Below are 54,681 nucleotides of genomic sequence, written 5' to 3' on the forward strand. Positions count from 1 at the left end.
TCGCCGGATGGTATTTCGGCTTCGATCCATCGCAGATTCTGGGTGACGGCAGCGGCGGCCTCGGGCCGGGCGGTGGTGGCCAGATCACCGACAACAGCGGCGCGCAGGACAGCACCGGGGCGCCTGCTTCCGACGAGATGAAGCAGTTCGTGGCGACCGTGCTTGCCGAGACCGAGGACACCTGGACCGGCATCTTCAAGGCCAATGGTCTCACCTATGAGGATCCCAAGCTGGTGCTGTTCAGCGGCCAGATCCGCTCGGCCTGCGGCTTTGCCTCGTCCGCGGCGGGGCCGTTCTATTGTCCGGGCGACCACAAGGTCTATCTCGACATGACTTTCTTCCAGCAGCTCGACCAGCAGTTCGGCGCTTCGGGCGAGTTCGCGCGGGCCTACGTGATCGCGCATGAGGTCGGCCACCATGTGCAGAACCTCACCGGCATCATGCAGAAGTTCAACCAGATGCGGCAGAGCATGGGCGAGGCGGAGGCTAATCAGATGTCGGTGCGGGTCGAGCTTCAGGCCGACTGCTTCGCCGGTGTCTGGGCGCACTACACCGCGCAGAAGGGCATCTTGGAACAAGGCGACATGGAAAGCGCGCTGAATGCCGCCAAGCAGATCGGCGACGACACGCTGCAGAAGAAGATGCAGGGCTATGTCGTTCCGGAAAGCTTCAACCACGGCACTTCCGCGCAGCGGCAGACCTGGCTGGCGCGCGGCTACAAGAGCGGCAAGCTTTCGGACTGCGATACATTCAACAATCCGGTCTGAACCGGCGGTTTAGCGCCGCGCTCCTTCAGCGGCGCCGCCGGCAACGATGTCAGGATGAGGCAGTTGCCGCCGTTCGCTTATTGTTCCGGGCGGCAAGCTCGCCTATAAGGTGCCTCCCGCCTGTACCCTAAAGCGCGGCGCGCTGAACGGAGCCAGGCGACGCGCTTTAGGTTTTTGAATTTGCGCATGCCTTCATCCCGAAACCGGTTTCGACTTTCGGGAGACATGCTTTGGGCGGCCGAGGAGCTTGACCATCATGATCGACCCCAAGACCGCCAAGCGGGGCCTTGCGCTCGTTTTCACCACGCTTTTGCTCGACATCATCGGCTTCGGCATCATCATGCCGGTACTGCCGGCCTATCTGCAGGAACTCAGCGGTGTCGGCGTCAGCGAGGCGGCGATCGAGGGCGGCTGGCTGTTCTTCGTCTATGCGGCGATGCAGTTCTTCTTCGCGCCGGTCATCGGCGGCTTGAGCGACCGTTTCGGCCGGCGGCCGATCCTGCTCGCCTCGGTGCTCACCTTTTCCATCGACAACCTGATCTGCGCCATCGCCTGGTCCTTCCCGATGCTGTTCATCGGCCGCGTGCTCGCCGGCATCTCCGGCGCCAGCTACTCGACGACATCGGCCTTCATCGCCGACATTTCGAACGACGAGAACAGGGCCAAGAATTTCGGCCTGCTCGGCATCGCCTTCGGCGTCGGCTTCGTCATCGGCCCGGTGCTCGGCGGACTGCTCGGCACGTTCGGGCCGCGCGTGCCGTTCTATTTCGCTGCCGGGCTCGCCTTCGTGAACTTCCTGATCGCGATGTTCCTGCTGCCGGAGACGCTCGACGAGCAGCATCGCCGCCGCTTCGAGTGGAAACGCGCCAATCCGGTCGGCACGCTCATCCAGATGCGCAATTATCAGGGCATCGGCTGGATCGGGCTCGTCTTCTTCCTGATGACGCTCGGCCACATGATGTATCCGGCGGTCTGGTCCTTCGTCTCCAGCTATCGCTACGGCTGGAACCAGCAGCAGATCGGCTTCTCGCTCGGTGCCTTCGGCCTGTGCGGCGCGATCGTCATGGCGACCGTGCTGCCGCGCGTCATCCCCAAGCTCGGCGAATGGAAGACGGCGACGATCGGCCTCACCTTCACCGCGCTCAGCGCCTTCGGCTATGCGTTCGCGACGCAAGGCTGGATGATCTATGCGGTGATCGTCGCCGGCTGCCTGGAGGCGCTTGCCGATCCGCCGCTGAGAAGCCTCGCGGCCGCCAAGGTGCCGCCCTCGGCGCAAGGTGAGCTGCAGGGCGCGATGACCTCGATCTTCTCGATCACCTCGATCATCACGCCGCTGCTTTATACGGCGATCTTTTCCTGGTTCACCGGCCCGCGCGCGCCGGTCGAGTTCGGCGGGGCGCCTTATGTGCTCGGTGCGGTTTTCCTCACGCTGGCGGTGGTCGTCTTCGTGACGAAGGTGGCCAAGCCGACGCCAAAGGAAGTCGAGCGCATGCACGCGCAGGGGGCCGTGACCGACCCCGCTTGAGCCGCGTCGTGGTCAGGCGCGCTCGGCCAGCGACGGCTCGCCGCGCCGCTCGCGGATGAGGTTGACGAAGCGGCGGAAGAGATAGTGCGAATCCTGCGGGCCGGGCGAGGCCTCGGGATGGTGCTGGACCGAAAACACCGGCCGGCCGGTCAGCGCGATGCCGCAATTCGAGCCGTCGAAGAGCGAGACATGCGTCTCCTCGACGCCTTCAGGCAGCGAGTCGGCATCGACCGCGAAACCATGGTTCATCGAGACGATCTCGACCTTGCCGGTCGTGTGGTCCTTGACCGGATGGTTGGCGCCGTGATGGCCCTGGTGCATCTTCTGGGTCCTGCCGCCGAGCGCCAGCGCCAGCATCTGATGGCCGAGGCAGATGCCGAATACCGGGATGTCGGTCTTCAAGAGGTCCTGGATCACCGGCACGGCATATTCGCCGGTCGCCTCCGGGTCGCCGGGACCGTTCGAGAGGAAGATGCCGTCCGGCCGCATGGCCAGGATTTCTTCCGCGCCGGTCTTCGCCGGCACGACGGTGACCTTGGCGCCGAGGCCAGCGAGCAGGCGCAGGATGTTGCGCTTGACGCCATAGTCGATGGCCACGACATGCATCGACGGCTCGTCCTGCTCGCCAAAACCCTTGTTCCAAGCCCAGGGTGTCTCGCGCCAGACCGAGGACTGGCCCGAGGTTACTTCCTTGGCGAGGTCCAGGCCGATCAGTCCCGACCAGGCAGCGGCACGCTGCTTGAGATCGTCGAGGTCGAAGACGCCATCGGGCGCGTGGGCGATGACGGCGTTGGGCATGCCCTTCTCACGGATCAGCACGGTGAGCGCACGGGTATCGATGCCGCAAAGCGCGACGATGCCGCGCCGCTTCAGCCATTGATCGAGATGCCCGGCTGCCCGGTAGCTGGACGGGTCGGTGACATTGGCCTTGAAGATCGCGCCGACAGCCCCGGCGCGCGCCGCCGGGTTGAGGTCTTCGATATCCTCGGCGTTGGTGCCGACATTGCCGATATGCGGGAAGGTGAAGGTGACGATCTGGCCGGCATAGGAGGGATCGGTCAGAATCTCCTCGTAGCCGGTGAGCGCGGTGTTGAAGCACACTTCCGCGACCGCCGATCCTGTGGCACCGACGCCACGGCCCTCGATCACCGTGCCGTCGGCAAGCACCAGAAGGGCTGTCGGCTTTTCGGTGGCCCAGGGAGCAGTGGTCGTGGCCATAGCGGCACTCCTAGAAGCTGCTTCCAGATCACCCCGTTTGCGGGACGATCCGCGCAGCAAACAACGCGCAGCGCCAAATTCGCGAGCCTGCGCGCAACCAGATTTTCAGTTCATGCGAGGCTCAGTACATAGGGGAAGGCGCCAAAGCGGTCAATGACGCTTGCCGCGAACGGAATTGATTTATTTCGCCAAGCAATATCAATAGTTTGCCGGGAATTGCCTTGGCCCGCCAGCAAAGCTATTGTCCGCCGCGATCGAAGGAGAAGCACGATGCGCGAGAAAATCGCCGAATCCATGAAGAGCGCGATGAAGGCGCAGGACAAGCACCGCCTGCCGACGCTCAGGCTGATCCAGGCCGCCATCCATGACCGCGACATCGCCAATCGCGGCGGCGGCAAGCCGGCGGCGAGCGAGGAGGAGATCCTGCAGATTCTGTCCAAGATGGTGAAGCAGCGAGAGGAATCGGCCAAGGCCTTCGAGGAGGGCAAGCGGCCGGAACTGGCAGCGCAGGAGCGCGGCGAGATGGAGATCATCCGTGAGTTCCTGCCGGCGCAGCTCGACGACGCGGCTATCCAGGCTGCCGCGCGCGAGGCGATCGCCGCCACAGGCGCTGCCAGCCAGAAAGACATGGGCAAAGTGATCGGCGCGCTGAAGCAGAAATATGCCGGCCAGATGGACTTCGCCAAGGCAAGCGCCATCGTCAAAGGGCTGCTGCAGTAGGCCGACTGCTGCGGCAGGCATTCTTGCCGCTCCTGCGGCGAGGCCCATGTAAGGCTGGGCATCCAAGCCCGGTTCAAGCCCGCGTCGGCGCTTTCTCCTGACGGGTGCATGCGGCATTTCCTAGCCATGAAGGAGGACACGATGATGAATCTCGCCCGCTATCCTCGTGTTGCGCTCGGCCACCTGCCCACGCCTCTCGAACGGCTCGAGAACCTGACCAGGGAATTGAACGGCCCGGAGATCTGGATCAAGCGCGATGACTGCACCGGCCTGTCGACCGGCGGCAACAAGACGCGCAAGCTCGAGTTTCTGATGGCTGAGGCGCTGGCCGAAGGCGCCGACACCGTCATGACGCAGGGCGCTACCCAGTCCAATCATGCGCGGCAGACCGCCGCTGCCGCCGCCAAGCTCGGCATGGCCTGTCATCTGCTGCTGGAGGACCGAACCGGCAAGACCGATTTCGACTACAACGAAAACGGCAATGTGCTTCTCGACCGTCTCCACGGCGCTACTATCGAGCGCTGCCCGGCCAATCCCGACATGAACGGCGAGATGGAAAAGGTCGCTGAAAGGCTGCGCGCCGAAGGCCGCAAGGTCTACACGATACCCGGCGGCGGGTCGAACCCGACGGGCGCGCTTGGCTATGTGAACGCGGCCATCGAGCTGATCTACCAGGCGAACGCGATCGGCCTCAAGATCGATCGTGTCGTGCATGCGACCGGCAGCGCCGGAACCCAGGCCGGCCTGGTCACCGGGCTGATCGGCATCAACAGCGGCGTGCCGGTGCTTGGCATCGGCGTGCGCGCGCCGAAGGCCAAGCAGGAGGAAAACGTCTTCTCACTCGCGTGCCGGACGGCCGAGAAGCTTGGCCTTGCCGGTAGCGTGAAACGCGAGGATGTCGTTGCCAACTGCGACTATATCGGCGACGGCTACGGCTTGCCTGCCGCCGATACGATCGCGGCGATCCGCACACTGGCGCGCACCGATGCCATTCTGCTGGACCCGGTCTACTCCGGAAAGGGCATGGCCGGATTGATCGACCTGGCGGGGAAGGGTTTCTTCAAGAAGGGCGAGACCGTCGTCTTTCTACACACCGGCGGCTCGGCCGGGCTGTTCGGTTATCCGACCGATCTCCAGAGCAATTTCTGACCAGCAGGTCGTCAGACTCCGAAGGATATTCAGAAGGCCGTATCGAGATGAGCAGCTACTACCCGCCCGCTCACCCCGTCGTCGGCGTGCTCGGCGGCATGGGGCCGGCGGCCACGATCGAGCTGTTGCGCCGGGTCATGGAGGCGACGCCCGCCGCGGACGACGCCGACCACATTCATCTTCTGGTCGACCAGAACCCCAAGGTTCCGTCGCGCATCGATGCCCTGATCAACGGCACCGGGCCGAGCCCGCTCGACGAACTGGTGCGCATGGCAAAGGGACTGGAAGGCGCAGGCGCCACGATGCTCGCCATCGCCTGCAATACCGCCCATAGCTATGCCGCCGACATCGCCTCGGCGGTCCGCATACCGCTCCTCGACATGGTCACGCTTACCGCCGGGGCGGTCGCGCGCCGGCCGCTCAGCCGGCGACGCATCGGCATGCTCGCCTCCACCGCGGTGCCTGCAATTGGGACTCTACGAAAGAGCGTTCGAAGCGTTCGGCATCGAAACCCGGTATCCAGACGATCAGGCGGAAATCATGGCCATCATCAAGGCGGTCAAGAAGGAAGGCGCGACGGCCGGATTGCGCAGCCGGTTCAATGTCGTCGCGCGCCGACTGATTGCCGGCGATGTCGATTTCCTGGTGATCGCATGCACCGAACTTTCGCTCCTCGTCGATGGCCTCGATGCCGACCTGGCGAAAATCGACGCCCTCGACGTGCTGGTTGCTACGATCGTCGAACGCACACTGCCTCATGGCCGGTGAGGGCCCAAGGACCCCGCCGGTCCCACTCGTTTCATTGACCTTGCGCAACCGCGCTCTAGCTTCGACGCTACCGGCTTTTGTCATGACCGCCGGTGAGGCGGGCTGACGCGCATTATCCGGGAGTGGAGCGAATGAAGAGACTTTCCCTTGTCGTTGCGGGCATCACGCTTGCCATGCTGACGGCGCAGGCGTGGGCAGGCAAGATGGACGACATCAAGGCCCGCGGCACGCTGATCGTCGGAACCAAGGCCGACTACAAGCCGTTCGGATTCCGTGATCCGTCCGGGGCGATCGTCGGCATCGAGCCAGATCTGGCAGCCGATCTCGCCAAGCAGCTCGGCGTCAAGCTGGAATTCGTGCCGGTCGTCGCCGCCAACCGGATGGAGTTCCTCCAGCAGGGAAAGATCGACCTTCTGATTGCAACCATGTCCGACAAGCCGGAGCGCCGGAAGGTCTTGGAAGCAGTCGATCCGCCCTATTATTCGGATTCGGTCAATGTGCTGATATCGAACCGCGCCAAGATCAAGTCCTGGGAGGACCTGAAGGACAAGCCGCTCTGCGCGACGATCGGCTCGTTTTACAACAAGTCGGTCGCCGAGAAATACGGCGCCAAGATCGTCGGGCTCGATGGCTCCGACAAGCCGTTGGTCGCGCTGAAGCAGGGCAATTGCGTAGGCTATCTTTATGACCAGACATTCATTCAAGGCAAACTGCTCGATAAGCAATGGTCCGCCGATTATTCCATGCCGCTGCAGGGCATCATGGAGACTCCTTGGATCATGGCCGTGGCGCCGGGCAATGACGACCTGAGGGATTTCGTTTCCAAGGCCACGATCGAGTGGATGAAGAAGGGCACGATCGTCGAGCTCGAACAGAAGTGGGGCATCACGCCCACCGATTATTCAAAGCGCATGCACGACAAGTACAAGAACCAGAGCTGACATGCCTCGAGCGACCGGCGCGCTCGTGGAAAGACCGCGCGCCTTGGTTGCCTCTGCCAGTGGGTGATATGCATGCAGGAAATCGCCGCTTGGTTTCGTAGCCTCTACGAAACTACAGGGCTGAATTTCACGATCTTCTACGATCCCTACGATGCGACCCAGTTCGCCAGGGGCGTCGGCATGACGATCTATCTGAGCGTCGTGTCGATCCTCATCAGCCTCGTCGTGGGGGTGATCGGCGCCTGGCTGCAAAGCTCGCGGATCGGGATCGTGCGCGGCCTCGTCGAGATATTCGTCGTCATTTTCCGCAACACGCCGCCCTTGGTTCAGATCTTCTTCTTCTATTTCGGCATGGGCGAGCTGCTGCCAGCCACCTACAACGACATCGGCCTGCGTGAGCCGCTGCTTAGCAACGTGCAGTGGGCGATCATTTCCCTTTCCCTGTTTGCCGGCGCCTTCAACATCGAAATCTTCCGGTCCGGAATCGAAGCAGTGCCTCAAACCACGGTGGAGGCGGCCGAAGCCCTCGGCTATACGCGCCTCGGCGCTTACCGCCATGTCGTCCTGCCGCTGGCGTTGCGCGTCTGCCTGCCGGCGCTGAACAACAATCTGGTCAACCTGCTGAAGACCACGACGCTTGCCTACGCCATCGCGGTTCCCGAGGCGCTTTATGCGGTCACGCAAATCTGGGCGGAATCGCAGAACGTGACGGAAATGATGTGCGTGCTGTTGGCTACGTTCGTTCTGCTGGTCGGCGTGCTCGTATGGGTCATGCACCGCTGGGAGCGGTCGCTGCGCATCCCGGGATTCGGCCAATGACGGAAATCAAACCGATGACCGACCTGCCCGTGCTGCTGCCGGTTCGGCCACCTTCCGTGCCGGCTTTGCGGTTTCGAGCCTGGCACGGCCTGGCTTTGGTCGCGGCAGTGCTTTTGTTCGCGCCCGCCGCCGGTGCCCAGACGGGTTCGGAAGAGCTGTCGATAGTCGGCGTCATCATCAAATGGATGCCGCTGCTTTTGACCGGCTTCGGCTTCAATCTTCTTATTTCCGTGCTGTCGATGGCGCTGGGCACGATCGTGGGTCTTGGCCTTGGTCTGCTGCAGCTGAGCGAGTTCCACTGGCTCAGCCGCTGCGCGTGGGTGCTCACCCAGTTCTTCCGCAACGCGCCATGGCTGGTGCTGCTGTTCTTCGCCATGTACCTCATCCCCTACCAGTTCCGCATCGGCGACGTCACGGTTCCGTTTCCTGACTGGGTCAAGGCGGTCATCGGCTTCGCGCTGCCGGTCATGGCCAACGTTGCCGAGATCGTGCGCGGGGCGGTGCAATCCATTTCCAGCGGCCAATGGGAAGCGGCCGACTCGCTGGCCTTCACCCGCCGGCAGACGATGTGGATGATCATCTTGCCGCAATGCGTGAAGCGGATGCTGCCACCCTGGATGAACCTCTATTCGCTTGTCACGATGGCGACGGTGCTGGCCTCGGTCGTGGGCATCAACGAGATGCTGACCCTGACCGCGCAGGTTCACAATGCCGAAGGCGGCCGAACGGACCTTTTGGCGCCGCTCTACGCTTTCGCGCTGCTGTGCTTCTTCATCTACTGCTACCCGATCAATCTTTGGACTGTCCGTCTCGAGCGGCGCTTCAACGTCAAGAGCTGAACCATGGCAGCCTGGACTCCCGATGAACCGATGGTGCGTCTCCACGACGTGCACAAGTCGTTCGGCCAGATCGAAGTGCTCAGGGGCATCAGCTTTCAGGTGATGAAGGGTGAGGTCATCTGCGTCATCGGGCCGTCCGGCTCCGGCAAGTCGACGTTGATCCGTTCCATCAACGCGCTGGTGCCGATCAATTCCGGCTCGATCACCGTCGAGGGACAGGAGGTCAATGATCCGGCAGTGGACAAGCTGGCGCTGCGCCGCAAGGTGGGCATGGTCTTCCAGCAGTACAATCTGTTTCCGCACAAGACCGCGCTGCAAAACATCATGATGGCGCCGATCCACGTCCTCAAGCAGGACCGCCGTGAGGTCGAGGCACGCGCGCGGGCGCTGATCAGGAAGGTCCGCCTCGAAGGAAAGGAAGACGCCTATCCGGGAGAATTGTCCGGCGGCCAGCAGCAGCGTGTCGCCATTGCCCGCTCGCTCGCGATGCGTCCGGATCTGATGCTGTTCGACGAGGTGACGGCCGCGCTCGACCCCGAAACCGTCAAGGAAGTGCTGGTCACGATACGCGAGCTGGCGGGTGAAGGAATGACGTGCATTCTGGTCACGCATGAGATGGGTTTTGCACGCGAGATCGCCAACCGCATCTATTTCACCGATCAAGGTGTCATCGTGGAGCACGGCTCGCCGCAGGAAATATTGGATCACCCACGAGAGGCGCGGACGAAGGCGTTTCTGGAGCAGGTGCTGTAGATCGTCTTGCGGCTGCGTTCTTTCGCCGGCGACCAGGCCCGTCCGAGCCGGTCGGGTGGCAGGCGGCCAGGCGAGTGCCTAGGTGAAGGACAACGATCAACCTCCATCAAACGGCTGGAGGCGCGCATGCGGATCAAGGTCGAAACCCGGCAAGACGGCGACGTCGACGTGCCCCGGAGGTTCAGCCTCAACGGCGAGCAGATCGATGTCTTCGAGATTGTCGACCAATGGTTCGGCGCCGACTACCGCTATTGCAAGGTCAAGGGCAGCGATGGCGCGCTTTACATCCTGCGGCACGACGAAGTCCGATCGGAATGGTGCCTCACGATGTTTGCCAGCGAGCGGGCGCAGGCCGTGACGGCCGGATGGACCTCGCCGAGCCAAAGCGCCGTCGTCAAGGGATCGCTTCAGTAAGAATTGTCGCCCGACGGCGGGAACCTCACGGATCCTTGCAGATCGGCACCGGTTGCGGAGGCGGCAACGGGTGATCCTTCTTGTATTGCGCGATGATCGGCTCGAGCATCCTGTTCGGCCAGAATTTCGGAGCGCCGATCTCCTTCAGGCAGGATGCGTTCCAGTAGAGTCCGGCGGCCGAAGCCGATTGTCTGGCCGCCACGGTACGCGCCATGGCGGCAATGTCTCGCGATTCCGGATAGATGTAGAGCGTCGTCGGATTGTCCTTCACCATCGGGATGATCTGCTCGGCATCCGCGGGCGACCAACTTGTGCAGCCATTGCTGCGGCCGCCGGCATAGTTCACCAGCTTGCCAAAGGGAACATAGCCGTCGTGGTCGGCGTATGAGCTGTTCGGGCTTTTGCGAAGGCACATTCCCCTCAGCAGCGCTGCCGGGTGCCCGCCGATCACGCGTTGCCTGGCGTTGGCGGTTTCGCCTTCGCCATCGAACTGTATGAAGGTGCGCATGAACACCGCGTTCTGCTTCGCACCGACACGGTAGAAACCCTTGAACGACGTTTTCGCCTCGGCGGTCATGTAGGCGCCGCCGGCCGTCAGTTCCGAGTCCATCGCGTTGCCGAAGTTCTTGGCGCAACGCCTGCCGTTTGAAAAATCCGCGACGCCTTTCAGGTTTCGGCCGCCGCCGTGACCGGCCGAGACCGCGCGGAACGACTGCTCGGCCTCGCAGATGATGTAGTAGCGGCGCCCCAGCACTCCGTTGCCCAGATCGCCGGGACGTGTCGCGTCCATGGCGAAGTAGCAGGGATTTTTCACGGAACCTTCGCTCACCTTCCTCAGGTAAAGCGCGCGCGCCCGTTCCAAGACCACCTGAGCGATCTGGCCGTCGCCTTCGCCGACATGGGCCTGCAGCCAGGTCGGAATGCTCGACGACCGCAGCGCCGCGAAGGATCGGGCCGACATCGTCAGCGCGCCGATAACGGCGAGGAAGCAGACAATCGCGACGCCCAGCGAAACAGATCTCAACCGCACCGGATTATTTCCCCTCTCCAGCCGCTATTTCCTACGATGAATCACCTGCGCCAATCATAAAAGCCCTCGCGCCGATCGGCGAAACACTTCTAGTTTAGCGTGCCCTTAACATCCGTGATTCCCGGCCCGTTCGTGTTGGGGTATCATGTGATTCCGGCGCGCCCACGCCTCCTCCCTCCATCGGGAAAGCATCGTCCATGCGGGGCATTGGATCACTCAACCAAACTGTTCGAGCACCAGGCATAAGGAGGGGTTGCGAAGACTGCTCGCAGCAGGAGGTTTTCGATGCGGCTTTCCGCGCCCATCTATCGTCTGAAGCGTCAGGCCAGGCTCCTTTCCCGCAGGGAAGGAGTCCCGCTTCACCTGGCCCTCGATCGGGTCGCCGCCGGGGAGGGCTTCGCCAGCTGGAGCCTGCTTGCGGCCAAAGCCGCAGAGGCGACACCCGCAGGCAGCCTGCTTGCGCAACTGGAACCTGGCGACCTCGTGCTGGTCGGCGCAAGGCCTGGCCAAGGCAAGACCTTGATGAGCCTCGAGCTTGCGGTCGAGGCGATGAAGTCCGGCCGACACAGCGTGTTCTTTACGCTGGAGTATACGCACACGGACATTCTAGATCGGTTTCGCGCCATCGAGGCCGAGCCGGCGCTCTTCGACGGCCTGTTCGAATTCGACAATTCGGACGCCATCTGTGCCGACTACATCAGCGGCAGGTTGCGGACGGCGCCTCGCGGGACGCTAGCGGTCATCGACTACCTGCAACTTCTCGACCAGAGGCGCGAGAATCCGGAGCTGAAGATACAGGTTCCGATGTTGCGGTCTTTTGCGCGCGACAGGGGACTGATCCTGATCTTCATCTCGCAGATCGACCGGGCGTACGATCCGTCCAGGAAGCCATTTCCCGACCTTGGCGATGTCCGGCTGCCGAACGCTTTGGATTTGTCGCTCTTCGACAAGATGTGCTTCCTGAACAAGGGCGAAATCCGCTTTCAGGCAGCTTGAGCGCAATCCGTGCCGCGGCTATGCCTGCCGGGTCTGCAAGGGGACACCGGATCATGTTCGAAATCGTCAAGCCCGCGCTCGAACACCTGCCGTCCTACAAGGCAGCGCTGGAGCGCGGCTGGTCGCCGGACAATGTGCGGCTCCTGGAAGCGACGCGTGAGCAGCTCGCGGCCATCGAGGAAGACCCGGTGGCATTTCTCGCCGGTCTTGACGACCCGGAGGCGAAAGGGCCGCCGATCACATTGCCGGACGGCACGACGGCGCCACGCCTGCCGGGTTTCCGGCGCTGGATCTGGGACGGCGAGATTGCCGGCTCGATCGGGCTTCGCTGGCAGAAGGGCACGTCGGCGTTGCCCTCGCATGTGCTCGGCCATATCGGCTACGCCGTGGTGCCTTGGAAGCGAGGGCGCGGCTACGCGACTGAAGCGCTGCGGCTGATGCTGGAAGAGGCGAGGGCGGTGGGTCTCGACTATGTCGAGGTCACCTCTAAGCCGGACAATCCGGCTTCGCATAAGGTGATCACGGCCAATGGCGGCAGGCTGGTCGGCCGCTTCTTCGAGGATGCCGCCTATGGCGGGGCGGAAAGCCTCAAATTCCGGATCGATCTCTAGACCTCCGTCGCGGCAAGGGTGCCCGTGCGCTACTCGCCGGGCCTGGCCAGCCGCCCTTCTTCGGCCTTGTAGTAGAACTGGCTGGCGACAAGCCAGCCTTTCAGCGGCCGGAGCGGCGGAATGCAGGTCGCCAGAATTATCGGTACCGAAACGAAGGCGTGGAACCACATGGAAGGCTCGAAGGTCACCTGGGCCCAGACGGCGAACAGCACGGAGGGCACACAGGCAAAGCAGATGACGAAGAAGGCCGGGCCATCGGCGGGATCGGCAAACGAATAGTCGAGCCCGCAGACGTCGCATTTCGGCGCCAGCTTCAGAAATCCGTCGAACAACCGGCCCTTCCCACAACGCGGGCAGCGGCCACGGATGCCAACCCGCCAGGGGTCGAGGTGGGGATAGTGCGCATGATCTTGCATGGTCGTCACTCCAGAGACCTCGCATGGCATTTCGATCGGCCTTGAGGTCACCAATGCATACTAGTATCATGATTGTATGCATACAATGCGACAAAATGTATGGACAACAGGATGAACGACGAGAGCGACCTCAGCTGGCTTTCTCCCTTGGAGGAAGGCCCTCGGCCGATCTATCTCAAAATTGTCGATGCCCTTGCTGCCGCCCGCTCGATCGGCCGGCTGCAGCCTGGGGACAGGCTGCCGCCGCAGCGGGAGCTTGCCCGCTTCCTTGGTGTGGATCTGACCACGGTCACCAGGGCGTTCACCGAAGCCCGGCGCAGGAACCTGATTGATGCAACGGCCGGTCGCGGCACCTTCGTCACGCCCGGCGAGCCGGAAGAGCCGATCCTCGATCTGAGCATGAACATTCCGCCGGCGCCCTCGGGTCTCAGCCTGCCGGTATTGATCAGGAGCGGCATAGAAGGGCTGCTCAAACGTTCCAGCGCGGAAGCGCTGCTTTCCTACCATCCCGGCCCGGGTTCACCCGCCGAACGCGCCGCCGCCTCGTTATGGTTCGCCGCAACCGGCGACAGGCTGCCGGTCGAACGCGTGGCTGTCGGCTCGGGGGCGCAGGCGCTGCTCGCGGCCGTCCTTCTATCGCAAACCCGCAAGGGCGATACGATCCTTACCGACACGCTGACCTATCCCGGCCTGATCGCGCTGGCGGAGACCACGGGCCGGAAGCTGACCGGTGTCGGCCGCGACGATAACGGCATGCGTCCCGACCATCTGGAGGAAGCGGCGCGACGGCACGGCGCGCGCGTCCTCTATCTCAATCCGACGCTCCACAATCCCACCGCGCTTACCATGCCCGAGGGCCGGCGGCGGGAAATTGCGCGGATGGCGGGCAAACTTGGCCTGATGATCGTCGAGGACGATCCCTACAGTCCACTGCAGACCACTTCCCCGCCGGGCTTCCTCAGTCTGGCGCCGGAGCGGACTTTCCATGTGGCGACATTGGCGAAATGCATCTCGCCATTCCTGCGTACCGCTTTCCTTGCCGCGCCCAACGTGCAGGCCGTGGAGCGGATCGCGGCGGCAATCCGGGGCATGACCATGATGGCGCCGCCGCTGATGACGGGTCTCGCCTGCGAGTGGGTGCGAAGCGGCTTGGCCGGCGAGATCACGGGCGCGGTGCGTGCCGAAGCGGAGGCCAGGCAGAGGGTCGCGCGCAAGATCCTGCCGGCGGGTTTCACCTCGACGGAAACGAGCCTGCATTTGTGGTATCCGCTGGAGGGGCGGCCGCGCTCGTCAGAGCTTGGCGATGTGGCCCGACGCCGCGGATTGGCCATCAGTCCAGCGGAGGAGTTTTCCGTCGTGCCCGGCGTTGCCGACGGCTTGCGCCTGGCGCTGGGCGCCGCATCCAGCCGCGAAAGGCTGGAGGAGGGCCTGCGCAGTTTGCTGTCGATCCTTGCCGGCCGCTTCGAATCCTCGTCAGCTCCGGTTTGATCTAGTCAGGCCGGCGACGGAGCGGCGGCCTTACTCCGCCGCGGCCGGCAGCGGCGGCGTCGCGCGGCTGCGCCATTCCCAGGCCTGCGAGGCGAGCGCGACGGCCACGGCCACCAGCATGGCGAGCGCTCCGGCAACCGGCAGGCTGCGATAGCCGAAGCCGGCATTGAGCATTGCCGCGCCCAGCGATGCGGCGAGCGCGATGCCGACGTTGAAGCCGGACGGGATGAGCGAGGAAGCCAGGTTAGATGCGTCCGCCGTCCAGGCGAGCATGCGGGTCTGGATCGGCGCGCCGATGGCGAAGTTGAGGCCGCCCCAGATGACGATGGCGACGATCATCGGCACCGGATAGGGGCTGACGGCGTAGATGACGCCAAGCATCACCGCCTGCAGGAAAAGCATGGTGATCAGCGACGGCATCAGCTTCCAGTCGGCGAGCTTGCCGCCCAAAAGAACGCCGATCGTGGCGCCGACGCCGTTGAGCAGCAGCACGAAGGGGATCAGGCTCTCGTCGAGGCCGGTGATTTCGAGCAGCGTCGGCGTGATATAGGTGAAGAGGCCGAACTGGCCGATCATCAGCATCAGCATCAGGATGAGCGAGGTCCAGACCTGCTGTCGGCCGAGCACGCGCACTTCACGCGCCAGGCCGGCGGCCCGGTTGGCTGCGCCCGCGGTGCGCGGCAGCAGCGCGGCCATGGCGATGATCGCGGCGATGCCCAGCGCGCACATCACCCAGAAGGTCGCGCGCCAGCCCCAGAGACCGCCGATCGCGGTGCCGGCCGGCACGCCGATGACGTTGGAGACGGTCAGTCCCGAGAGGATGACCGCCACGGCCCGACCGCGCTGATCCTCGCGCACCAGGCCGACCGCGACGACCATGGCGACGCCGAAATAGCAGCCATGCGCCACGGCGGTCGCGACACGCAGCAGAAGCATCGAAGTGAAATCGGGCGCCAGCGCGCAGGCGGCCTGGCCAAGGGTGAAGGCGATCGTCAGCCCGATGAGCAGCGCCTTGCGCGAGACCCTGATGGTGGCGAGCGCCAGCAGCGGACCGCCTATGGCGATGCCGCAAGCGTAGCCGGAGACGAGATAGCCAGCAGTGGGAACGGAAACGCCGAGACCTTCTGCCACCTCCGGCAGCACGCCGGCGATGACGAACTCAGTCGTGCCGAAAGCGAAGGCGGCAATGAACAGGGCAATTAGCGGCAGCATGGCGCAAAGGGTTGGTTTGAATGCAGGGCGTCAAACCACGGATGCGCGCTGCCGGCAATGCAGAAATTATCGACGCCGCTTTAGCTTTTCTTGACCGGGTTCAGCTCTGCCGCGGTCGTCGGCGACGAGGCCGGCTTCTTGTGCCTACCGTAGGGAATTTTCAGCCACGCTCGCTCATGAAGGTAGAAGAGCAGCGATTTGGTGACAACTTCAGTCCCGCCGATGGCTGCAGCGAGCTTAATGCTTCCAGTCACCACGAGGGAGATGATCATCGTGTCGATCGTGCCGGTTGCGCGCCAGGAAAGCGCCTTGACGAAGCTGCGCGAATGGGTGTCCATCGACTAAATCATCCTCCCGTTGGGCCTCGGATGTTCCTTAGCCGACGCATGCGAGGATGAGCAAAGACTAAATTTTGTCAGCCCGCTTTGAGCCGCGAGCCGCCGAGCAGGCCGCGTTCCTCGAGCACGGGATAAGCCATGGAGGCGAGCAGCGAGTTGATCTGCTTGAGGTCGCGGATGGTGTCGAGGTGGATGGAACTGGTCTCGACGCTTTTGGCGGTGCCGTCGCGCAGCCTCACGAAATGGCTGGCGCTCGTCTCTTTCTCGCGCTCGCGCAGCAGGTCTTTCTCCAGCACCAGTTGCCGGGCTGTTTCCGGGTCGCGCGAGACCAGCACGTTGAAGGCTAGCCGCGCATTGGCGAGCACCGAGGCATGGAAGGCGAAGAGCTCGCGCCAGCCCTCGGGCGTGAACTCCAGTCCGCGCTCGAGCTTCTTCCTGACATGCACCAGCATGTTGCGCACGATTATGTCGCCGACCTGCTCCAGCTTGACGCAGGCGCCGATCAGTTCCTGGCAGCGCAGCGCCTCGTCCTCGCTGAGCGGGTTCTTCGTCACCTTGGCGAGATAGAGCTTTATCGCCGCGTGCTTTTTGTCGACACGGTCGTCGAGGGCGGCCAGCGCCTTGATCTTGTCGCCGTCGGCGCTCTCGTAGAGCTCGATGATGCGCTTCAGCATGATCTCGACCGTCTCGCAGACCCGCACCACCTCTCGCGTGGCATTGGCCAGCGCCTGGCTCGGCGTGTCGAGCGCGCTCTCGTTCAGCGCCGACAATTCGACAACGTCGAGCGCTGCCGCCGGTTCGGGCTTCGCGCCGAGCGCCACGATGCTTTCGGAGGCACGATAGACGAGGCCGGCGAGCGGCAGGCCGGCCAGCAGGATGACCACGTTGAACAGGATGTGCGCGTTGACGATCTTGTCCGGCCCGGTCGCGCCGAGAAAGCCGACCGGCGGCTTTACCGTCATGAACAGGATCAGCATGATCAGCGAGCCCATACCGCGCATCAGGAGGTTGCCGACCGGCACGACGCGGACACCGGGATCGGCATTACGGGTCAGCAACGGCGCGATGATCGAGGAGCCGAGATTGACGCCGAGCACCAGCACGATGCCGAGCTCCGGCGGGATGAAGCCGCGGCCGGCCAGCGTCACCATCAACAGCACAGCGGCGATGGAGGAGTGGAACAGCCAGGTGACGAGTGCCGCCAGAAGATAGGCGGTGATGGGATCGCCGGAGAAATAATTGACGATCATCGGCATCAGCGTGCTCTGGCGCAGCGGCTCCGAGGCCTGACCGATCATCTCCAGCGAGAGCAGCAGCAGGGCAATGCCGACCAGGATGCGGCCGAACTGGCGCCAGTCGCGCCGTTCCGTAGCCATGAACATGACCGTTCCGGCGACGAGGCAGACCGGCACCAGAAGCGACAGGTCGAACGTCAACAGCTTGACGACAAGCGCCGATCCGATCTCGGCGCCGCGCACGGCAAGCTGCCCGGCGGCACCCGATACGATGCCGGCGCCGGCGAAGGAGCCGACCAGGAGCGTGACGGCGGTGGAGCTCTGCAAGGCGATCGCCAGACCGCAGCCGGCCAGCACCGCCATCAGCGGATTGCGCATCGTGGCGCGCAGCCTGTGGCGAAGCACATCGCCGTAGGCGCGCTCGACACCTGTCTTCACCATACGGGTGGCAAACAGCATCAGCGCCACCGCGCCGGCGAGATGCAGAAGGACGACGGATCCGCTCATGCCGAACCCCGCGACGAGGCGGCAAAGAAGCGGAAAAGAGTACGAATCGCGAGCATTTCGAAGGTCGAGACTACAGCAGTTTACATTAGCCGGATAATAAATTTTGCCCGATTCGGCCGACGTTCGGCACGCGACGGCGTGTGTCGGAAATGGATAGAGGGCACATTGGTTGCATGCCGCCCGTGAATCGGGCGGCAGACTTCACGCGTATGCCTGGCCGATGATCTGCCCGGTCTCTGCAGATTGTTGAAGCAGCTTATGTAAGCATTGGAAATCATTACAGGATTGTAATCCTGACGTTCAGTTTCGGTTCATCCGGGCCCGGCTATCTCCTTGCCTATCGACAACCAAGGAGCACCAACCATGAAGCGTCTCATACTTTCCGTCGTCACCGCCTCGATGCTGGCCGCCTCGGCCCTCTCGGGCCAGGCCGCGTCGCTCAACCAGCCAAGCGCGCCGCAGTCGAACTACACCAAGGTCGACTGGCAGAAGTCGGGCGTCGTGAAGAAGAAGGTGGTGGTCAAGAAGAAGGTGGTGGTGAGGCGCAGCCAATGGCGCAGCGGCCAGAGATATTCCAACTGGAAGCGCCATCAGGCGGTGCGCGACTGGAACCGTTACGGTCTGCGCCGTCCCGGTCCCGGCCAGGAGTGGATTCGTGTCGGCAACGACTATCTTCTGGTCAGCATCGTCTCCGGCATCATCTTCGGCGCGATCGCCGCGCACTGATCCGGCAACGGTCCGAACACCAGGAAGGCGGCCGCTCGGCCGCCTTCTTTTTGTCTGTGAAAAGTGGGTACGATGGACTTTAACGAGTCGTCGCGCCCGGACGGCTTGATTATATGGAGGGCAAACGAGCCTTTCCCTATGCGCTTTCCGCCCGCCTTCCTCGACGAGATACGCGACCGTGTGCCGATTTCCTCGGTCATCGGCCAGCGCGTCTCCTGGGACAGGAAGAAGTCCAACGCATCGCGCGGTGATTTCTGGGCATGCTGCCCGTTCCACGGCGAGAAGAGCCCGTCCTTCCACTGCGAGGACAAAAAAGGGCGCTACCATTGCTTCGGCTGCTCGGTCTCGGGCGACCATTTCAAGTTCCTGACCGAGCTCGACGGCATGAGCTTTCCCGAAGCGGTCGAAAAGATCGCCGAGATGGCCGGCGTGCCGATGCCGGTGCGCGATGCCGCCGAGGAGCGGCGCGAGAAGGAACGCGCCAGCCTGACCGACGTCATGGAGATTGCGACCGTCTTCTTTCAGGAGCGGCTGCAGGGACCGGAAGGGGCAAAAGCCCGCGCCTATCTGCGCGACCGCGGCCTGACGCCGGCGACACAGCAGTCCTTCCGGCTCGGCTATGCGCCGGACAGCCGCAATGCGCTGAAAGAATATCTTGCAGCCAGGGGCGTGCCGAAGGCCGATATCGAGGCCTGCGGGCTGGTTCGGCACGGCGACGACATCCCGGTCTCCTACGACTGGTTCCGCGACCGCATCATGTTTCCGATCCCGGATTCGCGGGGGCGGATCATCGCCTTTGGCGGACGCGCGCTGGCGCCGGACGCGCTCGCGAAATACATGAACTCGCCTGACACCGAGCTCTTTCACAAGGGCAATGTGCTCTACAATTTCGCCCGCGCGCGCAAAGCGGTGGCGAAGGGCGGCACGGTGATCGCCGTCGAAGGCTATATGGACGTGATCGCGCTGGCGCAGGCCGGCTTCGAGAATGTCGTGGCGCCGCTCGGCACCGCGCTCACCGAAAACCAGCTCGAGCTTCTGTGGCGCATGGCCGGCGAGCCGGTGCTTTGCTTCGACGGCGACCAGGCCGGGCTGAAAGCGGCATGGCGCGCTGCCGATCTGGCGTTGCCGGCGGTCCAGCCAGGGCGCTCGGCGCGCTTTGCGCTGCTGCCCGAGGGCAAGGATCCGGACGATCTGGTCAAGTCCGAGGGGCCGGACGCATTTCGCGCGGTGCTGGCGGAAGCGAGACCGCTTGCCGATCTTTTGTGGATGCGCGAGACGGCCGGCGGCGTCTTCGACACGCCGGAGCGGCGGGCGGAGCTCGAAAAGACGCTGCGCGAGCTCACCGGCCGCATCCGCGACGAAAGCCTGCGCTACCACTATCAACAGGAGATGCGCGAACGCGTCTTGAGCTTCTTCGGCTCGCAGCGCGGCGCGCGGCAAGGCCATCAGGGGGGGCGCCAGGACGGTCGGCCGGGCGAGCGCGGCAGAGGTTCGGCGCCAGGCGGGGCGTTTGGCCGGGGCGCTGCCGGCGCGCGCGCCGCCATCACTGAAAGCCTCGGCCGTTCGGCGCTGGTCAAGCGGACGGGCGAGGCCATGTCGGTGCGCGAAGCGACGATCATCGTGGCCCTGGTCAACCATCCGCCACTGATCGACGAGAATTTCGCGCATGTCGAATTCCTCGACCTTGCCAATTCGGATTTGCGGCGACTGCACGCCGCCATCCTCGACGCGATGGCGCAAGACGCGGCCGACGATCGCGACGCGGTGATCGCGACCATCGAGCGCGCCGGCTGCGGCGGCATCTGGGAGCGTGCGGTCGCGCTGATCAAGCGCGCGAGACAGTGGCCGGCGCTCGAAACCGCCGGCCTTGACGATGCCCGCGACGCCTTCAACCAGGCGCTGCACTTGCAGCGCAGCGCGCGCACCTTACATAGAGAGCTGAAACAGGCGCAGGCGGCGCTCGATGCAGACCCTTCGGATGAAAACTTCCGGCATCTCGTCGAGATTCAAGCGCAATTCAACGATGTACAGGCAACGGAAGCGCTGATCGAAGGGTTCGGCGTTTCATCGGGCAGGGCTGGACGCGTTTAGGTCCAGCCGGCCCGAAAATGAAGTGGAAATGCGCAGGCGCGTCGAATCGACGCCTCTAAGTCGGGTAATTGATTCGCTTTTTTCATGCGAATCATGCCAGAGGCGCTTGACCTTCTGGCAGATTGGCGGAATCAGGACGATTCGAAACGTTAACCGTGCCCCGGCGTCGGCGGGAAATTTTGAGCGATGTGAGGTGCTGGTGACTGGACAGGCAAAAGGCCTGCCACAGATACCAGGGTTAATCTGGACTTAACGAGAGATGCGGTTACTGGCCCGGTAAGAAGCGTTCTGGTGCGAGCGCATCCGGTATGACCGGTTCCGGCAGCTTACGCGGTCGATACCAGGCCGCTTGGAGACGACAAAGAATGGCGACAAAGGAAAAGGAAGAGGTCGAGACCGAACGCGAAGGCACCACCGATGGCCCTCTGCTCGACCTTTCCGATGATGCTGTCAAGAAGATGATCAAGGCCGCCAAGAAGCGCGGCTATGTGACCATGGACGAGCTGAACTCGGTGCTGCCTTCGGAGGAAGTGACCTCCGAGCAGATCGAGGACACGATGGCCATGCTGTCCGACATGGGCATCAACGTCGTCGAGGACGACGAGCAGGGCGAGGAGGCAGAAGCGGCCGACTCGGGTGCCGATTCCGACGAAGATGCCAACGAGCTTGCCGAGCAGACCGGCACCGCCGTCGCCACCACGACCGCCAAGAAAGAGCCGACCGACCGCACCGACGATCCGGTGCGTATGTATCTGCGCGAGATGGGCTCGGTAGAGCTTCTGTCGCGCGAGGGCGAAATCGCGATCGCCAAGCGCATCGAGGCCGGCCGCGAGACGATGATCGCGGGCCTGTGCGAAAGCCCGCTCACCTTCCAGGCGATCATCATCTGGCGCGACGAGCTCAACGAATCGAAGATCCTGCTGCGCGAGATCATCGACCTCGAGGCGACCTATGCCGGCCCCGAGGCGAAGCAGGCGCCGGTCGTCGAACGCGTCGAGGAAGCCGCCCCCAAGTCCGAGGAAAAGCCACGCGGCCGCGCGGCGGCGCGCGAGGAAGAAGACGACATCACCAATGTCGGCGGCGACACGCGCGGGCTCGAGGAAGAGGAAGACGACGAGGACGAGGCAAGCCTGTCGCTGGCCGCCATGGAAGCGGAACTGCGTCCGCAGGTGATGGAGACGCTCGACGTCATCGCCGACACCTACAAGAAGCTGCGCAAGCTGCAGGACCAGCAGGTCGAGAACCGCCTCGCAGCCGCCGGCACGCTTTCGCCTAGCCAGGATCGCCGGCTGAAGGAGCTGAAGGACCAGCTCATCAAGGCGGTGAAGTCGCTGTCGCTCAACACCGCGCGCATCGAAGCGCTGGTCGAGCAGCTCTACGACATCAACAAGCGCCTGGTGCAGAACGAGGGCAAGCTGCTTCGCCTCGCCGAAAGCTACGGCGTGCGCCGCGAGGAGTTCCTCAAGGAATATCAGGGCTCGGAACTCGATCCGAACTGGACGCGCTCGATCGCCAATTTGACGTCGCGCGGCTGGAAGGAATTCACCAAGAACGAGAAGGACGCGATCAAGGAGCTGCGCGCCGAGATCCAGAGCCTCGCCACCGAGACCGCGATCTCGATCCTGGAATTCCGCAAGATCGTAAACCAGGTGCAGAAGGGCGAGCGCGAAGCCGCGATCGCCAAGAAGGAAATGGTGGAGGCGAACCTTCGCCTCGTCATCTCGATCGCCAAGAAGTACACCAACCGCGGCCTGCAGTTCCTCGATCTGATCCAGGAAGGCAATATCGGCCTGATGAAGGCGGTCGACAAATTCGAATACCGCCGCGGCTACAAGTTCTCGACCTACGCGACGTGGTGGATCCGGCAGGCGATCACCCGCTCGATCGCCGACCAGGCGCGCACCATCCGCATTCCGGTGCATATGATCGAGACGATCAACAAGATCGTGCGCACCTCGCGCCAGATGCTGCACGAGATCGGCCGCGAGCCGACGCCGGAGGAACTGGCCGAGAAGCTCGCCATGCCGCTGGAAAAAGTGCGCAAGGTGCTGAAGATCGCCAAGGAGCCGATCTCGCTCGAGACCCCCGTGGGCGACGAGGAGGATTCGCATCTCGGCGACTTCATCGAGGACAAGATGGCGATCCTGCCGATCGACGCGGCGATCCAGGCCAATCTGCGCGAGACCACGACGCGCGTGCTCGCCTCGCTCACCCCGCGCGAAGAACGCGTGCTCAGAATGCGTTTCGGCATCGGCATGAACACCGACCACACTCTGGAAGAGGTCGGCCAGCAGTTCTCGGTCACCCGCGAACGCATCCGCCAGATCGAGGCCAAGGCGCTGCGCAAGCTCAAGCACCCGAGCCGCTCGCGCAAGCTGAGAAGCTTCCTCGACAGCTGATACGAAAATCACGGACAGGCAAATCGAAAGGGCGTCTCGGGCGCCCTTTTTTTTGCATCTCCAGCCACAGCATTGCCTTGCCGGGGCTGCCCGACAGGAGTTTAATTTCAAGGTCGGATGCATTTCTGGGCGACAAGCCGGATGCCCGCCCCGGCGCCGGCCGTAACGGCCAGGCGCCGCGCTCCGTGGCACCGGAGGGAGGTGTGCCATGACGACCTACATCATGCTGATCAACTGGACGGAGCAGGGCGCCAAGAATGTGCGCGAGTCGCCGAAGCGGCTCGACGCCGCCAAGAAGCAGCTGAGCGAGATGGGCGGTTCGTTCAAGGCGTTTTATCTGACCATGGGCGAGTGCGACATGGTGGCCGTGGTCGAGGCGCCGGACGATGCGGTGCTCGCCCGTTTCGCGCTGATGCTGTCGTCGGGCGGCAGCGTACGAACGCGCACGCTCAAGGCCTTCCCGGAATTCGCCTATCGCGAGATCATCACCTCGCTCGGGTGAAGCGGCGACGGAGGCAAGGCTCCATTGCAGCTGCGCGTCATATTGCGATGCCACACCGCGTCGCCGATAGTCGCGCGATGTCCAAGCCTCGGCTCACCGTCTGGTACAACACACGCTGCCCGGTCTGCGATGCCGGCATCAGGCGCCAAAGGCGGCGGCTGGTCGAGGCGGTGAAGGCCGGCCGCGTCGAATTCCGAGACATCAATTTCGAGCCGGCGGCGCTGGCCGAACATGGCGCCTCGCTTGAGGACATCCGCCGCCGGCTGCATGCGACCGATGCCGAGGGCAGGTTGCTGGTGGGCGCCGACGTGGCGGTGGCGGTCTGGCGGATAACGCCGGGCGAAAGCTGGCTGGCGTCACTGCTGGGCAACCCGATCGCGCTGCCGCTGACGCGCCTTGCCTATGATCGTTTCGCCGATCTTCTCTACGCCTGGAACCGCCGCAAGGGCCGCTGGTAGTCCGCTTCGGCTTAGCTTGCTGATCGTCATCCCGATCGAGCGGCGCTCCCTCGGTTCCTTCTCGATACATCGTAAGATATATCTTGACTCTCTGACGGCTGCGACCTATGTAAGATATATCGTAAGACATAACTCGAGGAGCAATCCATGCACAGACATAACCATTCCGGGCACGGCCATTTCGGCGAGCGCATGTTCATGCACATGGCCGGCAGGTTCGGCGGGCGGGGCGGCGGCTTCGGTCCGTTCGGCCACGGCATGCGCGGCGGCGGTCGCGGCGGCCCGGGCGACATGTTCCGCGCCGGCCGCATGCTGGCCGATGGCGATCTCAAGCTGATCACGCTGTCGCTTCTGGCCGAGGCGCCGCGCCACGGCTACGACATCATCAAGGCGCTGGAGGAGCGCACCAGCGGCATCTACAGCCCGAGCCCGGGCGTGGTCTATCCGACCCTGACCTTCCTCGAGGAAGCGGGCTATGCCGTTTCGTCCAGCGAAGGCAACAAGAAGGTGTTCTCGATCACCGAGGCGGGCAGGGCGCATCTCGAGGAAAACCGCGAGATGATCGATAACGTGCTCGACCACCTCGAGCGTTTCGGCCGCAAGATGGCCAAGGCGCGGGACTGGTTCGGCTGGAACGACGAGGGCGAGGATGGCCGACGCGGCCGCCATGAAAGGCGGGATGAAAAGCGCGACCGGTTCCGCGCGCTGCGCCACCGGCTGCGTGCCGCGCTCAGCGATATCGTCGATGCGAGCGAAGACAAGCAGGCCGAGGCGATCAGCATCCTGGAAGACGCCGCGGCGGCGCTCGAGGCGCTGTCGCGCCGCTGAGCGGCGACCGGTTCCCGGGCGGCTATTGCCCGCCAAGCCAAGGACCGCTACTGAAAATCGTCCTGCAACACGCTATGTGATGCAGGACGATTGCCGTTGGAGGATACTGAAATGTCTTTTCTGAAACGTCTTTTCGGCGGCGGTAGCGAGGCAACGGATACCGGAGCCGCGAAGCCGGCAAAGCAGGTCGAGCACAAGGGATTCCTGATCAGCGCCACGCCCTACAAGGCCGACGGCCAGTACCAGACCTGCGGCGTCGTCTCGAAGGAAGTGGACGGCGTGATAAAGGAGCACCGTTTCATCCGCGCCGACCGTTTCGCCGGGCTGGACGACGCCGTCGACATCTCGATCAAGAAAGGCATCCAGCTCGTCGACGAGCAGGGCGAGAGGATGTTCGGATAGGCGCTGCCTTTCGGCAGCCGCTGCGATAGCGTTTCTCGATCCGGTTGATCCGGACCGAGCTCATCGCCATCGATCTCTCGCTAGAACGATACCTTGTCGCCGCCCTTGAGCTGCAAGATCTGCCGCGCCTCGTCGGGTGTGGCGATCGAGGCGCCGAGGCCTTCGATGATCTGGCGAACCTTGGTCACCTGTTCGGCGCTGGAGCGGGCGAGCTGGCCCTTGCCGATCCACAGCGAGTCCTCCAGGCCGACCCGCACATTGCCGCCGAGCGCGATCGCCTGCGTGGCGATCGGGAGCTGGTGGCGGCCGGCGCCCAGCACCGACCAGTGATACTCGTTGCCGAACAGGCGATCGGCCGTGCGCTTCATGTGGGCGACGTCTTCCGGGTGGGTGCCGATGCCGCCGAGGATGCCGAACACGCTCTGGACGAAGAACGGCGCCTTCACCAGGCCGCGGTCGACGAAGTGCGACAGCGTGTAGAGGTGCCCGATGTCGTAGCACTCGATCTCGAAGCGCGTGCCATTGTCGGCGCAGGTGCGCAATATGTGCTCGATGTCGCCGAAAGTGTTGCGGAAGATGCGGTCGCGGGAGCTTTCGAGGTAGGGTCGCTCCCAATCGTGCTCGAAGGTCTTGAAGCGCTCCAGCATCGGAAACAGCGCGAAATTCATCGAGCCCATGTTGAGCGAGGCGACCTCAGGGGCGAAAACCTTCGCCGGTTTGACCCGCTCCTCCACGCTCATCGTCGCGGCGCCGCCGGTGGTGATGTTGACGACACAGTTGGAGCGCTGTTTGATGACCCGCAGGAAAGGCGCGAACGCCTCGGTCGACTGGTCGGGGCGCCCGTCGACCGGATTGCGGGCATGAAGGTGGACGATCGCAGCACCTGCCTCGGCCGCCTCGATGGCCGCGGTGGCGATCTCTTCCGCCGTCACTGGCAGATGCGGCGACATCGACGGGGTATGGATCGATCCCGTGACCGCGCAGGTGATGATGATCTTATTCTGGTTCGCCACTTTGTGATGTCCTGCTCTCTTCGCTATTCGACCGGCCCTATTTGACCGCCCCTTGGGTGATGCCGCAGATGAACTGCTTCGACAGCACGATATGGAGCAACGTAATCGGCAGCGCCGCCAGTGTCAGCCCGGTGAACGGCACCTCCAAGCCGGAGGGAATTCGCCTGCGAACGCGGTCAGCCCCTGTGGCAGTGTCTTCAAATTGTCGGAAGTGATCAGCACCAGCGGGAAGAAAAGGTCGTTCCAGATCGGCAGCGCTCGATGACATGCAAAAAGGGCAGGCGCCGACCGGCGCCTGCCCCTTCTCATTCCTGGAGCAGCGACTACGCGGCCACTGCGATCTGGTTCGCGGCCGCGGCAGCGATCGCATCGACCTTGGCGGTCGCCTTGGCGAGCGCGGCGGTGACGGCGTCGGCGCCCATGCCGACGCCTTCGACGCGGATGACTTCGACGTCGGTCATGCCCAGGAAGCCAAGCACACTGCGCAGGTAGGGAATGGCGTGATCCATCTGCACTGCGGCGCCTTCCGAATAGATGCCGCCGGAAGCGAGCACGATATAGACCTTCTTGCCGGTGACCAGGCCTTTCGGGCCATTCTCACCATAAGCAAAGGTTCGGCCCGAGCGGGCGACGTGGTCGATCCACGACTTCAGCGTTGAGGAGATGTTGAAGTTGATGAAGCCGGTGGCGAGGATGATCGTGTCGGCCGCGAACACTTCGTCGAGCACGGCATCGGACACGCCGACCACCTCGGCCTGGCGCTGGCTGCGCGCTTCGGCGGGCGTGTAGATGCCGGTCGTATAGTCAGGGTCGATATGCGGCAGCGGGTTGGCGACGAGGTCGTGCACGACAAGCTTGGCCGAAGGATCCGCGGCAAGCAGTTTCCGGGCGAGATCGGTGGCGACGCGGGTCGAGTGCGAAGCGGCGCCGCGCGGGCTGGAGGTAACAAGCAGAATAGACATGGCGGTGTCCCCTTGGGGTTGGATTGAACTTTCCCCGCCAATATGGGATTGCCGCTCTATCGGGAAAACTGGTATAATTTGCATGGTATCCATCGAAAATATGGATTGATCATGCAGCCAAATCCGACGCTCGACCAATTGCAGATCCTGGTGGCCGTGGCCGACACCGGCAGCTTCTCGGCCGCGGGGCGCAAGCTGAACCGGGCGCAGTCGGTGGTGAGCTACGGCATCGCCAATCTCGAAGCGCAGCTCGGCCTGAGACTGTTCGAGCGCGAAGGCATGCGCGAGCCGCAGCTGACCGATGTCGGCAAGGCGATGCTGGAGGACGCAAGACGCATGATCGGCGTCCTGCAGCGCATCCGCTCGCGCGCCGACGGCTACCGGCAAGGACTGGAGGCGGAAGTGACGGTATCGGTCGACGTGGCGCTGCCTTCGCCGGCGCTCGTGCGAGTGCTGAAAGCTTTCGAGGCCCAGTTCCCAGCGGTGATGCTGCGGCTTTATATCGGCTCGCTTGGCCTGATCGTCGATCAGGTCGTCAACGGCCAGTCGGACCTTGGGTTTGGCGGGCTGATAGGTGATGCCGATGTCAACCTGCTGCGCATCGGCTTCACCTCGATGGTACCAGCGGCGGCACCCGACCACCCGCTGGCGAAACTGCCGAAACCCGTCGCCGTCGAGGATCTGCGCGAGCACATCCAGCTCGTCGTCTCCGACCAGTCGGAGCGGACGCGCGGCCGTGACTACGGCGTCTTTGCCTATCGCACCTGGCGGCTGACGGATGTGCGCACCAAGCATGCGCTGATGCGTGAGGGCCTGGGATGGGGCGGCCTGCCGCGCTGGCTGATTGCCGACGATCTCGCCAGCGGCCGGCTGGTCGAGCTCGATCTCGAACCTTATCGCGAAGTGCGCTCGCCGCTCTATGCCATGCACCGCACCGACCGCAGCCCCAAGCCCGCCGCATCCTGGCTGATCGATGAATTCAAGCGCCAGCTCGGCTGCTTCAACGAAATGGAACCGGGCGTGTGGACGGAGGAGGGGCCGGAGACAAGCCGTCCATGAACGTCATCGCCGCGAACCACTCTATCTCTTTGCTTTCACGCAATTCCGGACAGAAGGCTACGGCGAAGTCGCCGAGCCCGACCGCTTCACACTTTTCCTGGAACTGCCTTAGCTCCGCGCCACGGGTGTCACCACCACCTGGCTGACGCCGGAGCGGCGAACGACGGTGCAGAGCGTCTCGCGGCCGATGCGTTCGGCATCGAGCATGCGCACGAGATCGTCGACGCCGGTGACCGGCCGGCCGTCTATTGCCGCGATGATGTCGCCTTCCTTCAGGCCGGCCTTCGCGGCGGGACCGTTCTTCTCGACGCTGCGCAGGCGCACCGCCGTGTTCGTGGTCACCTGCGACAGCAGCGCCGCACGGCGCGGCAGGTTGGTGGTGTCGGCAGAGACGCCGATGAAGGCGCGGCGCACGCGGCCGAAGCGGATGATCTCGGAAATGACGAAATTGGCGGTATTGGAGGCGACCGCGAAGGCGATGCCTTGCGCGCCGTGGATCATGGCCGTATTGACGCCGATCACCTCGCCTGCCGACGACACCAGCGGTCCGCCGGAATTGCCGGGGTTGAGCGCTGCATCCGTCTGGATGACGTCGTCGATCAGCCGGCCGGTCGAGGCACGCATCGAGCGGCCGAGCGCCGAGACGACGCCGGCGGTGACGGTCCATTCGAAGCCCAGCGGATTGCCGATCGCTATCGCGATCTGGCCGCGTCTGAGGCGCTTGGAATCGCCGAGTGGCGCGACGTCGGCGAAGCTGCCGTCGGCGCGCACCAGCGCAATGTCGGTGTCGGGATCGCGGCCAAGCACGTGGCCCTCGCGCGTTGCGCCATCCGGCATCGTGACGCGCACGGCGCGCGCGTCTCCGACGACATGGAAATTGGTGACGACCAGCCCGTCCTGCGCGATCACGAAGCCCGAGCCATGGCCGCCGGCGCCGATGCGCTCGATGCGGCAGACAGCCGGGCCGATGCGGTCGACCGCGTCGGCGACCGATGTCGAGTAGGCGTCGAGCAAGACATCGTCGGATTGGAGTTTTTCGGCGGCGAAGGCCATGGGAGGGCTCCCGTGTGATCTGTGCAACGGATGCCTATATGTGCGGAGCGGCCGCACTTGCCGCGACCTGACCACATGGCCAGTCCGGCCATCGACTAGCCGTCAGGCGAGTACCCGCGGCGGCGCCATGGCGCGATATCTGGGTCACTGAACGCAGGAGATGATTGATATGAGCAGCTTCAACCTCAGTGCCTTTTCCGACGCCATTGCCGATGTCGCGGCGACCGCCACGCCGGCTTTGGCGAGCTTTGCCACGCATCACCACCGCACCGCGAGCGCCTTTCACTGGCGCGACGGCTTCTTCGTCACCTCCGAGGAAGCGGTCGAGGCGGGCGAGGAGATCGAACTGACGCTGGCCTCGGGCGAAACCGTGAAGGCCGAGCTTGTCGGCCGCGACCCTTCGACGGGCGTTGCCCTGCTGAAGCCGGCGTCGGCCGCTGCCGATCTGCCGCAGCTGCCCCAGGCCGCCGCCGTGCGCCCCGGCAATGTGGCAATCGCCGTCGGCAATAGCGAAGGGGCCGCGTTAGCCGTGTTCGGCACGGTCGGCGAGGTCGGGCCTGCCTGGCGCTCGATGCGCGGCGGCACGATCGACCGGCGCATCAATCTCGCCATCAACACCGGCGGCCGCTTCGAGGGTGGTCCGGTGCTCGATGCCAAGGGCGGCCTGATCGGCATGCTGCTGTTCGGGCCACGCCGGCGGGCGCTGGTCATGCCTTACGAGACGATCGAGCGGGCGGTGGCGACGCTGCGCGAGAAGGGGCACGTCGCGCGCGGTTATCTCGGCGCCGGGCTGCACCCGATCCGCAATGGCGACACGCAGGGCGCCATGGTGATGAGCCTCGACGACAGCGGCCCGGCAAAAGCTGCCGGCCTGCATGTCGGCGACATCATCGTCGCCTGGAATGGCGAAGCGGTGCATGGACCGCGCGAGCTGATCCGCAAGCTTGGGCCGGACAGCGCCGGCTCCGCGGTTACGCTCGGTGTCCTGAGCGGCGGCGCCGAGCGCGACGTCTCGATCACCATCGGCGAGAAACCTTTGAGCTGAGAGGGGCGATGCCAAGCAGCGCGGCACAAATGATCGTGAGACCGGAGCCGGCAAGCCACCGGCTGACGGTGCTGATCGCGCTCGGCGACGCGGCCCGCGCCGAGCAGTTGGCCGACACGCTCGCGGCAAGCGATGATCTGCTGCCGGCGCTCGCCGGCAGCAGCATGAGTCAGGTGGCGGATGTCGCCTTGGTCGACGAGGCGGCATGGGAAAGCCAGGCTGTGAGCCCGGCAACGCCGTGCGTGCTGCTGTCGCGTCGCGCCGGCCACGAACGGCCGGCAGGCAACGTGCTTGCGATGCTGCCGGCCTCCGCCGACGGGCTGCTGATTGCCGCTGCTTTGCGGCTGGCGGCGTCCGGCTACCGCGTCAGCAGGGCAGGGCAGTCAGAGGCACATGGCGATTTCCACGGAGAGGCGTCCGAGGACGAGACGCCTGACGACAACCAGCCTCGCGCGGCGTTGTCGCCGCGCGAGGCTGAAGTGCTGGCGCTGCTGGCGGAAGGCGCGCCCAACAAGGTGATCGCCCGGCGGCTCAACATTTCCGTCCATACGGCGAAATTCCATGTCGCCGCGATCCTGATCAAGCTCGGCGCCGCCAACCGAACCGACGCGATCGCCATCGCGATGCGGCAAGGTCTGGTTCTGGTCTGACGGGTCAGATTGCCGGTTCGATGTCGGTCAGCCGGAAATCATCACCCTTGAACAGCAGCGGCATCGCTTCGAGCCGCGCCGTCGCATAGGCGATGCAGTCGCCGAAGTTCAACGCCGCCGGATGCCGGCCCTTGCCGTAGCGCAGGAAGGCTTGGCGCGCGACCGCGGCATGGTCGGCGGTGAAGGCGACGGTCTCGATAGAAGCCGTCCGCAGCAAGGCGTCGAGCCGGTCCAGGATCTCGTCCTGCCATCCACCGGCGAGCACCGTGCTGGTTTCGAGGAGGGTTGGCGCAGCAATCAAGCGTCTTGCGGCATCCGCGATCGCCTGCACGAAGCGGTCATGGCCTGGCTCGGCGCGGAGGATCGCGACCAGGGCCGACGAGTCGATTATCACCGCGTCGGAGCCCCATGTTCGTCATAGCCAAGGATCTCATCCTCGGTCATCGCATTTTCCCGTTTCGGGACCTGCGCGGCGCTGTCCGAAATTGCCATCAGCCGTTGGAAAAGGTCGCTGTTCTCGTTGCGAGGCACCAGCCGCTCGCGCGCCACCTCGCGCTCGAGGCTTTGACGGATCGCTTCCGTCACCGATATGCGACGGCGACGGGCAAGCTCCCGCGCCAACCGCTCGACCTCCATATTCTTGATCGAGAGCGCCATTCTATATTCCGCCTTTCTGTATAGAATATATACGTCTTCGGTACTAAAGCCGCAAGATGGCGAGGCTCCGCTGCGTCACCACGGGCTGTATGCACGACCCCTTGTGTCCACGGGTTGGCGCAGGCAAGGATCGCCCGAGGAAGACAGGGAGACGAGAGATGTCGCTCAAGGGAAAGACGCTGTTCATCTCGGGTGGATCGCGCGGCATTGGGCTGGCGATCGCGCTGCGCGCGGCGCGCGACGGCGCCAATGTGACGATCGCCGCCAAGACCGCGGAGCCGCATCCCAAGCTGCCGGGCACGATCTACACCGCGGCCGATGAGATCGAGCAGGCCGGCGGCAAGGCGCTGCCGATGCTCTGCGACATCCGCGACGAAACTCAGGTCGCCGATGCGGTGGCAAAGACCGTGGAACGGTTCGGCGGTATCGACATCTGCGTCAACAATGCCAGCGCCATCCAGCTTACCGGCACGCTGGAGACCGACATGAAGCGCTACGATCTGATGCACCAGATCAACACGCGCGGCACGTTCCTGGTCTCCAAAATGTGCATTCCGCACCTGAAGTTGGCCAAGAATCCTCACATCCTGAATCTGGCGCCGCCGCTCGACATGAAAGCCAAGTGGTTCAAGAACCATGTCGCTTACACCATGGCCAAGTTCGGCATGTCGATGTGCACGCTCGGCATGAGTGCCGAGTTCGCCGGAGCCGGCATCGCCGTCAACTCGCTGTGGCCGATCTCGACCATCGACACGGCCGCCGTGCGCAATCTGCTGGGCGGCGCCACGGTCGCGGCGATGAGCCGCTCGCCCGACATCATGGCCGATGCGGCGCATGCGATCTTCCTGCGCCCGTCGCGCGAGGCGACCGGCAATTTCTACATCGACGAGGAGGTTCTGCGAGCCGAGGGCGTCACGGACTTTTCGGTCTATGCGCCGGGCGCCAAAGGGCCGCTGGCCGGCGACTTCTTCGTGCCGGACGAGGTATTTGACCGTACAGATACTGAGATAAGGAATATCTACTGACGGAAATCGTGCGGGCGTCGCTTCATCTCGATAAAGCGCTCCAAGTCACACGGCTCCGGATTCCCGATTGGTCACCCTCGTCGATTGCCTTACGAAGCCGTTCGAGATTTGAATGATCTTCAGTTTCTCCCACGACGTCACTCCCTGGCCTTCTTGCCTTTCGCCAGCGCCATCACCCGGTCGATATAGGCAAGCATCAACGCCGAAAGCACGAAGGCCAGATGCATGACGGTCAGCCACATAAGCTGCTGCGTCGTGTAGGAAGCGTGGTTAAGGAACACCTGCAGCAGGTGGATGGAGGAGATCGCGACGATGGTCGAGGCGACTTTCACCTTCAGCGATCCGACGTCGATCGTGCCCAGCCAGTGCACCTCGCCATCATGCTCGTCGAAGCGGCTGACGAAATTCTCGTAGCCCGAAATGATGACCATCACCACCAGCGAGGCGACGAGAGCCGCGTCGATCAGGCCGAGCATCTTCAGGATCGTGTCGGTGTCGCCGAGCGTGAAGGCGCTCATGACGAACTCGTAGAGCTTCTTGCCGAAGGAGAGCGCGTAAGTCGCCAGCGCCAACCCGAGCCCCAGATAGAAGGCGACCAGCAGCCAACGTGAGGCAAGGATGACGGATTCGATGGCGAGTTCGAGACGCTTCATGAGATGTTCCGGGGTCGTTTCGCTCTGATTGTTTGTCTTTACGCAATTCCGGACGGAAAACCGCTGCGCACTTTTCCTGGAATTGCTCTTCGGGGTTCGATCGTATTTCGGGCAGGTGTGCTCTCTTTTCAAGAAAAAAGCCCCGCCGGAGAGGGGGCCGGCGGGGCTCATGTGTCCCGCTGGAGTCGGGACGGGGCAGGGAACGCCCTAGCTAGAATCTGGGTGCCGGAATGCGGCGATTCAATGAGCTCGGCGGAACAAGCGGGACAATTCTTCTTGAATTTGCAAGAGAAGGGGCCCGCCCGGATCCGGGCGGCCCGTCTTGTCGTACTGATTCCGAAAATCGGGTCAGGATCTTGAAATCATTGCTCGTTGTTGCTCGCCACCGGCGCCACCAGCGAGGTGATGCGGCGGATGGCGACGCGGCGGTTCTCGCGGTTCGGGCCGGGCGTGTTGACCTTGAGATACTCCTCGCCATAGCCCTGCGTCGTGAGGTTCTCCGCGGGAATACCGAACGAGTTGGTGAGGGCTTCGGCGACCGCCTCGGCGCGTCGGTCCGACAGCGCGAGGTTCGCGTCGGGCGTGCCAACGGCGTCGGTATGGCCTTCGATCAGGAAGGTTTCCGCCGGGTTCTTCTTCAGAAGCTTTTCCATGGCGGTGGCCACGCCTTCGAGCTTCTGCACCTCGGTATCGGAAATCGTCGCCGAGCCGAAGTCGAAGTTCAGCGTGTCGAGATCGATGCGACGGGCGATGTCGCGCACGCGGGCCGAGCGCTTGACCTCGTCGATCGAGTAGAGGCGCTGCACCCTCTCCACCGGCGGCTGTTCGAGGAAGGTGTAATACTCGTCCGGATCCTCGACTTCCTCCGAATCCAGGATGTAGTCCCGGCGCGGGATGTCGAGCCGCATCGGCGGCAGGTCGTCGCCGGGATCGCGCCATTCGTCGACATCGTTATAGTACCGCTCGTCGACATAGCTCAGCACATATTCGTGGCCATCCGGCGTGATGCGCGATCGCCGGATGACGTCGCCATTGCGGTTGCGGATGGTGACGATCTGGATGCCGTTCTCGCGCTCGACGATTTCGCGGGTGCGGCCGCCCGAAAGATCCTCGTAGTAGACATCCTTGGCGCCGCGCGTGATGCGAGGCGCCTCGTTGCTTTCCACGAATGTCTGGTTGTTGAACTGGAGGATCACGCGGTCGCCGAACTGCTTCACCACGTCGGCACCCTGCGGCCGGCGGCGCTCGCGGACAATCTCCTGGGGCGTGAGGTCGACGCGCTTGCCTTTTTCCTCGGTGGCAGGAACGATCCTTTCAGGCTGGATCGCCTGCTGCGCCGTTCTGTCGTCGGTGGGCGGCGGACCCTGATTGACGGGAGCCTGCTTCTCGGCCTGCTGGCCACCTTGCTGTCCGGCCTGGTTACCGCCTTGCTCGACCTGGCCATTCTCGTTCTGGCCGGCCGGCTGACGGCCCTTGTGCCTGCGCAAGACATCCTTCTGGCTGTCCAGGATGGGTGCCTCGTTCGGATTGGCAGGCGCTTCGCCCTGCGCGGCATTGCCGCCATTCGCGGGCTGATTGTTGTTGGCAGGCTCTTCGCCCGTGGCAGGCTGCTGCTGGCCCGTTGCAGGCTGCTCGGTCAGCGGTTTCTTGGCCTGCCTCTTGTTCTGGTTCGAAGGCTGTTCGCCTTGGGCCGGCGTCTGCTCGGTCCCGGCCGGTGCCTGCTCGGTTCCCGGAACCGGCAAGGGCTTGAGCTTGCGAGTGCCCTGACCCGCGGGGGCCTGTTCGGCCGGAGTCTGGCCTTGCTCGGCAGGTTGTTGGCCCAGTTTCCGTTTCTTTCCAGGCTGGTTGTCATTTGCCGGCTGTTGTTCTGACGGCTGTTCCGCTGGCGCAGCTTCCTGCTGCTGATTGAGCTTCCTCTTGCGCAGTTGCTGCTGCTGGTCGGGGGCGACCTGCTCGGTCGTCGGGGCCGTCTCGCCTTGCTGCTGCTGATTGAGCTTTCTCTTGCGCAGTTGCTGCTGCTGGTCGGGGGCGACCTGCTCGGTCGTCGGGGCCGTCTCGCCTTGCTGCTGCTGATTGAGCTTCCTCTTGCGCAGTTGCTGCTGCTGGTCCGGCGCGACCTGTTCGGCCGGCTGCTCCGCCGGCGCCGATTCGGTCTGCTGGTTGCGCTTCTTCTTGCGCGGATTGAACTGCTGCTCGTCGGTCGCGGGCTGACCGCCCTGATCGGCAGGTGCCGCCTCGGTCTGCTGCTGCTGGTCGCGCTTCTTGCGCGGCCTGAGCTGCTGCTCGGCCGGTGCCGCCTCATCGGACTGGCCGGACTGCATCTGCTGCAGTTCCTGCCGCCTCTTGCGCGGCTTCTGCTCGGACTCGGCGGGCTGTTCGGCCGGGGCGGATTCCGTCTGCTGTTGCTGCTCGCGCTTCTTTTTCCTCGGCTGCTCCGCTCCCTGCTGGCCTTGCGCACACTCCTCAGCCGACTGGCCTTCGGCACAGGTCGATTGGGCCAGAATCAACGGTGCCCCCCGCGAGGTGCCGAAATCGGCCTGCAGCGGATACGCGCCCAACGGCGCGGATGCCATAAGCAGGCCGATTGCCGTACCCGCCAGAATCCGTGGTTGGCGTTTCATATCTGTTTTCTCCTAGTGGGGTCCCATCGCTGCCCAAACTTCATCAGCCGCAATTGGTTCCGTCAGGCATTGCAGCCAGCCAAGGATGTCCGGCAGGCCTTTTGAGGGCAATTTCGTGTTTTTCTAATGTTGATACCGGGTCACTGTGACTGCAGCGCTTGACCGGAAGGCCCCGGAGGGCCAAATCCAGCCGCATGAACGCACCGTTTTGGAAAACCAAGACACTTGAGGCAATGACCCCGGCCGAGTGGGAATCACTCTGCGACGGCTGCGGCAAATGCTGCCTGTCCAAGCTCGAGGACGAGGATACGGGCGAAATCTATTGGACGAGCGTCGGCTGCAGGTTGTTCGATGCCGACAAATGCCGCTGCTCGGACTATACCAACCGCTTGGCGCGCGTGCCCGACTGCGTCGGGCTGACGCCGCAGAACGTACGCACCATCACCTGGCTGCCCAAGACCTGCGCCTACCGGCTGATCGCCGAGGGGCATGACCTCTATTGGTGGCACAGACTGGTTTCGGGAAGCGCAGAGACCGTTCACGAGGCCGGGATTTCGGTCCGCGGCCGGGTGAAGGCCAAGGAAACCGATATGGCCGAGCCAGACGACTATTTCGATTACATACTTGACGACGAACCCTGACGGGTTCGCGTTTTGACGACGAACCCTAGTGGGACGGGTCGCATCTTGAGCCTTGATGGGAACCGAGCGCGCCACGGCGCGTTTCCGGCTCCAGATTTTGAAGCGAGCGGGGCGAGGATCTGCATTTCCTTCCACATGAACCGGACATGAACGGCCGGTTCGCAAAAAGTTCAGACACGAAAAGGCATTTTGCAATCATTGGTTCGCCAATCATCAGTTCAAGGGCGACAGGCCCACAATAAGGAGAGAGACGATGTTCAACCAGATCAAGACGGCAGCCCTTTCGGCCCTTGTCGGACTTGGCACGCTCGGCGCTATCCCGGCGCATGCGGACAGCCTCTATCTCGGCTTCGGCAACAACCAGGATCCGCGTTTCGGCGTCTACACCGGCGACGACTACGATGGCTATCGTCGTGATCGCGACTGGCGCCGCCGCGGCTGCTCGCCGGACCGCGCGCTCGACAAGGCCGAGCGCATGGGCCTGCATCGCGCCCGCATCGTCGACGTCAGCCGCCGCACGGTGAAGGTCGTCGGCCGGCAGTATGGCGACCGCGTGGTGGTGGTCTTCGCCAACGAGCGCGGCTGCCCGATCATCTATCGCTGAGGGTTTGTCCGGCGGGATCGCCTGCAAGTCGAGCCTTCGGCCAGGCTGAAGCGCCCGGCTCGAAAAACCCCGGAGGATTGCTCCCTCCGGGGTTTTGTTTGCGGTCCGACAGCCTCACTTCAACTCGAACGTGACGGTGACCTGGACAGAGTAGGAATTCTCGCCGGCCTGCACCGGCACGGCCGCCCGGGCGGCGTCGAAAGCCTTGGCGTTCATCGGCATCGGTACAGGCGCGACGTTCTGGTCGGTGATCTCGATGACCCTGCCAAGGCTGACGCCGGCGGCCTCGGCAAGCGTCTTGGCCTTGGCGATCGCGTCGGCAACAGCCTTCTTGCGCGCTTCGGCGACGGTGGCCTTCGGATCATCATTGGTGAAAGCGATGCCGCCGCCCTGGTTGACGCCGAGAGACACCGCCTTGTCGAGAATGTCGCCGGTCTTGTCGACGTCGCGCACCCGCACCGACAGCGTATTGGTCACCTGGTAGGCGACGAGTTCGGCTTCCTGGCTGCCGTCCGCCTTGTTGGTGTAGTTGTAACGCGGATTGATCTGGATGCCGGCGGTCTGCAGGTCGCGATCGGCGATGCCCGCCGATTTCATCGCCGCGATCACCGCCGCCATGGCGTCGTTGTTGGCATCGAGCGCGGCGCGCGCGGTCTTTGCCTCGCGCATGACGCTGAGCGTCAGGATCGCCATGTCCGGCGCAACGGTCGCTTCGCCCTCGCCGGAGACGACAATGCGCGGGGGCGGCTGCGTGTCGGCGGCGCTTGCCAGCGCCGGAAACGCGAACGCGGCAGCGAGCGCGACAGGCAAAAGATGTCTGGTCATGAAAACTCCTCGAGATCTGCGATCCGGTATCCCTGCCGCCTTCTGCCCGACTCGAAAAACGCGTCGATTCCCGGCAGTGCGGTGCTGGCCCGGACCTGTTCACGCGCCTTATGGGCGCGCACGCCGCTGTAGGGAGCGAATATGGGCTGATTTTGGCGTTTGCCGCCAGCGCTTTCGAAAGCCTTGTGCCGCGGAGCGAAAAACACTAAGCCAGCCCGGGTGGGGCCTGTAGCTCAATGGTTAGAGCCGGCGGCTCATAACCGCTTGGTTGGGGGTTCGAGTCCCTCCGGGCCCACCATTATCGTTATTTATCAATGCTTTATAGGGTGGTTCGCCACGAGGTTCGCCAATAGGTTCGCCAAGCATCGGCTTGCGCGTCACCAGACGCACGACGCGGTCCATCCCCTGGACCGCCAGCCGAACCTGCGAGGCCTCGCGCGAATAGAGTTCGGCATGATCGATATCGTCGTGCCCGAGCACGTCCATGAGCTGCCTGGTCGAGGCCTCGGCTTCCGCTAGATAGACGCCAAGCGACTTCCGCAAGCCATGCAGGGTCAGTCCCTTCGGCAGGCCGGCAAGCTTGCACCAATGCGCCATCATTCCAGTCAGCGACTTGGCGGAGAACGGCTCACCATAGCCATTGACCAGCACGGTCTCGCCGCGCCTGTCGGCCGCATCCAGGATCTCAGACAGCATCGGCGTGATCGGCACAAACAGTCGCTTGCCGCCTGTTCGTCCCTTGTTCTTGGCCTGAACGATATCAAACCCGTCGAAGTGACGCTCGACACCATCAATGAAGACACGGCGGGTGACCCTTTGGTCCCAACGCAGGCCCGCCACGTCGCCGCGGCGATTGCCCAGCCAAAGCGCCAAACCGTAGCAAGTGCGTGCCGCGGTGCCGAGCTGCCAACGGTTTTCGAATTGCGCCATCGCCTCGCGCGACCAGGCTTTCCAACCGGCATAGGCAGGGCGCCACTCGACCGCCGCTGTGGGGTCGATTTTGATCCAGTCTTGCCGCAGCGCGACATAGACCAGCTTGCGTATGCCGACCAATAGGTGTTTGGCCTTGTGGGGCGTGGCGATGAAGCGGCCTAGAAGCTCTTCAACATGGATGCGTCTAAGATTCTTAACCGGCACGTTCCGCCAGATGAGTGGGTGATCAGGGACCACCCGCAGTTCTAAAAACTCTTCGATGAGCCGCGTGTTCTTGCGCTTGCTGGCTTCGTCAAGCGCCAGCCACTTGACTGAGATCTTCAATCGTTGAAAGGCGGCTCCAAACGTGCCGGGTAAGGCAGCTCCTGGCATTTGGACGACGGGCGCCTTGGGGACTTTCCGGCCCTCGACCGCTGCTTGGTAGGCATCCTTGAAACCGCGTTGGTTGGGCGCCGGCAGACTAACAACACGCTCCTTCGTCCGATAGCGCCAGCGCAGTTTTCCATGGCGATCAGTGTAGGAGGAGAGGCCGGGATATTTGTCGGTCATGGCAGAATGAATCTATTCCCTGCGATGATTCCCTTGCAACAGGAAGTCGACGATATTCTCTTCATCGTCTCCAGGTAGTTCGGCAAACGCGGCTTCGAGTTTCAAGCGATCCCAAATCACGCGGCCGTCAACCTTCTTCGGCCTCGGCATGCGGTGGTCAGCGACCATTTGATCGAATTTGGTCACGCCCACGCCAACGTACCGGGCGGCTTCTTCACGCGACAGACCCCGAGGAGGATAGGAGAGGGAATCGCTTTTCATGACCATGCCCACCTGCGGTCCCCGCGACTTTGCGGGTGGATTTATGTGCAGCGATTGGGATCTAGATCGTGACAGCAACCACCGGAAGAGACGTGGGACGGACTGTGCGGTGAATTACTGTCGAGGCGTATGAACGGGATCGTTTGGCCGTCCGCAATGTAACCTCGAGGAGTCGAGTCGAAGGTCCGCTACCACCATCCCGCCGACGGGAAGAGCAGCAGCAGGCCTTTCAGCGGCGCTATGGACGTGACGAGCCGCATGGCACCGATCGGTATCACGATGTTGTAGCCGAGGGAGGCGTAAGCCTCTGCCGCACGTTAAAATAATCTATGCTCGACGGAAAAGCTTTCCGTCGAAATCACCGAGAGCAAGGGTCTAGTCCGCAAGGTGAAATATTGCGCATAGATCCCACTCTCCAGAAGGTGAAGTCAAACCAGCCGCAGATGACGAACAGCAGCACGGGATAAGATCCAGCCGACCTGCGCGCCAATCTGTCGAGACGTTGGATTGCCTCGTAGTGCAGGGAAGACCGACCGCGCCACGCACGCCTTCAGGTCAATATTGCTCAAGACACCGATCTGCTGGGTTCATGGTGCAGCCCCTCTACCACCACTCCGGAAAGCTCGTACGAACCGCCGTTGCCAACGGCACGATCTCAGCATCGGGGACGCAACAGTATGGCCACAAAAGGCGCGGGCCGATCTTGCCCCAGCCGCCGGCCGCAGCCATTGCCTTGTCCAGCGCGGCGTCGCTGACCTGGCAACGCTCGCGGAGCGGCAATACGTGATCGGCCAAGAATGCCCCTATGCGCGCCTGCATCTCGATAGCATCCGGTGCGCCGCTCAATATCTGCTGCCACCACGACAATGCACCCTTTGGACTGAGACAGGCGACATTGGAATAGCTGCCGTGGGCGCCTTGAGCGTAACCAGTCGCCAGCGTATGCCCGGGCACGAATACCGAGAAACCCGGCAGCAGCTTTCGCATCTCATCGAACCAGTTCTCGTCGCCTCCCGGTAGCTTCGCGCCGATCAATGTCGGCACTGCCTCACGGAGGCGCGCTATAGCCTGCAACGTAAGCCGTCGTTTCGCATGCGGCGGGTTGTAGAGGACAAGGGGGAGGCTTGGCGCCGTCTCGGCGAGGCCCTTCGCGAAACGCCAAATCTCATCGTCGCTCGGCGGCCACCAGTCGGGCAGGGTGAACTGGATGGCTGAAGGCGACAACTCCACAACACGCCGCAGACGCTCGCGCGCCACGCGCGCGTTCGACTGGCTAATGCCAATCTGGAAAAGAACACCGGCACGATCTGCCTCCTCCGCGACCAACGCGTTCAGTCTGTCGAACTCGTCTTCGGTCTGAGAGTGGAACTCGCATGCCGTGCCGTTCGAATAGATGCCGTCGACGCCGGAGGCGCACAGGCTGGCAATGGTTTCGCGCGTCGCGCTCCAGTCGATCTCACCATCCTCGCCGACAGCAAGCAGGACGGCGCCCCAGATGCCTCGCGGCGCGTTGGCGGGCAGGGCGGCGAGATGGTCAGGCAAGTTCTTCCTCCCTGCGGCTTTTGTTCGATCGGTATGCAGCCTCGATAATGGCGATGATCTTGCGGCCATAGTTACCGGTCACGGTGACCGGCGCATCGTTAAGGATCGCGTCGCGCAAATGTGTCCATTCGCGGATAACGGCATTGTGCATCCAGTTTGGCTCGAATGAGTTCGGCAGATCGGTCAATCGGGTGCCGCGACCGAGCGACGTGCCCCGGTCCATGTCGATCCGCAGCGTGCCGTGCTCGCAGACCAAATCCATTGCGAAACTGGCGACGCCGTCGCGGTAGCCGACGCTTTGGATCTGGCCGATGCCACCGCCTGCGAAGCGGAGGCTGAGCATTGAGGCGTCGTCCGCCTCTTGGTCATGGAATTTGGCGCCGAGCATGGCGCCGACCGAGACGACGTCGTCGTCCATCAGCCAGACCAGCCGGTCGAGCGCATGAATCCCCGCGGTCATGAGCATGCCGCCGCCGGTTCCATAGCCGAGATGCCAATCCCGCCGGTTCTGCTCCATCCACAACTTGATCATCCAGCTTGAAGCGATCAGCGGGCGGCCGAGCGACCCCTCGGCGAGCGCCTCCTTTGCCGCCATGCAAGGGCGTGAGAAATGCATCAGATGGCCGACCATCAACTTGACGCCATTCGCAGCGGCCGCGGCATTGATCGCGTCGCAGGCGGCGGCGGTCGGAGCCATCGGCTTCTCCAGCAGGATGTGCTTTCCGGCCTGTGCCGCGCCGATCGCCATCTCCGTGTGCAGATGGTGCGGCGTGGCGATGAGAACGGCATCGACATCCCTGTCTTCGACGAGTGCGCGCCAGTCCCTGTAGCCGCGGCCGCCGTGCTCGGCGGTGAAGGCGCTAAGCGCGGGCTCGTCGTTGCGGCATGCCGCGACAAGGCGGACGCCATCTACCTTTTCGATCGCATGCGCGTGCGCGGCGCCAAAATGCCCGGCGCCGATAATCCCAACTCCAATCATTCTCGTGTCTTCCGGTAAGCGGTATCGATGAGCGACATTGCCGCGACGTAGTCATTGAGAGAGATCGTCGCCGGCTCGTTTCGCGCCAGCCGGCCGAAAGTGTCGCGCATGCAAAGGCGGTAGCGCGTCGCCGGCGGTTCCGGCGTGAGCTCTGTGCCTGCTCCATCATCCAGGCTGGCCGAGATAGCTTTGTCGCCGTGATCGATCAAAGTCGCGTTGGCGCTGACGATGCGCCATTCGAAATCACCGCCGGGGCGCATGGATGCAAAGGTATAGCCCGCCTCGACGGTGAACATCGCACCGGTCTCGTCCTCGAGCACCAGCAGGGCATAGTCTTCGACAGGTGAATTGTGGATGCGGTTGCCCACGTATGCCGTTCTCAGCCTGAGGCGGCCGGCAGCGAGGTCGAGCGCGGCGTCGATGCCGTGGATGCCCAGATTGCGCAACGCGCCGCCACCGCCGATTTCTGGGTCGGCCATCCAGGCTACCCCATCTTGCGCATAGCGTTCGGGCGGGCCGTTGACGATCCTGAAGTGGCCATGCGCAACGGTCCCGGCGCGGCCTTGCTGCTGCAGCTTGCGGAACGCGGTGACCGCTGGCCCGAAGCGGTTGGGGAACGGCACGCTCACGAAGGCACTTCGACGCCGGCTCAGCTCGAGCAGTTCCGACAAAATCTCGGTGTTGCTTGCCGCCGGCTTCTCAAGGATCAACGGAATGCCTGCATCAATAATCCGGCGCGCCCGCTCCGGCACACTGCGGGGATGTCCCATCAGAAGAATGACGTCGGCTCCGGCCGCGAGCACATCGTCGAAGCGATCGATTGAGCAGTAAAGCGAATTCGACCGCGCAAACATCTCTGCGTGTTGTTGATTCTCGTCCCAAACACCGATGATTTCGCCGCCGGCGGCGCGGGCAGCGTCCAGGTGCATTCCGGCGTGCCAGTGGCTCGAACCGGCAAGAATGATCTTCATGTGCAGGCGCATTCCTTTACTGCTTGCAGGATATCCTACAAGTCGCTATCAGTACAAGCCGACGACCCTTATTTCGTGGAAGCATGCGGAAATGGCCAAGGAGGAAGAAGCAAACGTGCAGGCGATGAAGTCGCTTGAGCCACTCAATCGCCAACCCTTGCTGCATGTCACGGTGCAGGAGAGCCTCAGGAACTACATAGAGGCGAACAAGCTCAAGGCCGGGGACGCGCTGCCCCCGGAAACATTCCTTGCCCAGCAGCTCGGTGTCGGACGCAACTCCGTTCGTGAGGCCATCAAGGCGCTGGAGTCGATCGGCATCTTGGAGACGCGCCGAGGCATCGGCGTCTTCGTCAAGGAGTTCTCTTTCAAGCCGCTGCTCGACAATCTCGCTTATGGCTTGCAGGACTCGTTGCGCGACGTCGAGGAGCTCCGCGAAATGCGCCGCGTGCTTGAGACGGGGCTCATCGGCAAGACGATCGAGATGATCAGCGCCGAGGACATCGAGGCTCTGCGCGGCTTGACCGAGGAAATGCGCCGGCGCGCCGAGCGAAACGAAAGCTTCGCCGCCGAGGACCAGCAGTTCCACCAGCTGCTGTTCCGTTGCCAGAACAACCGAATGCTGAGCGCGCTGATCGACATCTTCTGGATCGCGTTCAACAAGGCATCGAACTTCGCGAACCTGGACAATCCGACGCCCCTCGCCACCTGGCGGGACCATCACGAGATCGTTGAGGCCGTGGCGGCCAAGGATACCGAGCGCGCGCGCCAGCGCCTCGACGATCACTATCGAGGAATCCAGCAAGTCATAGCCAAAAATCGAAACACGTGAAAATGCCAAGGGAGGAAATCATGGGCATAAGGAACACTGCGTGTCGTCTGGCCCTTGCCGGCCTGCTGATCGCCGGAACCGCTTTCGCTGCGGTCGACGAGGCACAGGCTGGCAAGACCATCACCGGCGGCTTCGATGTCGGCCCAGGCGGCTTGCCCAAGAACTTCAACCCGCTCGTGTCGACCGCCGGCTTTACCTGGCTCAGCACCTATTTCGAGCCGCTGGTCGTCTGGAACGCCGAGCTGACCGAGCTGAAAGGCAGTCTTGCCAAGGACTGGAAGGTCAGCGACGACCAGCTGACCTATACATTCAACCTTGCCAAGGAGACCTGGCACGACGGCAAGCCCTTCACCTCCAAGGACGTGAAGTTCACATTGGATCTTGCGAGGAACAAGGCATCGGGCAGCCTGTTTGCCGCCCGCTTGGGCGACATCCAATCGGTCGAGACGCCGGATGACCGCACGGTGGTGATCAAGCTGTCGAAGCCCAATGGCTCCTTCCTCGCCGTCATCACCCAGGTGCTGATCCTGCCTGAGCACGCACTTGCCGGCATCGCGCCAGAACAGCTGGCCAACAGCAAATGGTGGTCGACGACGCCGGTCGGAACGGGTCCGTTCAAATTCAAGCAATACGTGACGGACCAGTATGTCGAGCTCTCCGCGGATGACGACTACCGCGGCGGCAAGCCCAAGGTCGACACGCTCATCAACCGCTATTTCGAGAACCCGGCGGCGGCCGTCGCCGCGCTTCGTGCCGGCGAAATCCAGTTCACCTATGTCGAGCCGGACGACGCCGCCACATTCAAGAACGACAGCAACTACACGCTGATCGAAGGTGGCTCCTACGTGGTCAACTACATCGGCCTCAACCAGAAGGTGGACCTTTTCAAGGACCTGAAGGTGCGCCAGGCAATCATGTATGCGATCGATCGCAATGCGATCGTCAAGAGCCTCTATGGCGGTGCCGCTAAGGTCGCAAACTGCGGCTACGTCGCGCCGCATCTGGTGCCTGAAGGGCTGGAGCCCTACGCCTACGATCCGCAAAAGGCCAAGGCACTGCTCTCCGAGGCCGGCTGGGACAAGATCAACGGCGACAAGCCGATCACCCTGCTGACCTATTACGGCTCGCCGCAGGCCGCCAACGTCATGGCTGCCATCCAGTCGATGCTCGCCCAGGTCGGCGTCAACATCGTGCCGCGTGTCGTCGATACGCCCACCTATAACGGCATCGTCTACAAGCAAGGCACGCCGGACTGGAACGCGTTTCCGATGATCTATGCCGGCCTGCAGAACGGTCCGAATCCGGCGGGGCTCAATCCTGGCCTCAACAAGTCGCAGCTCCCCCCGGCGGGCTTCAACACCATGCGCATCGAGTTCGACGACCTGAGCGAAGCGTTTGATGCCGCTCTCGGGCAGACCGATCCCGCAAAGGTCAACGCTTCCTGGCAGGATGTCTGCAAGGCGATGAACAAGGACCTGCCCTGGGCGACCTTGTGGGTAGCAAATCGCTACGGCGTCGCTTCCAAGAAGTTGAAGGATTTCGTGTGGACGCCGGCTCCGGCGGGCGGCCCCTATGCCGCCCATCCCGAACTCTGGGACATCCAGTGAAATAGATAACTTCGCCATCCATGCCGGCATCACCATGGTGCCGGCCTGGTCAGCCGCCAGACGTGAAAGCCATGCTGAGCTTCATCGCCCGCCGCAGCGCCGCAGGATTGTTGATGGTGCTCGCATTGAGCGTCCTGATCTTCCTCCTGCTGCGGCTAGCGCCCGGCGATCCGATCGACGCCTATATCAATCCGTCGGTGCCACTGTCGCCGCAAGACCTGGAGGCACTGCGGCTGCGCCTCGGCCTCGATCAGCCGCTGCCGATCCAGTATCTCGGCTGGCTTCGCGCCGCCCTGTCGGGAGATTTCGGCTATTCGATCCAGCGGAGCGGCGACGCGGTGCTTCCGCTGGTGCTGGAACGCGTCGGCCCGACTGCGCTTCTCATGGGGACCGGCCTCGCGATAGCGATCGTCGCTGGAATCGCCGGCGGCATCGTCAGCGCTGTTCGACGCAACGCATGGCCCGACATTTCCCTTTCGGTGCTGTCGTTTGTCGGCATTTCCAGTCCGGCCTTCCTGACCGCGTTACTGGGCCTATATTTCTTCTCGGTTCTGCTGCGCTGGGCTCCATCCGGCGGTATGCAGACGCCCGGAACGCCATTCTCGGTGTTTGACGTGCTTACACATCTCATCCTTCCCGCCTGCCTGCTGTCGATCGGCCATGCGGCCATGATCATGCGGTATATGCGTTCCTCGCTGCTCGAGGTTCTCGGCCAGGACTATGTGCGCACGGCGCGGGCCAAGGGCGTGCGCGAGTTCTGGGTGATCATGAAACATGCGACGCGCAACGCGCTGCTTCCCGTAATCACCTTGATCGGCTCGACCATCGGTATCGCGGTGGGTGGAGCGATCTTTCTCGAGAGCGTCTTCAACTGGCCGGGCATGGGGCTTTTGCTAGTGAACGCCGTCGGCACCCGCGACTATCCGGTCATCATGGGCGCGACGCTGGTAGTCGGCGCCTGCGTCATCCTTGTCAATCTTCTCACCGACATCGCCTATGCGTTTGTCGATCCGCGCATTCGGGTTTCGTGATGGCCCTAACGATAAGCATGGGACAGGGAGTGCCACGGACAAAGGGTCCGCTGCGCCGGGCATTTGGCCGCTTCATCGCAAACCGCGCCGCACGCGCCGGTCTCATCATCCTGATCCCGATCCTGCTTGCCGTCTCGACCTATCACCTGTGGTGGCCGGTCGGACCGAATGCAATCGATCTCAGGGCAATGAACAAAGGCCCGTCGGTGGCGCATTGGCTGGGCAGCGACGGCGTCGGCCGTGATGTCATGGCGCGTGTCCTTGAGGGCGGTCGCATCTCCCTGATCGTTGCCGTGGGCTCGGTCGCAATCTCGACAGTCATCGGCTTTCTGGTCGGTGCGATCGCCAGTTTCGGCGGCCGCGTGGTCGACAGCACCGTCATGCGCCTCGTCGATCTCGCAATGACCTTGCCGCCGGTGATCTTTCTTCTGGTGCTCGCCTCGATTGCCGGGACGGGGATCATGCCAACCATTCTCGTCATCTCGCTGCTGTCCTGGCCGGTGCTCTCGCGCATGGTCCGCGCACGCCTCATGGAACTGCGCGAACGCGATTTCGTCGTTGCGGCGCGCGGGATGGGTGCGCGGATGCCGCACCTCCTGTTACGCCATGGCTTGCCGAACTCAATCGACATACTGGTCGTCTACGCCACCTTGCAGATCGCCAATGCGATCCTGCTGGAGGCTGGCCTCTCCTTCCTTGGGCTCGGCATACCGCCGCCCGAGGCCAGCTGGGGCAACATGCTCAACCTTGCCCGTTCGACCATCGTGCTGGAGCAGTATCCCTGGCAATGGATGTTTCCTGGCGCGGCCCTCGTACTCACCGTTCTGGCCATCAACTTCATCGGTGACGGCCTGCGCGACGCCTTCGACCCCAGATCCGATCTCAACTGACCAAAAGGTTCAAAATGCCTCTCTTCACCGGCGTCGTGCCACCCGTCGTCACCCCGCTCAATCCCGATTTCAGCGTCGACTTCCCGTCCTTCACGCGGGTTCTCGAAAATCTCCTGAATGGTGGCGTGCACGGTCTGTTCGTGCTCGGCTCGACCAGTGAAGTCGTGTTCCACGATGAAACCGCCCGCCAGGCGATCGTCGACCATGCGGTCAAGGTCAACAACGGGCGAGTGCCTCTCTTCGTCGGTGTCATCGACCCGACAACCGACCGCGTCATCAATCATTCCCGGATTGCCAAGGCGGCCGGTGCCGATGCCATCGTCGTCACCGCGCCGTTTTATGCACGGACCAGCCAGCCCGAAATCATCGACCACTTCCGCTACATCAGGGATGCGGTCGATATCCCGATCATCGCCTATGACATTCCGGTCTGCGTCCACGTAAAACTGGAGCGCAAGACGACCGTGACCATGGCCAGGGAAGGGATCGTGGCCGGACTGAAGGACTCCAGCGGCGACGACGGCAATCTTCGCTACGTGCTGCAGGATATGGCCAGCGACCGCGGCTTCTTCGGCATGACCGGGTCGGAGATCATGGTCGACACCGCGCTGTCGATGGGCGCTCATGGTGTCGTTCCGGGGCTCGCCAATGTCGACCCGCGTGGCTACGTCAAGCTCTGGAATCTCTTACAGGCGGGTGACCACAAGGCTGCTCGGGCCGAACAGGAGCGCCTCTTGAAGCTGTTCGAGATCGTGACGATCTCGCTTGGCCGTACAAGCGCCGGCTCGGCCGGCGTCGGCGCCTTCAAGTCGGCGATGCGCAGCCTGGGGATTATCGCCTCGCACACGATGGCGCGCCCGCAGCGCACGTTGAACGACGAGGAGGCGGCGAAGATCGACACCATCCTGCGCGACGTTGGATTGTTTGGCTGAAGCCGTGGGCGCGCCTACCCTCGACGTCTGCGGCCTGCGCGCCGCGTTCCGCATCGCGGGGCGCGAGATCGCTGCCATCCAGGACATCGGCCTGACGATCGCGCCGGGCGAAACCGTCGCGCTCGTTGGCGAGTCGGGATCCGGCAAGTCTGTGACGAGCCTGTCGATCATGGGCTTGCTGCCGCGACGCGTCGGCAGGATTGTCGAGGGATCGATCAGGCTCAGGCGCAAGGACGGCACCGAAGCTGAGCTGACCACCCTTGATGCCGAAGGGTTGCGGCGCATCAGGGGGAATGACATCGGTATGGTGTTTCAGGAGCCGATGACCAGCCTTAATCCGGTCTTCACGGTCGGCGAGCAGATCGCGGAGCCGATCCGCATCCATCTTGGCAAATCGCGACGCGAGGCCGCGCTGGATGCAGTGCGGCTGCTGGTGCAGGTTGGCATTCCGGATCCCGAACGACGGGCGCTCCAATACCCGCACGAGTTGTCGGGCGGCATGCGCCAGCGCGTGACGATCGCCATGGCGCTTGCCTGCGACCCGACGCTGCTCATTGCCGACGAGCCGACGACGGCGCTCGACGTGACCATCCAGGCACAGATCCTGGCGCTTATGGAAAAACTGCAGGCAGAGCGCGGCATGAGCATTCTTTTCGTCACCCACAATCTCGGCGTCGTGGCCGAGATCGCCGACCGGGTCGCCGTCATGTATGCGGGACGCATCGTCGAATCCGGACCGGTGGCGCAGGTGTTTTCCCATCCGCGTCACCCCTACACGGTTGGCCTCATGCGCTCCGCGCCGCGCCTCGGCGAGGCGACCGCGCTGAAGGCCGCCGGCACACCGCTGCCCACCATCGCCGGCAATGTTCCCTCGCTGGCCATGCTGCCAAAGGGCTGTGCCTTCGCGCCACGCTGCAGCATGGCGATCGATGCCTGCCGGACCGCCGTGCCGCAACTTTATCAGGTGTCGCCGAGCCAGAAGAGCCGGTGTCTCAGATGGGAGGAACTCTAGCGATGCCGGCCCCCTATCTTTCTGTCCGCAACCTGACCAAGCACTTCGCGCCTCAAGCCTTTTCCCGTGGTCCGGTGGTCAAGGCACTTCAGGATGTTTCTTTCGACATCGAGCGTGGCGAAGTCGTCGGGCTCGTCGGCGAATCCGGCTCGGGCAAGACCACGATCGGACGCTCGGTGCTCCGGCTCATCGAGCCGACTTCAGGCGAGATCAGATTCGAGGGGATCGACATCACCAAGCTCGGCGCGACCGAGCTGCGCCGGCAGCGGCGCAAGATGCAGTATATCTTCCAGGATCCCTTCGCCAGCCTCTCGCCGCGCATGACGATCGGACAGATCCTGACCGAAGGCCTGGATATCCAGTGCATCGGCAGTAAGGCCGAGCGCCGCGCGCGAGCGAAGGAGGCTCTCCTCGCGGTCGAGCTATCTGCAGACGCGTTCGACTGCTATGCGCACGAATTCTCCGGCGGTCAGCGGCAGCGCATCGGCATTGCGCGCGCTCTCACGCTGGAGCCTGAATTCATCGTCGCTGACGAGCCGGTATCCGCGCTCGACGTCTCGATCCAGGCGCAAGTCATCAATCTCCTGCACGACCTCAAGCTTCGCCTTGGTCTGACGATGCTGTTCATCTCGCATGACCTCGCGGTCGTCGAATATATCTGCGACATGGTCGTGGTGCTCTATCTGGGGCGGATCATGGAAGTGGCCCCCGCCGCGGAGCTTTATGCGAGCCCGCGACATCCCTACACCCGGGCTTTGCTCTCCGCGATCCCTTCGCTCGACACCGCCGTCAAGCGGCGGCGACAAGTTCTCAACGGCGACATACCAAGCCCGGCAAATCCGCCGTCGGGCTGCGTTTTCCGGACGCGCTGTCCGTACGCCGTCGAAGCTTGCGCTGAGATGGCGCCTGCCTTGACAGAGGTCGCTCCCCGGCACCGGAAGGCCTGCATCCGCGACGACATCGAGTGAAGCGAATTGTTGATGTCCGCTGCGCATGCCCGCAACAAAGATCCGGTGATGATCGAGTATCTGAAGAGGCCGCCGAACCGGGCGCGGCTATGTGGTCCGAGCTTCAGCGTTTTTTTTTACGCTGTGCTCAGTTCAAAAACTTGTTCTTATTCACATCGACGACCGCGTCCAAGCCGATGTCGAGGATCGGCGCGCTATGCGTGATCCAGCCAACGGAAATCAGGTCGACCCCGGTCGCGGCGATTGCGGGTGCAGTCTGCACGCTTATCTGGCCAGATGCTTCGGTGATGGCGCGGCCACCCACCATCGCTACCGCGTGAGTCAGTTGCTCAACGGACATGTTATCCAGCAGCACCGCGTCGACTCCCGTCGCTAGTGCGACATCGAGTTGCTCAAGTGTGTCGACCTCGACTTCGATCTTCACCATGTGACCTGCAGCTGTCCGCGCCCGCTCGATGGCCGTGCGGATATCGCCAGCGATTGCAATATGGTTGTCCTTGATAAGCATGGCGTCGTCGAGACCGAAGCGGTGATTGACCCCGCCGCCCGCGCGGACGGCATATTTTTCCAGAGCGCGCAGGCCGGGCGTCGTCTTTCGCGTACAGACGATTTTGGCCTTGTGCCCGCGCACCCCTTCGACGATCGCCGCGGTTCGCGTGGCGATGCCGCTAAGATGGCAAAGGAAGTTGGGCGCCGTGCGCTCGGCGGCGAGCAGGGCGCATGCCGGCCCGCTCACGCTGGCGATGGTTTCACCCGCCGCGATTTCGCTGCCGTCAGGGCGCTGCATCTGCAGGTCGATCGTCGATTCGATGAGCAGGAAGGCGTAGGCTGCCAAATCGAGACCGGCAATCACGCCGGCCTGCCGCGCGGTAAGCGCAAACGTAGCGGTACTGTCATAAGGGATAACTGCATCGCTTGTCAGATCGCCGCCTCTGCCTAGGTCCTCCAGCAGCGCACTGCGCACAATCGGTTCGATAACGATCGAGGGTAGAGGCAATGGTGACGTCATTGTTAAGCGATCCTTGCTGGGGCTGGGTTGCTAAGGGCGATTGACGCCTTGAAGGCCTCGTCGAGCGTCAACGGCAGCGTTCGTGGCCGTGCATCGCGTTGCGGGAAATCGCTCCGAAAGTGCGAGCCCCGGCTTCCCTCGCGGCGAAGGGCGGCGATCGTGATCATCAGCGCGACAAGCGCTAGATCGGACGCCGCTTCGTCTGCGTTGGCAATCGGCGCCAGGGCTCTCGCCGCATTACGCAGCGCTTCGCCGTCGCGTTCGATGCCGAGCGCCTGCAAGACGATCGGGCGGATGCGCGAGGCATCGGCTCGTGGCGGCACGATCGCGGGCTTGAGCCGTCCGGGCATGCCGGGGGAGGCGGCGGCGACGCTTGCCCCGACCCAGGCGGCGCCGACCACGGCTTCGATGAGCGAGTTGCTGGCGAGACGGTTGGCGCCGTGCAGCCCGGTCCGGGCGACCTCGCCACAGGCCCACAGGCCGGCAACCGTGCTGCGGCCCTCGGCATCTGCCGTCACGCCGCCCATGTGATAGTGGGCGGCCGGTCGCACGGGGATCGGCTGCGAGGCAGGATCGATGCCGGCCTCGCGGCAAAGCGATGCGATCGCTGGAAAGCGTTCGGCGAATCTCGGCCCGAGTCACGGTCGGGCATCGAGGAAGTGCCGGACGGGCTGTTCGTCTCGCTGCACGATGGGACCGCACAGCATATCTTGCAGCCAGGACCACCACTCTCGCGGCAGATTGAAGTTTAGGCGGGCTTGGAGGGCATGGGCGGCCTTCCTGTCACGAACGTGCGAACGAACTCATTCCATCGTGCCGCCGCCGCGCTCGGCCACTTCAATACCTTCTTTTGACCGCGACAGGCGGCAGGGAACGCGACACATCGATCGTCGAGCCTCAGCTCCGGCCGACGTTGGCTCCTTTCAGGCTTTCGCGCTGCCCACGGGTATATACGCGTCCGACAAGGATCTTACTGGCGGTGTGCTCCGGTCCGAACTGATCCTGAAGCGGGCGGCTCGAGCCGTTGATGAGATTGCCGTTGTGCTCGCGAAGAGGTCCGGCGTCAGAATAGCCGCTGAACAGTTAGACGGCAGTGCTCCAGCGGTACATCCTGAGTTTCTTCTGGCCAACGGTCTGCAGGCTGATGAAGGCCTGCTGCTTTTGCCGATCATCCCAAAACCGGGCTGTCCGCTTCCGGCCCCACTCGAGCCGTTCGCCATCTTGTCACCAAGCGTCTGCAACAACGACTCATAGGCCGTGACAGGATCATGGCTTGCGGGGTCCGAGTTAGACGCCAACCGCCAATGCCCCGCCGGTGAGGCCGGCGCCGGCTGCAGCTAGAAGCAGTTTCTCGCCCGGTCGAAACGGATTGGCGCTGTGGGCAACCGACAGCGACAGCGGGATCGTTGCGGCCGACGAGTTGCCATAATCGGCGATGGTCTTGACGATGCGCTCATCCTCGATGCCGAGCGACTTGCCGACCGCATTGAAGATGCGGACATTTGCCTGGTGTGGCACGAAACGGGCGATATCCGACGCCGAAAGGCCGGACGCCGCCAGCGCCTCGGTTGAACAGCGGCTCATCATCTCCACCGCCTTGGCGAAGACTTCTCGGCCGTTCGTGATCGTCATGCGGGTGTCGACGATGTCGATCTCCTCCGAGAAAGGACGGCTGCTACCGCCGGCCGGGATGTGGATCAGGCCATAGGCGGACCCGTCCGAGGCGAGCGAGGTGCCGAGGATGCCGTGGCTGGGGTCACTGGAAGGGGCCAGCACCACCGCGCCCGCGGCATCGGCGAACAGCACGGCGCTGGCGCGCTCGGCCGGATTGATCCGACGGCTCAATATGTTGGCCGCAATGACGATGGCCGGCTTGTTGTGCAGGCGCACGAAGCCGTCGGCGAATGTCATGGCATAGATGAAACCCGCGCAGGCGCCTGCCAAGTCGACGCCGCCGGCCTTTTCAAGGCCAAGCCTGTGCGCCACCAGCGGCGCGCTTGGCGGCAGCAGATGGTCAGGCGTCGATGTGGCAAGCAGAAGCAGGCCGATCTCCTTGCGATCGATGCCGGCAGCCTGCAGCGCCATGGCGCCTGCCTCGGCCGCCAGCCCGGACAGTGTGTCGCCTGGCTCCGCCCAGAAACGCGAGCGGATGCCGGTTCGTCCCTCGATCCAGGCGCCCTCCAGCCCAAGACTTGCCTCGATCTCTGCATTGCCGACTTTTCGAGCCGGCACGTGATGGCCAAGGCCTATGATGCGCGTCGTGCGGGTCATCGCTGGTCGCCCGCAAGCCCGGCGGCCTCGTCTATTGCCGCGTAGAGCCGGTCGAGTTCGTCCGACGTCACGCAATAGGGTGGCAGCACGTAGATGACGTTGCCGAGCGGCCGCACCAGCAAGCCGCGCTCGAGGAAGAAGGCGCGCAGCTTGGGCCCGACCTCGGCCAGATAGCCGGCACTGCCGACGCGAAGGTCGAGCGCGGCGATGGTGCCGCTGGCGCGGACATTTTCGAAACGCGGATCCTGGCTGAAACGCGCAACTTTTTCGGCCTGCATCCGCGCCAGGGTGGCTACGCGCTCCGCCACGGGCTCGTCGTTCCAGATGCCCACATTCGCAAGTGCAGCCGCGCAGGCGATCGGGTTTGCCGTGTAGGAACTCGAATGAAAGAAGGTCCTGGCCCGATCCCTGGAGTAATGCGCGCGAAAGATCGCATCGGTGGCAAGCGTCGCCGCAAGCGGCAGTGAGCCGCCCGTCAGTCCCTTGGACGTGCACAATATATCGGGAGCGATCGCAGCCTGCTCGCAGGCGAAGATCGTGCCGGTGCGGCCCCAGCCGGTCATGACTTCGTCGGCGATAAAAAGCGTTTCGGAGCGCTCGGCAATGCGTTTGAGTTCGGCGAGTACCCAGGCAGGGTACATGAGCATGCCGCCGGCGCCGAGCACCAGCGGCTCGACAATCAATGCGGCAACTTTGCGGTCACGTGCCAGCCGTTCGAAGGCATCCAGCGTTTCCTGCTCGCGGCTAGCCGCGGGGAAGGGGATGGTGTCGACCTCGAACAGCAGCGGCTCGTAAGCGGCGTTGAAGACGCCGCGCGCGCCGACGCTCATCGTGCCGATGGTGTCGCCGTGATAGCTGTGCTCCATCACGACGATGCGCGAGCGCGGGAGGCCCCTGTTGCGGTGAAAGCCCAGCGCCATTTTCAGCGCCACCTCGA

At 63.5% G+C, this 54,681-nt stretch carries 56 protein-coding genes, 1 tRNA gene and 2 pseudogenes (2 of these 59 running past the window's edge); 34 read left to right on the forward strand and 25 right to left on the reverse strand.

The window, feature by feature from the left end; translation table 11 throughout:
• Positions 1–767, forward strand: the 3' portion of a protein-coding gene (locus QAZ47_RS13570) for a neutral zinc metallopeptidase (protein WP_278233591.1). 166 nt of this gene lie to the left of the window's left edge; only the last 767 of its 933 coding nucleotides appear in the window; its start codon lies beyond the left edge, outside the window; it ends in the stop codon at positions 765–767.
• Positions 768–1,023: 256 nt separating this feature from the next.
• Positions 1,024–2,292: a TCR/Tet family MFS transporter gene (locus tag QAZ47_RS13575; RefSeq protein ID WP_278233592.1), complete on the forward strand. Its 1,269-nt coding sequence runs from the start codon at positions 1,024–1,026 to the stop codon at positions 2,290–2,292.
• A gap of 12 nt (positions 2,293–2,304) precedes the next feature.
• Here QAZ47_RS13575 and carA read toward each other — a convergent pair whose 3' ends face one another.
• A complete protein-coding gene (carA, locus tag QAZ47_RS13580) occupies positions 2,305–3,510 on the reverse strand; it encodes a glutamine-hydrolyzing carbamoyl-phosphate synthase small subunit (RefSeq protein ID WP_278233593.1) in 1,206 nt (401 codons plus the stop codon).
• A 270-nt stretch (positions 3,511–3,780) separates the two neighbouring features.
• On the opposite strand from carA, the gene QAZ47_RS13585 reads away from it, so the two are divergent.
• On the forward strand, positions 3,781–4,230 hold the full coding sequence (locus QAZ47_RS13585) for a GatB/YqeY domain-containing protein (protein WP_278233594.1): 450 nt from the start codon (positions 3,781–3,783) through the stop codon (positions 4,228–4,230).
• A 144-nt stretch (positions 4,231–4,374) separates the two neighbouring features.
• Positions 4,375–5,379 (forward strand): D-cysteine desulfhydrase, encoded by a 1,005-nt coding sequence (locus QAZ47_RS13590; RefSeq protein WP_278233809.1) that lies wholly within the window; start codon positions 4,375–4,377, stop codon positions 5,377–5,379.
• Between the two features lie 29 nt (positions 5,380–5,408).
• On the opposite strand, the gene QAZ47_RS13595 is transcribed toward QAZ47_RS13590, so the two are convergent.
• A complete protein-coding gene (locus tag QAZ47_RS13595; protein ID WP_278233595.1) occupies positions 5,409–5,711 on the reverse strand; it encodes a hypothetical protein in 303 nt (100 codons plus the stop codon).
• 4 nt (positions 5,712–5,715) lie between these two features.
• On the opposite strand from QAZ47_RS13595, the gene QAZ47_RS13600 reads away from it, so the two are divergent.
• From QAZ47_RS13600 to QAZ47_RS13625, 6 genes are all read left to right on the forward strand, one after another.
• Complete coding sequence (locus QAZ47_RS13600) at positions 5,716–6,147, forward strand: aspartate/glutamate racemase family protein (RefSeq protein WP_278233596.1); 432 nt, start codon at positions 5,716–5,718, stop codon at positions 6,145–6,147.
• A gap of 131 nt (positions 6,148–6,278) precedes the next feature.
• A complete protein-coding gene (locus QAZ47_RS13605; RefSeq protein WP_278233597.1) occupies positions 6,279–7,088 on the forward strand; it encodes a transporter substrate-binding domain-containing protein in 810 nt (269 codons plus the stop codon).
• Positions 7,089–7,160: 72 nt separating this feature from the next.
• Positions 7,161–7,907 (forward strand): amino acid ABC transporter permease, encoded by a 747-nt coding sequence (locus tag QAZ47_RS13610; RefSeq protein ID WP_278207265.1) that lies wholly within the window; start codon positions 7,161–7,163, stop codon positions 7,905–7,907.
• A complete protein-coding gene (locus QAZ47_RS13615) occupies positions 7,904–8,746 on the forward strand; it encodes an amino acid ABC transporter permease (RefSeq protein ID WP_278233598.1) in 843 nt (280 codons plus the stop codon). The genes QAZ47_RS13610 and QAZ47_RS13615 overlap by 4 nt, the downstream gene beginning before the upstream one ends.
• A 3-nt stretch (positions 8,747–8,749) precedes the next feature.
• A complete protein-coding gene (locus QAZ47_RS13620; protein WP_278233599.1) occupies positions 8,750–9,499 on the forward strand; it encodes an amino acid ABC transporter ATP-binding protein in 750 nt (249 codons plus the stop codon).
• Between the two features lie 126 nt (positions 9,500–9,625).
• Entirely contained in the window at positions 9,626–9,913 is a 288-nt protein-coding gene (locus tag QAZ47_RS13625; RefSeq protein ID WP_278233600.1) for a hypothetical protein, read from the forward strand.
• A 25-nt stretch (positions 9,914–9,938) separates the two neighbouring features.
• Here QAZ47_RS13625 and QAZ47_RS13630 read toward each other — a convergent pair whose 3' ends face one another.
• Positions 9,939–10,943: a hypothetical protein gene (locus tag QAZ47_RS13630; RefSeq protein ID WP_278233601.1), complete on the reverse strand. Its 1,005-nt coding sequence runs from the start codon at positions 10,941–10,943 to the stop codon at positions 9,939–9,941.
• A 285-nt stretch (positions 10,944–11,228) separates the two neighbouring features.
• On the opposite strand from QAZ47_RS13630, the gene QAZ47_RS13635 reads away from it, so the two are divergent.
• Entirely contained in the window at positions 11,229–11,939 is a 711-nt protein-coding gene (locus QAZ47_RS13635; protein ID WP_278233602.1) for a DNA helicase, read from the forward strand.
• A gap of 53 nt (positions 11,940–11,992) precedes the next feature.
• Positions 11,993–12,550: a GNAT family N-acetyltransferase gene (locus QAZ47_RS13640; protein ID WP_278233603.1), complete on the forward strand. Its 558-nt coding sequence runs from the start codon at positions 11,993–11,995 to the stop codon at positions 12,548–12,550.
• A gap of 29 nt (positions 12,551–12,579) precedes the next feature.
• On the opposite strand, the gene QAZ47_RS13645 is transcribed toward QAZ47_RS13640, so the two are convergent.
• Positions 12,580–12,966 (reverse strand): DUF983 domain-containing protein, encoded by a 387-nt coding sequence (locus tag QAZ47_RS13645; protein WP_278233604.1) that lies wholly within the window; start codon positions 12,964–12,966, stop codon positions 12,580–12,582.
• Between the two features lie 111 nt (positions 12,967–13,077).
• Here QAZ47_RS13645 and QAZ47_RS13650 point away from each other — a divergent pair, with 111 nt between their 5' ends.
• Complete coding sequence (locus tag QAZ47_RS13650; protein WP_278233605.1) at positions 13,078–14,454, forward strand: PLP-dependent aminotransferase family protein; 1,377 nt, start codon at positions 13,078–13,080, stop codon at positions 14,452–14,454.
• A gap of 30 nt (positions 14,455–14,484) precedes the next feature.
• On the opposite strand, the gene QAZ47_RS13655 is transcribed toward QAZ47_RS13650, so the two are convergent.
• The 3 genes from QAZ47_RS13655 to QAZ47_RS13665 all read right to left on the reverse strand — a co-directional run bounded on the left by QAZ47_RS13655 (position 14,485) and on the right by QAZ47_RS13665 (position 17,746).
• On the reverse strand, positions 14,485–15,666 hold the full coding sequence (locus QAZ47_RS13655; RefSeq protein WP_278233606.1) for an MFS transporter: 1,182 nt from the start codon (positions 15,664–15,666) through the stop codon (positions 14,485–14,487).
• A gap of 80 nt (positions 15,667–15,746) precedes the next feature.
• Positions 15,747–16,004 carry a DUF2061 domain-containing protein gene (locus QAZ47_RS13660; protein WP_278207275.1) on the reverse strand — a complete coding sequence of 86 codons (258 nt, stop codon included), beginning with the start codon at positions 16,002–16,004 and terminating at the stop codon, positions 15,747–15,749.
• Between the two features lie 77 nt (positions 16,005–16,081).
• Positions 16,082–17,746 (reverse strand): Na/Pi cotransporter family protein, encoded by a 1,665-nt coding sequence (locus QAZ47_RS13665; protein WP_278233607.1) that lies wholly within the window; start codon positions 17,744–17,746, stop codon positions 16,082–16,084.
• 363 nt (positions 17,747–18,109) lie between these two features.
• Between QAZ47_RS13665 and QAZ47_RS13670 the strand changes: the two genes are divergently transcribed.
• The 7 genes from QAZ47_RS13670 (at position 18,110) to QAZ47_RS13700 (ending at position 25,152) form a co-directional block, all read left to right on the forward strand.
• A complete protein-coding gene (locus QAZ47_RS13670; protein ID WP_278207277.1) occupies positions 18,110–18,472 on the forward strand; it encodes an RcnB family protein in 363 nt (120 codons plus the stop codon).
• Positions 18,473–18,610: 138 nt separating this feature from the next.
• Complete coding sequence (gene dnaG / locus QAZ47_RS13675; RefSeq protein WP_278233608.1) at positions 18,611–20,563, forward strand: DNA primase; 1,953 nt, start codon at positions 18,611–18,613, stop codon at positions 20,561–20,563.
• 365 nt (positions 20,564–20,928) lie between these two features.
• A complete protein-coding gene (gene rpoD, locus QAZ47_RS13680) occupies positions 20,929–22,962 on the forward strand; it encodes an RNA polymerase sigma factor RpoD (RefSeq protein WP_278207279.1) in 2,034 nt (677 codons plus the stop codon).
• Between the two features lie 208 nt (positions 22,963–23,170).
• Positions 23,171–23,464 carry a GYD domain-containing protein gene (locus QAZ47_RS13685; RefSeq protein WP_126098889.1) on the forward strand — a complete coding sequence of 98 codons (294 nt, stop codon included), beginning with the start codon at positions 23,171–23,173 and terminating at the stop codon, positions 23,462–23,464.
• A gap of 77 nt (positions 23,465–23,541) precedes the next feature.
• Positions 23,542–23,922: a DCC1-like thiol-disulfide oxidoreductase family protein gene (locus QAZ47_RS13690; RefSeq protein ID WP_278207280.1), complete on the forward strand. Its 381-nt coding sequence runs from the start codon at positions 23,542–23,544 to the stop codon at positions 23,920–23,922.
• Positions 23,923–24,069: 147 nt separating this feature from the next.
• Positions 24,070–24,750, forward strand: coding sequence for a PadR family transcriptional regulator (locus QAZ47_RS13695; protein ID WP_278207281.1), 681 nt, complete (start codon positions 24,070–24,072; stop codon positions 24,748–24,750).
• 111 nt (positions 24,751–24,861) lie between these two features.
• Complete coding sequence (locus QAZ47_RS13700) at positions 24,862–25,152, forward strand: HlyU family transcriptional regulator (RefSeq protein ID WP_278207282.1); 291 nt, start codon at positions 24,862–24,864, stop codon at positions 25,150–25,152.
• A gap of 80 nt (positions 25,153–25,232) precedes the next feature.
• On the opposite strand, the gene QAZ47_RS13705 is transcribed toward QAZ47_RS13700, so the two are convergent.
• Genes QAZ47_RS13705 through QAZ47_RS13715 form a run of 3 tightly spaced genes read right to left on the reverse strand, consistent with a single transcriptional unit; the run spans position 25,233 to position 27,127 of the window.
• Positions 25,233–26,165 (reverse strand): 3-keto-5-aminohexanoate cleavage protein, encoded by a 933-nt coding sequence (locus QAZ47_RS13705; RefSeq protein ID WP_278233609.1) that lies wholly within the window; start codon positions 26,163–26,165, stop codon positions 25,233–25,235.
• A gap of 37 nt (positions 26,166–26,202) precedes the next feature.
• Positions 26,203–26,433, reverse strand: a complete 231-nt coding sequence (locus QAZ47_RS13710; protein ID WP_278233610.1) for a hypothetical protein — start codon at positions 26,431–26,433, stop codon at positions 26,203–26,205.
• A gap of 55 nt (positions 26,434–26,488) precedes the next feature.
• The gene (locus QAZ47_RS13715; protein WP_278233611.1) at positions 26,489–27,127 is read right to left on the reverse strand and encodes an FMN-dependent NADH-azoreductase; all 639 of its coding nucleotides are present in this window, start codon (positions 27,125–27,127) and stop codon (positions 26,489–26,491) included.
• 111 nt (positions 27,128–27,238) lie between these two features.
• Here QAZ47_RS13715 and QAZ47_RS13720 point away from each other — a divergent pair, with 111 nt between their 5' ends.
• A complete protein-coding gene (locus QAZ47_RS13720; RefSeq protein ID WP_278233612.1) occupies positions 27,239–28,186 on the forward strand; it encodes a LysR family transcriptional regulator in 948 nt (315 codons plus the stop codon).
• Positions 28,187–28,294: 108 nt separating this feature from the next.
• Here QAZ47_RS13720 and QAZ47_RS13725 read toward each other — a convergent pair whose 3' ends face one another.
• The gene (locus QAZ47_RS13725) at positions 28,295–29,239 is read right to left on the reverse strand and encodes a trypsin-like peptidase domain-containing protein (protein WP_278207287.1); all 945 of its coding nucleotides are present in this window, start codon (positions 29,237–29,239) and stop codon (positions 28,295–28,297) included.
• 169 nt (positions 29,240–29,408) lie between these two features.
• Between QAZ47_RS13725 and QAZ47_RS13730 the strand changes: the two genes are divergently transcribed.
• Together QAZ47_RS13730 and QAZ47_RS13735 are read left to right on the forward strand one after the other, a co-directional pair.
• A complete protein-coding gene (locus tag QAZ47_RS13730; RefSeq protein WP_278233613.1) occupies positions 29,409–30,284 on the forward strand; it encodes a S1C family serine protease in 876 nt (291 codons plus the stop codon).
• A gap of 29 nt (positions 30,285–30,313) precedes the next feature.
• The gene (locus tag QAZ47_RS13735; protein WP_278233614.1) at positions 30,314–30,934 is read left to right on the forward strand and encodes a helix-turn-helix transcriptional regulator; all 621 of its coding nucleotides are present in this window, start codon (positions 30,314–30,316) and stop codon (positions 30,932–30,934) included.
• Positions 30,935–30,938: 4 nt separating this feature from the next.
• Here the strand turns inward: QAZ47_RS13735 and QAZ47_RS13740 are convergent, their stop codons facing one another.
• A complete protein-coding gene (locus tag QAZ47_RS13740) occupies positions 30,939–31,328 on the reverse strand; it encodes a type II toxin-antitoxin system VapC family toxin (RefSeq protein WP_278233615.1) in 390 nt (129 codons plus the stop codon).
• Positions 31,325–31,591, reverse strand: a complete 267-nt coding sequence (locus QAZ47_RS13745; RefSeq protein ID WP_278207291.1) for a type II toxin-antitoxin system VapB family antitoxin — start codon at positions 31,589–31,591, stop codon at positions 31,325–31,327. Before QAZ47_RS13745 ends, QAZ47_RS13740 begins: the two co-directional genes overlap by 4 nt.
• Before the next feature lie 158 nt (positions 31,592–31,749).
• Here QAZ47_RS13745 and QAZ47_RS13750 point away from each other — a divergent pair, with 158 nt between their 5' ends.
• Positions 31,750–32,616, forward strand: a complete 867-nt coding sequence (locus QAZ47_RS13750) for an NAD(P)-dependent oxidoreductase (protein ID WP_278233616.1) — start codon at positions 31,750–31,752, stop codon at positions 32,614–32,616.
• Between the two features lie 137 nt (positions 32,617–32,753).
• On the opposite strand, the gene QAZ47_RS13755 is transcribed toward QAZ47_RS13750, so the two are convergent.
• Together QAZ47_RS13755 and QAZ47_RS13760 are read right to left on the reverse strand one after the other, a co-directional pair.
• Complete coding sequence (locus QAZ47_RS13755) at positions 32,754–33,269, reverse strand: TIGR00645 family protein (RefSeq protein WP_278207293.1); 516 nt, start codon at positions 33,267–33,269, stop codon at positions 32,754–32,756.
• Positions 33,270–33,631: 362 nt separating this feature from the next.
• Positions 33,632–35,890, reverse strand: a complete 2,259-nt coding sequence (locus QAZ47_RS13760; RefSeq protein ID WP_278233617.1) for an OmpA family protein — start codon at positions 35,888–35,890, stop codon at positions 33,632–33,634.
• Between the two features lie 194 nt (positions 35,891–36,084).
• Between QAZ47_RS13760 and QAZ47_RS13765 the strand changes: the two genes are divergently transcribed.
• Together QAZ47_RS13765 and QAZ47_RS13770 are read left to right on the forward strand one after the other, a co-directional pair.
• Positions 36,085–36,531 carry a YcgN family cysteine cluster protein gene (locus QAZ47_RS13765; protein ID WP_278233618.1) on the forward strand — a complete coding sequence of 149 codons (447 nt, stop codon included), beginning with the start codon at positions 36,085–36,087 and terminating at the stop codon, positions 36,529–36,531.
• A gap of 253 nt (positions 36,532–36,784) precedes the next feature.
• Positions 36,785–37,135 (forward strand): hypothetical protein, encoded by a 351-nt coding sequence (locus QAZ47_RS13770; protein WP_278233619.1) that lies wholly within the window; start codon positions 36,785–36,787, stop codon positions 37,133–37,135.
• 114 nt (positions 37,136–37,249) lie between these two features.
• Here the strand turns inward: QAZ47_RS13770 and QAZ47_RS13775 are convergent, their stop codons facing one another.
• On the reverse strand, positions 37,250–37,960 hold the full coding sequence (locus QAZ47_RS13775) for an SIMPL domain-containing protein (RefSeq protein WP_278233620.1): 711 nt from the start codon (positions 37,958–37,960) through the stop codon (positions 37,250–37,252).
• A gap of 222 nt (positions 37,961–38,182) precedes the next feature.
• On the opposite strand from QAZ47_RS13775, the gene QAZ47_RS13780 reads away from it, so the two are divergent.
• Positions 38,183–38,258 (forward strand) — tRNA-Ile (locus QAZ47_RS13780).
• A gap of 191 nt (positions 38,259–38,449) precedes the next feature.
• On the opposite strand, the pseudogene QAZ47_RS32100 reads toward QAZ47_RS13780, so the two are convergent.
• The 5 genes and pseudogenes from QAZ47_RS32100 to QAZ47_RS13805 all read right to left on the reverse strand — a co-directional run.
• Positions 38,450–39,442 (reverse strand): annotated as a pseudogene (locus tag QAZ47_RS32100) (tyrosine-type recombinase/integrase); the annotation flags it as partial.
• Between the two features lie 12 nt (positions 39,443–39,454).
• Entirely contained in the window at positions 39,455–39,709 is a 255-nt protein-coding gene (locus QAZ47_RS13790) for a hypothetical protein (RefSeq protein ID WP_278207298.1), read from the reverse strand.
• Positions 39,710–40,306: 597 nt separating this feature from the next.
• Complete coding sequence (locus QAZ47_RS13795; protein ID WP_278207299.1) at positions 40,307–41,245, reverse strand: dihydrodipicolinate synthase family protein; 939 nt, start codon at positions 41,243–41,245, stop codon at positions 40,307–40,309.
• Positions 41,238–42,224 carry a Gfo/Idh/MocA family oxidoreductase gene (locus QAZ47_RS13800; RefSeq protein WP_278207300.1) on the reverse strand — a complete coding sequence of 329 codons (987 nt, stop codon included), beginning with the start codon at positions 42,222–42,224 and terminating at the stop codon, positions 41,238–41,240. The genes QAZ47_RS13795 and QAZ47_RS13800 overlap by 8 nt, the downstream gene beginning before the upstream one ends.
• A complete protein-coding gene (locus QAZ47_RS13805; RefSeq protein WP_278207301.1) occupies positions 42,221–43,195 on the reverse strand; it encodes a Gfo/Idh/MocA family oxidoreductase in 975 nt (324 codons plus the stop codon). Before QAZ47_RS13805 ends, QAZ47_RS13800 begins: the two co-directional genes overlap by 4 nt.
• A gap of 91 nt (positions 43,196–43,286) precedes the next feature.
• Between QAZ47_RS13805 and QAZ47_RS13810 the strand changes: the two genes are divergently transcribed.
• From QAZ47_RS13810 to QAZ47_RS13840, 7 genes are all read left to right on the forward strand, one after another.
• Positions 43,287–44,024 (forward strand): FadR/GntR family transcriptional regulator, encoded by a 738-nt coding sequence (locus QAZ47_RS13810; RefSeq protein WP_278207302.1) that lies wholly within the window; start codon positions 43,287–43,289, stop codon positions 44,022–44,024.
• 20 nt (positions 44,025–44,044) lie between these two features.
• Complete coding sequence (locus QAZ47_RS13815) at positions 44,045–45,631, forward strand: ABC transporter substrate-binding protein (protein WP_278207303.1); 1,587 nt, start codon at positions 44,045–44,047, stop codon at positions 45,629–45,631.
• Between the two features lie 71 nt (positions 45,632–45,702).
• Positions 45,703–46,662: an ABC transporter permease gene (locus QAZ47_RS13820; RefSeq protein ID WP_278207304.1), complete on the forward strand. Its 960-nt coding sequence runs from the start codon at positions 45,703–45,705 to the stop codon at positions 46,660–46,662.
• A gap of 17 nt (positions 46,663–46,679) precedes the next feature.
• Positions 46,680–47,552, forward strand: a complete 873-nt coding sequence (locus tag QAZ47_RS13825) for an ABC transporter permease (RefSeq protein WP_278207305.1) — start codon at positions 46,680–46,682, stop codon at positions 47,550–47,552.
• A gap of 14 nt (positions 47,553–47,566) precedes the next feature.
• On the forward strand, positions 47,567–48,484 hold the full coding sequence (locus tag QAZ47_RS13830; RefSeq protein WP_278207306.1) for a dihydrodipicolinate synthase family protein: 918 nt from the start codon (positions 47,567–47,569) through the stop codon (positions 48,482–48,484).
• A gap of 4 nt (positions 48,485–48,488) precedes the next feature.
• Positions 48,489–49,496, forward strand: a complete 1,008-nt coding sequence (locus QAZ47_RS13835; RefSeq protein WP_278207307.1) for an ABC transporter ATP-binding protein — start codon at positions 48,489–48,491, stop codon at positions 49,494–49,496.
• 2 nt (positions 49,497–49,498) lie between these two features.
• Positions 49,499–50,464 carry an ABC transporter ATP-binding protein gene (locus QAZ47_RS13840; protein ID WP_278233621.1) on the forward strand — a complete coding sequence of 322 codons (966 nt, stop codon included), beginning with the start codon at positions 49,499–49,501 and terminating at the stop codon, positions 50,462–50,464.
• 127 nt (positions 50,465–50,591) lie between these two features.
• Here QAZ47_RS13840 and nadC read toward each other — a convergent pair whose 3' ends face one another.
• The 4 genes and pseudogenes from nadC to QAZ47_RS13860 form a co-directional block, all read right to left on the reverse strand.
• The gene (gene nadC, locus QAZ47_RS13845) at positions 50,592–51,473 is read right to left on the reverse strand and encodes a carboxylating nicotinate-nucleotide diphosphorylase (protein ID WP_278207310.1); all 882 of its coding nucleotides are present in this window, start codon (positions 51,471–51,473) and stop codon (positions 50,592–50,594) included.
• A gap of 2 nt (positions 51,474–51,475) precedes the next feature.
• Positions 51,476–52,132 (reverse strand): annotated as a pseudogene (locus QAZ47_RS13850) (FAD-binding protein); the annotation flags it as partial.
• A 628-nt stretch (positions 52,133–52,760) separates the two neighbouring features.
• Positions 52,761–53,744 carry a beta-ketoacyl-ACP synthase III gene (locus QAZ47_RS13855; protein WP_278207311.1) on the reverse strand — a complete coding sequence of 328 codons (984 nt, stop codon included), beginning with the start codon at positions 53,742–53,744 and terminating at the stop codon, positions 52,761–52,763.
• On the reverse strand, positions 53,741–54,681 hold the 3' portion of the coding sequence (locus QAZ47_RS13860; RefSeq protein WP_278207312.1) for an adenosylmethionine--8-amino-7-oxononanoate transaminase. Its footprint extends 325 nt past the window's final position; 941 of the gene's 1,266 nt are visible here — the last part of the coding sequence; the start codon falls outside the window, past its right edge; the stop codon is at positions 53,741–53,743. The genes QAZ47_RS13855 and QAZ47_RS13860 overlap by 4 nt, the downstream gene beginning before the upstream one ends.

Source organism: Mesorhizobium sp. WSM4904 (assembly GCF_029674545.1).
Taxonomy (GTDB): Bacteria; Pseudomonadota; Alphaproteobacteria; order Rhizobiales; family Rhizobiaceae; genus Mesorhizobium.

Bases quoted from the DNA above. Each gene is read 5' to 3' on its own strand.
- QAZ47_RS13625 (WP_278233600.1), top strand. From the start codon at position 9,626: ATGCGGATCAAGGTCGAAACCCGGCAAGACGGCGACGTCGACGTGCCC.
- QAZ47_RS13840 (WP_278233621.1), top strand. From the start codon at position 49,499: ATGCCGGCCCCCTATCTTTCTGTCCGCAACCTGACCAAGCACTTCGCG.
- QAZ47_RS13635 (WP_278233602.1), top strand. From the start codon at position 11,229: ATGCGGCTTTCCGCGCCCATCTATCGTCTGAAGCGTCAGGCCAGGCTC.
- QAZ47_RS13775 (WP_278233620.1), bottom strand. From the start codon at position 37,960: ATGACCAGACATCTTTTGCCTGTCGCGCTCGCTGCCGCGTTCGCGTTT.
- QAZ47_RS13715 (WP_278233611.1), bottom strand. From the start codon at position 27,127: ATGTCTATTCTGCTTGTTACCTCCAGCCCGCGCGGCGCCGCTTCGCAC.
- rpoD (WP_278207279.1), top strand. From the start codon at position 20,929: ATGGCGACAAAGGAAAAGGAAGAGGTCGAGACCGAACGCGAAGGCACC.
- QAZ47_RS13770 (WP_278233619.1), top strand. From the start codon at position 36,785: ATGTTCAACCAGATCAAGACGGCAGCCCTTTCGGCCCTTGTCGGACTT.
- QAZ47_RS13665 (WP_278233607.1), bottom strand. From the start codon at position 17,746: ATGAGCGGATCCGTCGTCCTTCTGCATCTCGCCGGCGCGGTGGCGCTG.
- QAZ47_RS13710 (WP_278233610.1), bottom strand. From the start codon at position 26,433: ATGTCATCGAGCGCTGCCGATCTGGAACGACCTTTTCTTCCCGCTGGT.
- QAZ47_RS13590 (WP_278233809.1), top strand. From the start codon at position 4,375: ATGAATCTCGCCCGCTATCCTCGTGTTGCGCTCGGCCACCTGCCCACG.
- QAZ47_RS13735 (WP_278233614.1), top strand. From the start codon at position 30,314: ATGATCGTGAGACCGGAGCCGGCAAGCCACCGGCTGACGGTGCTGATC.
- QAZ47_RS13605 (WP_278233597.1), top strand. From the start codon at position 6,279: ATGAAGAGACTTTCCCTTGTCGTTGCGGGCATCACGCTTGCCATGCTG.
- nadC (WP_278207310.1), bottom strand. From the start codon at position 51,473: ATGACGTCACCATTGCCTCTACCCTCGATCGTTATCGAACCGATTGTG.
- QAZ47_RS13765 (WP_278233618.1), top strand. From the start codon at position 36,085: ATGAACGCACCGTTTTGGAAAACCAAGACACTTGAGGCAATGACCCCG.
- QAZ47_RS13730 (WP_278233613.1), top strand. From the start codon at position 29,409: ATGAGCAGCTTCAACCTCAGTGCCTTTTCCGACGCCATTGCCGATGTC.
- QAZ47_RS13615 (WP_278233598.1), top strand. From the start codon at position 7,904: ATGACGGAAATCAAACCGATGACCGACCTGCCCGTGCTGCTGCCGGTT.
- QAZ47_RS13670 (WP_278207277.1), top strand. From the start codon at position 18,110: ATGAAGCGTCTCATACTTTCCGTCGTCACCGCCTCGATGCTGGCCGCC.
- QAZ47_RS13650 (WP_278233605.1), top strand. From the start codon at position 13,078: ATGAACGACGAGAGCGACCTCAGCTGGCTTTCTCCCTTGGAGGAAGGC.
- QAZ47_RS13595 (WP_278233595.1), bottom strand. From the start codon at position 5,711: ATGGGCGGTATTGCAGGCGATGGCGAGCATCGTGGCGCCTGCGCCTTC.
- QAZ47_RS13695 (WP_278207281.1), top strand. From the start codon at position 24,070: ATGCACAGACATAACCATTCCGGGCACGGCCATTTCGGCGAGCGCATG.
- QAZ47_RS13810 (WP_278207302.1), top strand. From the start codon at position 43,287: ATGGCCAAGGAGGAAGAAGCAAACGTGCAGGCGATGAAGTCGCTTGAG.
- QAZ47_RS13830 (WP_278207306.1), top strand. From the start codon at position 47,567: ATGCCTCTCTTCACCGGCGTCGTGCCACCCGTCGTCACCCCGCTCAAT.
- QAZ47_RS13820 (WP_278207304.1), top strand. From the start codon at position 45,703: ATGCTGAGCTTCATCGCCCGCCGCAGCGCCGCAGGATTGTTGATGGTG.
- QAZ47_RS13655 (WP_278233606.1), bottom strand. From the start codon at position 15,666: ATGCTGCCGCTAATTGCCCTGTTCATTGCCGCCTTCGCTTTCGGCACG.
- dnaG (WP_278233608.1), top strand. From the start codon at position 18,611: ATGCGCTTTCCGCCCGCCTTCCTCGACGAGATACGCGACCGTGTGCCG.
- QAZ47_RS13620 (WP_278233599.1), top strand. From the start codon at position 8,750: ATGGCAGCCTGGACTCCCGATGAACCGATGGTGCGTCTCCACGACGTG.
- QAZ47_RS13805 (WP_278207301.1), bottom strand. From the start codon at position 43,195: ATGAAGATCATTCTTGCCGGTTCGAGCCACTGGCACGCCGGAATGCAC.
- QAZ47_RS13790 (WP_278207298.1), bottom strand. From the start codon at position 39,709: ATGGTCATGAAAAGCGATTCCCTCTCCTATCCTCCTCGGGGTCTGTCG.
- QAZ47_RS13690 (WP_278207280.1), top strand. From the start codon at position 23,542: ATGTCCAAGCCTCGGCTCACCGTCTGGTACAACACACGCTGCCCGGTC.
- QAZ47_RS13685 (WP_126098889.1), top strand. From the start codon at position 23,171: ATGACGACCTACATCATGCTGATCAACTGGACGGAGCAGGGCGCCAAG.
- QAZ47_RS13750 (WP_278233616.1), top strand. From the start codon at position 31,750: ATGTCGCTCAAGGGAAAGACGCTGTTCATCTCGGGTGGATCGCGCGGC.
- QAZ47_RS13815 (WP_278207303.1), top strand. From the start codon at position 44,045: ATGGGCATAAGGAACACTGCGTGTCGTCTGGCCCTTGCCGGCCTGCTG.
- QAZ47_RS13640 (WP_278233603.1), top strand. From the start codon at position 11,993: ATGTTCGAAATCGTCAAGCCCGCGCTCGAACACCTGCCGTCCTACAAG.
- QAZ47_RS13760 (WP_278233617.1), bottom strand. From the start codon at position 35,890: ATGAAACGCCAACCACGGATTCTGGCGGGTACGGCAATCGGCCTGCTT.
- QAZ47_RS13585 (WP_278233594.1), top strand. From the start codon at position 3,781: ATGCGCGAGAAAATCGCCGAATCCATGAAGAGCGCGATGAAGGCGCAG.
- QAZ47_RS13575 (WP_278233592.1), top strand. From the start codon at position 1,024: ATGATCGACCCCAAGACCGCCAAGCGGGGCCTTGCGCTCGTTTTCACC.
- QAZ47_RS13600 (WP_278233596.1), top strand. From the start codon at position 5,716: ATGCCGCCGACATCGCCTCGGCGGTCCGCATACCGCTCCTCGACATGG.
- QAZ47_RS13645 (WP_278233604.1), bottom strand. From the start codon at position 12,966: ATGCAAGATCATGCGCACTATCCCCACCTCGACCCCTGGCGGGTTGGC.
- carA (WP_278233593.1), bottom strand. From the start codon at position 3,510: ATGGCCACGACCACTGCTCCCTGGGCCACCGAAAAGCCGACAGCCCTT.
- QAZ47_RS13755 (WP_278207293.1), bottom strand. From the start codon at position 33,269: ATGAAGCGTCTCGAACTCGCCATCGAATCCGTCATCCTTGCCTCACGT.
- QAZ47_RS13660 (WP_278207275.1), bottom strand. From the start codon at position 16,004: ATGGACACCCATTCGCGCAGCTTCGTCAAGGCGCTTTCCTGGCGCGCA.
- QAZ47_RS13745 (WP_278207291.1), bottom strand. From the start codon at position 31,591: ATGGCGCTCTCGATCAAGAATATGGAGGTCGAGCGGTTGGCGCGGGAG.
- QAZ47_RS13800 (WP_278207300.1), bottom strand. From the start codon at position 42,224: ATGATTGGAGTTGGGATTATCGGCGCCGGGCATTTTGGCGCCGCGCAC.
- QAZ47_RS13610 (WP_278207265.1), top strand. From the start codon at position 7,161: ATGCAGGAAATCGCCGCTTGGTTTCGTAGCCTCTACGAAACTACAGGG.
- QAZ47_RS13825 (WP_278207305.1), top strand. From the start codon at position 46,680: ATGGGACAGGGAGTGCCACGGACAAAGGGTCCGCTGCGCCGGGCATTT.
- QAZ47_RS13720 (WP_278233612.1), top strand. From the start codon at position 27,239: ATGCAGCCAAATCCGACGCTCGACCAATTGCAGATCCTGGTGGCCGTG.
- QAZ47_RS13725 (WP_278207287.1), bottom strand. From the start codon at position 29,239: ATGGCCTTCGCCGCCGAAAAACTCCAATCCGACGATGTCTTGCTCGAC.
- QAZ47_RS13855 (WP_278207311.1), bottom strand. From the start codon at position 53,744: ATGACCCGCACGACGCGCATCATAGGCCTTGGCCATCACGTGCCGGCT.
- QAZ47_RS13700 (WP_278207282.1), top strand. From the start codon at position 24,862: ATGTCTTTTCTGAAACGTCTTTTCGGCGGCGGTAGCGAGGCAACGGAT.